The sequence below is a fragment of the Pseudomonadota bacterium genome (assembly GCA_016719885.1).
Lineage (GTDB): Bacteria > Pseudomonadota > Gammaproteobacteria.
The window spans coordinates 57,672-114,596 of record JADJYF010000016.1; the positions used below are offsets into that span (position 1 = coordinate 57,672).

At 65.9% G+C, this 56,925-nt stretch carries 56 protein-coding genes and 1 pseudogene (2 of these 57 running past the window's edge); 45 read left to right on the plus strand and 12 right to left on the minus strand.

Annotated features, from left to right (window positions below; all coding sequences use genetic code 11):
- The 3 genes from IPM80_17085 to IPM80_17095 form a co-directional block, all read right to left on the minus strand.
- A protein-coding gene (locus tag IPM80_17085) for an anion permease (protein ID MBK8960073.1) crosses the window boundary here: on the minus strand, positions 1 to 1,624 show its 5' portion. 767 nt of this gene lie to the left of the window's left edge; 1,624 of the gene's 2,391 nt are visible here — the first part of the coding sequence; it begins with the start codon at positions 1,622 to 1,624; its stop codon lies beyond the left edge, outside the window.
- 50 nt (positions 1,625 to 1,674) lie between these two features.
- Positions 1,675 to 2,883 (minus strand): DUF445 family protein, encoded by a 1,209-nt coding sequence (locus tag IPM80_17090; protein ID MBK8960074.1) that lies wholly within the window; start codon positions 2,881 to 2,883, stop codon positions 1,675 to 1,677.
- Positions 2,884 to 3,065: 182 nt separating this feature from the next.
- A complete protein-coding gene (locus IPM80_17095; protein MBK8960075.1) occupies positions 3,066 to 4,127 on the minus strand; it encodes a cyclase family protein in 1,062 nt (353 codons plus the stop codon).
- Between the two features lie 180 nt (positions 4,128 to 4,307).
- Here IPM80_17095 and IPM80_17100 point away from each other — a divergent pair, with 180 nt between their 5' ends.
- Positions 4,308 to 5,582 (plus strand): putative porin, encoded by a 1,275-nt coding sequence (locus tag IPM80_17100; protein ID MBK8960076.1) that lies wholly within the window; start codon positions 4,308 to 4,310, stop codon positions 5,580 to 5,582.
- 50 nt (positions 5,583 to 5,632) lie between these two features.
- Here the strand turns inward: IPM80_17100 and IPM80_17105 are convergent, their stop codons facing one another.
- Positions 5,633 to 6,289 (minus strand): hypothetical protein, encoded by a 657-nt coding sequence (locus IPM80_17105; protein ID MBK8960077.1) that lies wholly within the window; start codon positions 6,287 to 6,289, stop codon positions 5,633 to 5,635.
- A 217-nt stretch (positions 6,290 to 6,506) separates the two neighbouring features.
- On the opposite strand from IPM80_17105, the gene IPM80_17110 reads away from it, so the two are divergent.
- Complete coding sequence (locus IPM80_17110) at positions 6,507 to 7,790, plus strand: DUF3391 domain-containing protein (protein ID MBK8960078.1); 1,284 nt, start codon at positions 6,507 to 6,509, stop codon at positions 7,788 to 7,790.
- 51 nt (positions 7,791 to 7,841) lie between these two features.
- On the plus strand, positions 7,842 to 8,549 hold the full coding sequence (locus IPM80_17115) for an FHA domain-containing protein (GenBank protein ID MBK8960079.1): 708 nt from the start codon (positions 7,842 to 7,844) through the stop codon (positions 8,547 to 8,549).
- A gap of 31 nt (positions 8,550 to 8,580) precedes the next feature.
- On the opposite strand, the gene IPM80_17120 is transcribed toward IPM80_17115, so the two are convergent.
- Positions 8,581 to 9,447: a F420-dependent methylenetetrahydromethanopterin dehydrogenase gene (locus IPM80_17120; GenBank protein MBK8960080.1), complete on the minus strand. Its 867-nt coding sequence runs from the start codon at positions 9,445 to 9,447 to the stop codon at positions 8,581 to 8,583.
- Between the two features lie 129 nt (positions 9,448 to 9,576).
- Positions 9,577 to 9,900 (minus strand): high-potential iron-sulfur protein, encoded by a 324-nt coding sequence (locus IPM80_17125; protein ID MBK8960081.1) that lies wholly within the window; start codon positions 9,898 to 9,900, stop codon positions 9,577 to 9,579.
- A gap of 241 nt (positions 9,901 to 10,141) precedes the next feature.
- On the opposite strand from IPM80_17125, the gene IPM80_17130 reads away from it, so the two are divergent.
- The gene (locus IPM80_17130) at positions 10,142 to 11,299 is read left to right on the plus strand and encodes a (Fe-S)-binding protein (GenBank protein ID MBK8960082.1); all 1,158 of its coding nucleotides are present in this window, start codon (positions 10,142 to 10,144) and stop codon (positions 11,297 to 11,299) included.
- A complete protein-coding gene (locus IPM80_17135; protein ID MBK8960083.1) occupies positions 11,296 to 12,696 on the plus strand; it encodes an FAD-binding oxidoreductase in 1,401 nt (466 codons plus the stop codon). The genes IPM80_17130 and IPM80_17135 overlap by 4 nt, the downstream gene beginning before the upstream one ends.
- Positions 12,697 to 12,745: 49 nt before the next feature.
- Here IPM80_17135 and IPM80_17140 read toward each other — a convergent pair whose 3' ends face one another.
- From IPM80_17140 to flgA, 5 genes are all read right to left on the minus strand, one after another.
- Complete coding sequence (locus IPM80_17140) at positions 12,746 to 14,350, minus strand: long-chain fatty acid--CoA ligase (protein MBK8960084.1); 1,605 nt, start codon at positions 14,348 to 14,350, stop codon at positions 12,746 to 12,748.
- A 206-nt stretch (positions 14,351 to 14,556) separates the two neighbouring features.
- Positions 14,557 to 15,309, minus strand: coding sequence for a flagellar brake protein (locus IPM80_17145; protein ID MBK8960085.1), 753 nt, complete (start codon positions 15,307 to 15,309; stop codon positions 14,557 to 14,559).
- 21 nt (positions 15,310 to 15,330) lie between these two features.
- The gene (gene flgN / locus IPM80_17150; protein MBK8960086.1) at positions 15,331 to 15,744 is read right to left on the minus strand and encodes a flagellar export chaperone FlgN; all 414 of its coding nucleotides are present in this window, start codon (positions 15,742 to 15,744) and stop codon (positions 15,331 to 15,333) included.
- Between the two features lie 5 nt (positions 15,745 to 15,749).
- A complete protein-coding gene (gene flgM / locus IPM80_17155; protein MBK8960087.1) occupies positions 15,750 to 16,067 on the minus strand; it encodes a flagellar biosynthesis anti-sigma factor FlgM in 318 nt (105 codons plus the stop codon).
- Between the two features lie 135 nt (positions 16,068 to 16,202).
- Positions 16,203 to 16,901: a flagellar basal body P-ring formation protein FlgA gene (gene flgA / locus IPM80_17160; protein ID MBK8960088.1), complete on the minus strand. Its 699-nt coding sequence runs from the start codon at positions 16,899 to 16,901 to the stop codon at positions 16,203 to 16,205.
- A 173-nt stretch (positions 16,902 to 17,074) separates the two neighbouring features.
- On the opposite strand from flgA, the gene IPM80_17165 reads away from it, so the two are divergent.
- The 22 genes and pseudogenes from IPM80_17165 (at position 17,075) to IPM80_17270 (ending at position 39,540) form a co-directional block, all read left to right on the plus strand.
- The gene (locus IPM80_17165) at positions 17,075 to 17,992 is read left to right on the plus strand and encodes a chemotaxis protein CheV (protein MBK8960089.1); all 918 of its coding nucleotides are present in this window, start codon (positions 17,075 to 17,077) and stop codon (positions 17,990 to 17,992) included.
- A gap of 308 nt (positions 17,993 to 18,300) precedes the next feature.
- A pseudogene (gene flgB, locus IPM80_17170) lies at positions 18,301 to 18,686 on the plus strand (flagellar basal body rod protein FlgB).
- A 2-nt stretch (positions 18,687 to 18,688) separates the two neighbouring features.
- Positions 18,689 to 19,108 carry a flagellar basal body rod protein FlgC gene (gene flgC, locus IPM80_17175; protein MBK8960090.1) on the plus strand — a complete coding sequence of 140 codons (420 nt, stop codon included), beginning with the start codon at positions 18,689 to 18,691 and terminating at the stop codon, positions 19,106 to 19,108.
- 18 nt (positions 19,109 to 19,126) lie between these two features.
- A complete protein-coding gene (locus IPM80_17180) occupies positions 19,127 to 19,807 on the plus strand; it encodes a flagellar hook assembly protein FlgD (protein MBK8960091.1) in 681 nt (226 codons plus the stop codon).
- Between the two features lie 27 nt (positions 19,808 to 19,834).
- Positions 19,835 to 21,058, plus strand: coding sequence for a flagellar hook protein FlgE (flgE, locus tag IPM80_17185; GenBank protein ID MBK8960092.1), 1,224 nt, complete (start codon positions 19,835 to 19,837; stop codon positions 21,056 to 21,058).
- 34 nt (positions 21,059 to 21,092) lie between these two features.
- The gene (gene flgF / locus IPM80_17190) at positions 21,093 to 21,836 is read left to right on the plus strand and encodes a flagellar basal-body rod protein FlgF (GenBank protein ID MBK8960093.1); all 744 of its coding nucleotides are present in this window, start codon (positions 21,093 to 21,095) and stop codon (positions 21,834 to 21,836) included.
- A gap of 40 nt (positions 21,837 to 21,876) precedes the next feature.
- The gene (flgG, locus tag IPM80_17195) at positions 21,877 to 22,662 is read left to right on the plus strand and encodes a flagellar basal-body rod protein FlgG (GenBank protein ID MBK8960094.1); all 786 of its coding nucleotides are present in this window, start codon (positions 21,877 to 21,879) and stop codon (positions 22,660 to 22,662) included.
- Between the two features lie 154 nt (positions 22,663 to 22,816).
- Positions 22,817 to 23,425 carry a flagellar basal body L-ring protein FlgH gene (locus tag IPM80_17200; GenBank protein MBK8960095.1) on the plus strand — a complete coding sequence of 203 codons (609 nt, stop codon included), beginning with the start codon at positions 22,817 to 22,819 and terminating at the stop codon, positions 23,423 to 23,425.
- 110 nt (positions 23,426 to 23,535) lie between these two features.
- Entirely contained in the window at positions 23,536 to 24,633 is a 1,098-nt protein-coding gene (locus IPM80_17205) for a flagellar basal body P-ring protein FlgI (GenBank protein ID MBK8960096.1), read from the plus strand.
- A 149-nt stretch (positions 24,634 to 24,782) separates the two neighbouring features.
- Positions 24,783 to 25,778, plus strand: coding sequence for a flagellar assembly peptidoglycan hydrolase FlgJ (gene flgJ / locus IPM80_17210; protein ID MBK8960097.1), 996 nt, complete (start codon positions 24,783 to 24,785; stop codon positions 25,776 to 25,778).
- A gap of 1 nt (position 25,779) precedes the next feature.
- Positions 25,780 to 27,663 carry a flagellar hook-associated protein FlgK gene (flgK, locus tag IPM80_17215; protein ID MBK8960098.1) on the plus strand — a complete coding sequence of 628 codons (1,884 nt, stop codon included), beginning with the start codon at positions 25,780 to 25,782 and terminating at the stop codon, positions 27,661 to 27,663.
- 5 nt (positions 27,664 to 27,668) lie between these two features.
- On the plus strand, positions 27,669 to 28,871 hold the full coding sequence (flgL, locus tag IPM80_17220; GenBank protein MBK8960099.1) for a flagellar hook-associated protein FlgL: 1,203 nt from the start codon (positions 27,669 to 27,671) through the stop codon (positions 28,869 to 28,871).
- Between the two features lie 191 nt (positions 28,872 to 29,062).
- Positions 29,063 to 29,257: a hypothetical protein gene (locus IPM80_17225; protein ID MBK8960100.1), complete on the plus strand. Its 195-nt coding sequence runs from the start codon at positions 29,063 to 29,065 to the stop codon at positions 29,255 to 29,257.
- Between the two features lie 278 nt (positions 29,258 to 29,535).
- Positions 29,536 to 30,969 (plus strand): sigma-54-dependent Fis family transcriptional regulator, encoded by a 1,434-nt coding sequence (locus tag IPM80_17230; GenBank protein ID MBK8960101.1) that lies wholly within the window; start codon positions 29,536 to 29,538, stop codon positions 30,967 to 30,969.
- A 153-nt stretch (positions 30,970 to 31,122) separates the two neighbouring features.
- Positions 31,123 to 32,358: a PAS domain-containing protein gene (locus tag IPM80_17235; GenBank protein MBK8960102.1), complete on the plus strand. Its 1,236-nt coding sequence runs from the start codon at positions 31,123 to 31,125 to the stop codon at positions 32,356 to 32,358.
- Between the two features lie 4 nt (positions 32,359 to 32,362).
- A complete protein-coding gene (locus IPM80_17240; GenBank protein ID MBK8960103.1) occupies positions 32,363 to 33,778 on the plus strand; it encodes a sigma-54-dependent Fis family transcriptional regulator in 1,416 nt (471 codons plus the stop codon).
- Positions 33,779 to 33,824: 46 nt separating this feature from the next.
- A complete protein-coding gene (gene fliE / locus IPM80_17245) occupies positions 33,825 to 34,172 on the plus strand; it encodes a flagellar hook-basal body complex protein FliE (GenBank protein ID MBK8960104.1) in 348 nt (115 codons plus the stop codon).
- Between the two features lie 27 nt (positions 34,173 to 34,199).
- Complete coding sequence (gene fliF, locus IPM80_17250) at positions 34,200 to 35,975, plus strand: flagellar M-ring protein FliF (GenBank protein MBK8960105.1); 1,776 nt, start codon at positions 34,200 to 34,202, stop codon at positions 35,973 to 35,975.
- An 18-nt stretch (positions 35,976 to 35,993) separates the two neighbouring features.
- Positions 35,994 to 37,001, plus strand: a complete 1,008-nt coding sequence (fliG, locus tag IPM80_17255) for a flagellar motor switch protein FliG (GenBank protein ID MBK8960106.1) — start codon at positions 35,994 to 35,996, stop codon at positions 36,999 to 37,001.
- A gap of 15 nt (positions 37,002 to 37,016) precedes the next feature.
- Positions 37,017 to 37,706 carry a flagellar assembly protein FliH gene (locus IPM80_17260; GenBank protein ID MBK8960107.1) on the plus strand — a complete coding sequence of 230 codons (690 nt, stop codon included), beginning with the start codon at positions 37,017 to 37,019 and terminating at the stop codon, positions 37,704 to 37,706.
- A complete protein-coding gene (fliI, locus tag IPM80_17265) occupies positions 37,703 to 39,082 on the plus strand; it encodes a flagellar protein export ATPase FliI (protein ID MBK8960108.1) in 1,380 nt (459 codons plus the stop codon). The genes IPM80_17260 and fliI overlap by 4 nt, the downstream gene beginning before the upstream one ends.
- 23 nt (positions 39,083 to 39,105) lie before the next feature.
- Positions 39,106 to 39,540: a flagellar FliJ family protein gene (locus tag IPM80_17270; GenBank protein ID MBK8960109.1), complete on the plus strand. Its 435-nt coding sequence runs from the start codon at positions 39,106 to 39,108 to the stop codon at positions 39,538 to 39,540.
- A gap of 119 nt (positions 39,541 to 39,659) precedes the next feature.
- On the opposite strand, the gene IPM80_17275 is transcribed toward IPM80_17270, so the two are convergent.
- Positions 39,660 to 40,628, minus strand: coding sequence for an SDR family oxidoreductase (locus tag IPM80_17275; GenBank protein ID MBK8960110.1), 969 nt, complete (start codon positions 40,626 to 40,628; stop codon positions 39,660 to 39,662).
- Positions 40,629 to 40,865: 237 nt separating this feature from the next.
- Between IPM80_17275 and IPM80_17280 the strand changes: the two genes are divergently transcribed.
- The 18 genes from IPM80_17280 to IPM80_17365 all read left to right on the plus strand — a co-directional run.
- Positions 40,866 to 41,801, plus strand: a complete 936-nt coding sequence (locus IPM80_17280) for a flagellar hook-length control protein FliK (GenBank protein MBK8960111.1) — start codon at positions 40,866 to 40,868, stop codon at positions 41,799 to 41,801.
- Between the two features lie 274 nt (positions 41,802 to 42,075).
- Entirely contained in the window at positions 42,076 to 42,570 is a 495-nt protein-coding gene (locus IPM80_17285; GenBank protein MBK8960112.1) for a flagellar basal body-associated FliL family protein, read from the plus strand.
- Between the two features lie 32 nt (positions 42,571 to 42,602).
- Positions 42,603 to 43,619 (plus strand): flagellar motor switch protein FliM, encoded by a 1,017-nt coding sequence (gene fliM / locus IPM80_17290; GenBank protein MBK8960113.1) that lies wholly within the window; start codon positions 42,603 to 42,605, stop codon positions 43,617 to 43,619.
- Entirely contained in the window at positions 43,616 to 44,011 is a 396-nt protein-coding gene (gene fliN / locus IPM80_17295) for a flagellar motor switch protein FliN (GenBank protein ID MBK8960114.1), read from the plus strand. Before fliM ends, fliN begins: the two co-directional genes overlap by 4 nt.
- A 12-nt stretch (positions 44,012 to 44,023) precedes the next feature.
- Positions 44,024 to 44,419: a flagellar biosynthetic protein FliO gene (gene fliO, locus IPM80_17300; protein MBK8960115.1), complete on the plus strand. Its 396-nt coding sequence runs from the start codon at positions 44,024 to 44,026 to the stop codon at positions 44,417 to 44,419.
- Positions 44,419 to 45,153 carry a flagellar type III secretion system pore protein FliP gene (gene fliP, locus IPM80_17305; protein MBK8960116.1) on the plus strand — a complete coding sequence of 245 codons (735 nt, stop codon included), beginning with the start codon at positions 44,419 to 44,421 and terminating at the stop codon, positions 45,151 to 45,153. Before fliO ends, fliP begins: the two co-directional genes overlap by 1 nt.
- A 16-nt stretch (positions 45,154 to 45,169) precedes the next feature.
- On the plus strand, positions 45,170 to 45,439 hold the full coding sequence (gene fliQ / locus IPM80_17310; GenBank protein MBK8960117.1) for a flagellar biosynthesis protein FliQ: 270 nt from the start codon (positions 45,170 to 45,172) through the stop codon (positions 45,437 to 45,439).
- Between the two features lie 19 nt (positions 45,440 to 45,458).
- Positions 45,459 to 46,244 (plus strand): flagellar biosynthetic protein FliR, encoded by a 786-nt coding sequence (gene fliR, locus IPM80_17315; GenBank protein ID MBK8960118.1) that lies wholly within the window; start codon positions 45,459 to 45,461, stop codon positions 46,242 to 46,244.
- Between the two features lie 2 nt (positions 46,245 to 46,246).
- A complete protein-coding gene (gene flhB, locus IPM80_17320; protein ID MBK8960119.1) occupies positions 46,247 to 47,365 on the plus strand; it encodes a flagellar biosynthesis protein FlhB in 1,119 nt (372 codons plus the stop codon).
- 8 nt (positions 47,366 to 47,373) lie between these two features.
- Complete coding sequence (gene flhA, locus IPM80_17325) at positions 47,374 to 49,476, plus strand: flagellar biosynthesis protein FlhA (GenBank protein ID MBK8960120.1); 2,103 nt, start codon at positions 47,374 to 47,376, stop codon at positions 49,474 to 49,476.
- Positions 49,477 to 49,556: 80 nt separating this feature from the next.
- On the plus strand, positions 49,557 to 50,798 hold the full coding sequence (flhF, locus tag IPM80_17330; GenBank protein MBK8960121.1) for a flagellar biosynthesis protein FlhF: 1,242 nt from the start codon (positions 49,557 to 49,559) through the stop codon (positions 50,796 to 50,798).
- Positions 50,799 to 50,824: 26 nt separating this feature from the next.
- Positions 50,825 to 51,655, plus strand: coding sequence for a MinD/ParA family protein (locus IPM80_17335; GenBank protein ID MBK8960122.1), 831 nt, complete (start codon positions 50,825 to 50,827; stop codon positions 51,653 to 51,655).
- Positions 51,652 to 52,398 (plus strand): RNA polymerase sigma factor FliA, encoded by a 747-nt coding sequence (locus tag IPM80_17340; protein ID MBK8960123.1) that lies wholly within the window; start codon positions 51,652 to 51,654, stop codon positions 52,396 to 52,398. Before IPM80_17335 ends, IPM80_17340 begins: the two co-directional genes overlap by 4 nt.
- 40 nt (positions 52,399 to 52,438) lie before the next feature.
- The gene (cheY, locus tag IPM80_17345) at positions 52,439 to 52,831 is read left to right on the plus strand and encodes a chemotaxis response regulator CheY (protein ID MBK8960124.1); all 393 of its coding nucleotides are present in this window, start codon (positions 52,439 to 52,441) and stop codon (positions 52,829 to 52,831) included.
- A 10-nt stretch (positions 52,832 to 52,841) separates the two neighbouring features.
- On the plus strand, positions 52,842 to 53,543 hold the full coding sequence (locus IPM80_17350) for a protein phosphatase CheZ (GenBank protein MBK8960125.1): 702 nt from the start codon (positions 52,842 to 52,844) through the stop codon (positions 53,541 to 53,543).
- Positions 53,544 to 53,675: 132 nt separating this feature from the next.
- Complete coding sequence (locus IPM80_17355) at positions 53,676 to 55,742, plus strand: chemotaxis protein CheA (GenBank protein ID MBK8960126.1); 2,067 nt, start codon at positions 53,676 to 53,678, stop codon at positions 55,740 to 55,742.
- Positions 55,743 to 55,781: 39 nt separating this feature from the next.
- A complete protein-coding gene (locus IPM80_17360; GenBank protein ID MBK8960127.1) occupies positions 55,782 to 56,531 on the plus strand; it encodes a flagellar motor protein in 750 nt (249 codons plus the stop codon).
- Positions 56,528 to 56,925, plus strand: partial view of an OmpA family protein gene (locus IPM80_17365; GenBank protein ID MBK8960128.1) — the 5' end (the start) only. Its footprint extends 520 nt past the window's final position; the window shows 398 of its 918 coding nt (coding positions 1-398); its start codon is at positions 56,528 to 56,530; the stop codon falls past the right edge of the window. Before IPM80_17360 ends, IPM80_17365 begins: the two co-directional genes overlap by 4 nt.

The following is a 56,925-nucleotide window of genomic DNA, read 5'->3' on the forward strand; positions in this document are numbered from 1 at the left end:
AGCCGGTCCAGGTCACCTCGGCCTGGTCGGCGGCCGGCAGCAGGGCGCGGCCCAAAAGGTTCTCGGCCGCGCCGGTCAGGAAGAACGGGCTCATCTGGCCAAAGCCCAGCACCGCCGCCATGGCTATCGAGGTCGAACCGCGACTGCGACGGCCGAAACCCAGCGAATCGGACAGCGCGAGCGTGATGGGCGCCGCGATGGCGACGCCCGAGGTGACGTCGGGCACGCAGGACGTGATGGCCGTGCCGCTCAAGGACAGGCCGGTCATCTGGCCGAGGTGGGTGGGCGGAAAGCGGCGGATGATGTGCAGGGTCAGGCGGAACAGCAGGCCCGAGGCCTGCAGTCCGGCCGCCATGCCCAGCACGCCGGTGATGAGAAAGAACGGGCTGCTGGTGAAGCCCGACAAGGCCACCTGCGAAGGCACCGTCTCGAGCACGATCCACGCGATCATCATGCCCAGCCCCACCACGTAGTCGGGCAGGGTATCGCGCGCCCATAGCACCACCGCCACCGCCAGCAGTGCGAGCATTTCGCGGCCCTCGACGCTGAGACCTGGCATCGGTATCACGAACGCGAGCAGCCAGCCGGCGACGCCGGCCAGCAGCAGGTCGAGCACCAATACATGACGCGCGCCGCTCGCCTCGCGCATCGCCGGGCGCGGCGCGCGGCGCGCGGCGTGCAGGTCCGCGACGCGGCGCCGCAGCTTGTCCAGCCGCGGCTCGAACTCCGGCGTGTTGGGCACGCGCTTCAGCCAATCGTCGACCGAGGCCACGCCGCCATCGGCGATGAGTTCGGCGAAATGCGTGCCGATGGCCGTCACCGCCAGATCGATGTCGCCGGCCGCCAGCCAGTGATCGATGGCAAGCGCCTGCTTGCCGGCGGCGGCCAGCGCGGTGGCGACGCGCTTGTGCAGACCCTTGACCGCCTCGCCGCCGATGCGCGCATGCAGGTAGCCGCTCAGCACTTCGCGTACCGCCGGGATCAATTGCGGGCCGCCGTCGCCCACCTCCACGTAATCGCTGCGTTCGACCAGGCTTTTCACCAGCGTCGCGGCATGCGGCATGTTGCCGAGCAGCGCCGATACCGCGACCGGGTCCAGGGTCTCGAGGATGGACAGGCATTCGAGCGCAATGAGTTCTTCCGAATTCTCACGCGCCAGCCCGGCCCGCGCCTGCGCGCGCGACATCTGCAACAGGCGCGCGATCTGGCGGTTCTCGTTGTGCAGACGATCGAGCAGGATGCCGGTGAAATGCAGCACCAGGCCCGGGTTCTCTTCAATGACGATCGCGAACTTGTCCTTGGGCAGGCGCCACAGGTCGACACGGGTATGGGCGATGATGGTCGCCGCGCGACGCCGCTCACGAAACAGCGCCGCCTCGCCGAAGGTGTGATTGGCGCCAACGGTGTCGATGAGTTCGCGCTCGCCATTGGCGTGATTGACGTAGACCGCCACTTCGCCGGAGCGGATCAGGAAGAAGTCCTCGGCCGGCTCACCCTCGGTGCAGATCACCGTGCCGGGCTCGACCACCTCTTCGCGCAGGTCCGCGATGATCTTGGCGAAGCTGCCGGGCGGCAGATCGGCGAACAGCGGCACACGGCGCAGGACGACGGCTAAGGATTCCATGGCGGCGGACGAGCGTGGGCGTGGGGCGTGTCAGGGTTCTCGGGCGAGTGTCAATGCGGCACCAGGTTCGACAGTGTGTGAATCAGGACGCCGATCAGGCCACCGATGAGCGTGCCGTTGATGCGGATGTACTGCAGGTCGCGACCGATGGCGTCTTCGACGCGGCCGGACACGGTCTCGGCGTCCCACTTGCGCATGGTTTCGGCGATGAGCTCGGCGGCGTGATGGCGGCGCTGCTCGACGAAGCCGACCAGGAATTGCCGGATCTGCATGTTCAGCACCATGCGCACCATCATGTTGCCGGCGAGGTTCTCACCGAGCCCGCGCACGGCCGCTTCCAGCGCGGCGCGAAACGCCGAGTCGGGGCGACGCATGTCGTCGCCGAGTCGCGTCGCAAGGCACCCCCACAGGGTGTCCATGCAGGCGCCCCAGGCCGGCAGCGTCGCCAAGGCCTGTTCGAGCGCCGCGAGGCGCGCCGGCAGCGCGGGCGAGTCCCGCAGTTTTTCCAGCACGCCGCCGAGCACCACGGCCAGCCGGCGCCGCGCCGCGTCGGCGTCGGCGCCGTTCAGCGCCGCCAGCGTAGTGGCGCTCGCCAGCAGCAGGCGTCGCGAGGTCTCGAGTTCGAGATCGAGCCCGGGCCACAGCCGTGCCGTCTCGCGCGCCAGCGCATCGCGGATGGCGGCTTCGTCAGCGCCGAGGTGACGCTCGACCAGCGTTGCGAGCTCGTCCACCAGCGCGGCGCTCGCGCGTGGCGTGGCCAAGCCCGTCATCAGCGCGCCCAGGCCAGGCACGAGATCCGCGCGCGCGGCAGTGCCCGTGCAATGTTCGCGTGCAAAGCGGCGCAAGGGCTCGACACCCGGCATGGCGAAGATGCGCGGCAGGAACTCGACGATCTTGGCCACCGCCGGAGCGCTGCGCGCCGGGTCCGCCATCCAGTTGCCGGCCAACTGGGTGAAGTCAATTTTGCCGAGCTTTTCGTTCACCACCTCGGTGGACAGAAAATTGAACTCGACGAAGCGCGCCAGCGCGTCGGCGATGCGATCCTTGTTGTGCGGGATGATGGCGGTGTGCGGCAGCGGCACGCCGAGCGGATGACGGAACAGCGCGGTGACGGCAAACCAGTCGGCGAGGCCGCCGATCATGGCCGCTTCGCAGAACGCGCGCAGAAAGCCCATGGCCGGATGCAATGATTCGTACAGGCGCGCCGGCACGTAGACGAGGCCAGCGACGATGAGGAGTCCTGTGGCTAAGCGTTTCATGGCAGGCGCGATTCAGAATCTCGAGCGGAACGGACGAATTCGGCAGCGGGCGATCGCGACACCGCCGGCCACCCATGATAGCGAATTAAAGCGCGCGCGCGGCGCGCGGTCGCCACCGCGCATCGCAATGAAAAAGGCCGCTCCTGGAAGCGGCCTCGAACGGCGCCCGCGCGCTGCAGGTGCTACTTGATCACCACCGGGTTCACCGGCGCGCCGGTGCCGTTGACAATCTTGAGCGGCGCGGCGGTGTACAGGAAGGTGTACTGCTTGTCCGCCGCGCAATCGCGGGCCAGGTCTTCCAGCCATGCGATTTCGGTCAGGGTGATGCCGAGGTTGCGCATCAGGGCGCAGTGCAAGGGCAGCGCCACGCCCGACACCGGGTCGATGGTCACTTCGTTGGCGATGGTGTCGGTGACGAGGTTGGGGATCTCCATGTCGGCGAACCACTGCACGAGTTCCGGGCTGTAGGTCAGGCCCGGCTCGATGAAGTCCTTGAAGAACTCTTCCTTGGGCGTGGTGTAGAAGCTGGCGATCCAGCCGGTACGCACGACGAGGATGTCGTTCTTTTCAATCTTGGTGCCCTGCGCGGCGGCGCAGGCCATGAGGTCTTCGTGGGTGAAGGTCTCGCCCCGGGCGAGCACGTCCTTGCCGCGCCAGCGCGCGATGTCGAGCAGGATGCCGCGCCCGACCACGCCCTTTTCGGCGATGGCCGCGACGCTGGCCTTGGCCAGGCCGCCGATGGTGGTCTTGGCGTCGTAGCCATTCCAGATCTGATCGTCGTACCACACGTGGCCCAAGGCGTCGTACTGGGTCGAGCCCTGGGTGAAGCAGCTCAGGTAATCGTCCGCGTAGTGCATGCCGCCGGGAAAATCGAGGCCCTTGCCGGCAATCCAGTTGCCTTCGTCGATGACCGTGGTGCGCACCGCGCCGGCGCGGCCCGGCCACACCGGGTCGCCTTCCGGGTTGGCCATCTTGACCTGCAGGGTGAAGACCTTGCCGGACTTGATGGCGCCGGCCGACTTCACGATCACGTCCGGCGTCAGGTAGTTGAGGCTGCCGATCTCGTCGTCCGGGCCCCACTTGCCCCAGTTGCGCGGGGCATCCTTCAACAGCTCAACCATGCTCGGGTCGTTCTTGTTGCAGCATTGATCACTCACGGCAGTGTCTCCTCTCGTCGTTGTCGGTGGGTGGCGGGTCGGCCGGCGCCGGTGGCAAGCGTCGCGCTGCCGCCGGCGCCGCGTCATGGTAGGGGATGCGGCCCATGGTGTCTCGACGTTGCCATGCCGCCACGCCGCGTCCCCTGACGCCATTCTGTCATGAGGATGTCATCTTTCACCCCTACAACTGTCGCCGAATTGTCATGAGCCGGTTCGCCAACGTCAGGCTCGATGTATGTCCGTTGCCATTGTAGAAGGAGACTCCTCTTGTCCATTCCATTCAAGAAACGCGGCACCTCGCTGGTGCTCGGCGCACTGCTCGGCGTCAGCGCCGGGCCGGCGTTCGCGACCAACGATGCGATGCTGGAACTGATCAAGGTCTTGCGCGACCAGGGCACCATTTCGCAGGACGCCTACGAGGCGATCCGTCTCGCGGCCATGGCCGATGAAGAGAAGAACGTGGCGAGCGTGCAGAAGGAAGTCGCCGCCAAGGTCGCGAGCACGCCGGCGGTCGCCGCTGTCCCTGTCGCAAGCGCCGCGGCGCCCGCCGCCGCAGCGACGCCCGCCAAGACCGCGTGGACCGACACCATCGCCCTGAAGGGCGATCTGCGCACCCGCTACGACTATACCGACCGTGAAAGCAGCGAAGACCGCGGTCGCGGTCGCCTGCGCTACCGCCTCGGGGTCATCGCCAATCCCATGGCGAATCTCGAAGTGGGCGCGGGTTTCGCCAGCGGTACGGGCGACCAGCGCTCCACCAACCAGAGCTTCGACGAGGTGTTCTCCGGCAAACAGGTGAGTCTTGATTACGCCTACATGCAATATGGCTTCGGCCATGGCGTGACGGCCATCGCCGGCAAGTTCTCACCGAAGAACTACCTGTGGACCGCCACCGACATGATGTGGGATTCCGACATCAATCCCGAAGGCGCGTCGGCCAAATTCGCCGGCGCCAACGCCATCGGCGCCTTTGCGCTGCAGGGCGGTCTGTGGGTGTTGTCCGAATCGAAGGGCAGTTCCAACGACGCCTACCTCGGTTACATGCAGGGCACCCAGGGCTGGAAGTCCGGCGACTGGTTCGGCACCCTCGCCGCCACCACCTACGTGTTCTCCCACATCAAGGACACCAACAGCCCCTTCCATCGCGGCGGCAACACCGACACGCACATGAGCTCCTACAGCCTCGCCACCGAGATCGGCACCAAGCTCGGCGCCGGCACCGCTTCGCTGGTCGGCGACGTGGTGCACAACTACGAGACTTCATCCTCGCAGGATCTCGGCTGGTCGGTCGGCACCAAGTACGCGTGGGACAAGTGGAGCATGAAATACCTGTACGTCGACCTCGATGCCAACGCGGTGCCGGACTTCCTGCCGGATTCCGATCGCTTCGAGGGCGACACCGGCGTGCATGGCCACGAGTTCGAGATCCAGTACGCGATCATGAAGAACATCGCGCTCGGTCTCGACTTCTACCACGTGCAGCAGAACGCGACCAACGTCGACGAGAACCGTCTGCAGGCGGACATCAGCGTCAAGTTCTGAGCCGGAGGTCCAGGCGACCCGCACGGGTCGCCTGGCTCGGCCGCATGCGCTCAGGCGCCCTTGCGGCGCTGCGACGCGGCGATGGTCAGGGCGTAGAAGTTGCGCCCATGGCTGGTGATGAGTTCGACCAGCGCATCGACGAGATTGCGGTCCAGGCATTCCAGCGGCAGTTCGTAGGTGGTGGTGCCCAGCATCACCACGTTGCGCAGCGTGATGCGCGCCAGTTCTCGCGTGCGGTCGGCGCCGAAGCTGACCGAGGCCGCCACGCGAGCTTCGATGATGAGCTTGCTGGCGGTGGCCGAGGACACACTCTTGACCGTCAGCTCGTGCTCGTACAGCTTGCGGCGCAGGGCGCGGTAGACCGTCTCGGACGCGCACACGTGAATCAGCGGCTCGCGTCCCCGATAGTCGAAAGACAGTGAAAAACTGCCGTCCTTCGGCTCCTGCTGGTCGTGCAACATGAAATTCTCGAGCGCGGTGGTGCGCAGCCGCCCGATACCCACCAGGTCGAAATCGGTCTTGAGCTTGAGCGGCGGGTCGTTGGCCGTGGCCACCAGCGCCGCGCAGGTACGGCGCGCCTGGGCGAGATGCGGTTCGACGGTCTCGGTCGGCCGCACGGCGCGCGCCGGCACCACGCGCGACTGCACCCGCGAGATGGGGTTGTCGGTCAGATCGATGGTCAGCGGTTCGGTGATGTCGTCAGACATGAGGTGGCTCCTTGGCGACACTCGGCGGGCCGTGCGACGGTAATATCGACCACGCGGCGGGCGCGCTGGACAGCACTGCGTCACATAACGGCATTCCAACGGCACATTTGTTTACATTGGCGGCGCGGCCCGCCGCTCGTGCTTGTGCCCGTGGAGTGATGGGCTATCCTGCCCGCCGGGGCGCGCCGCCCTGCACACGAGGAACAGGCATTTCGGCATGAACGTCGACACCATCAAGCTGCCGGTGCGCGAACTGGCGATAGGCATGCAGGTGGTGAAGCTCGACCGGCCGTGGCTGGGCACGCCGTTCCTCCTGCAGGGCTTTCGCATTTCCAGCCAGGAAGAGCTGCAGCAGCTGGCGCGCTTCTGCAGCCACGTCTACGTCGAGATCAAGTCGGGCGCGCTGCCGGCGGGCGGTCGCGGCGAACTGGTGACGCTCAACGAAGAAGGCGACGTGGTCGAGGCCAAGCGCAGCGTGTCGGCGCTGTCGCCGCGTGAACGCGACAGCGGTCCGGCCGATCCGGCGGCCTTGCCGCGCCCGGCGCTCAACTACGCGCTCGAGAATGCCTTCATCGACGAATTGCCGCAGGCGCGCGCCGCCCTCGCCAGCACCAAGGCGGCGGTCAAGGATCTCATGGACGTCGTGCGCGGCGGGCGTCGTCCGTCACTGGACCCGCTCAAGAATGCCGCCGCCGCGCTCGAGGAATCGATGCTGCGCAACCCCGATCCGGCCATGCTGCTGCGCGCGCTGGCCAGCGATGAGCCGTTCTCGTTCCGGCACTGCGTGAACAGCACCATCCTCGCCGTCAGCATGGGCCGCGCGCTGGGCCTGCGCCGCCAGACCATTCACGAACTGGCGATGGGCATGCTGCTGGCCGATCTTGGCAAGCTGCGCGTGCCCAAGGAATTGCTGCGCGCGGACCGGCGCCTCGACAAGCGCGAGACCGAGATCATCAAGCTGCATGTGAGGTTCGGCGTCGAGATTGCCAACGACCTCGGCGGCCTCACGCCCGGCACCCTGGAGGTGGTCGGTGGCCATCATGAGCGTTTCGACGGCTCGGGCTACCCGCGCGGCCTGGAGGGCGGGCAGATCTCGCTGCTGGCACGCATCGCCGGCCTCGCCGACACCTTCGACGCCATCACCAGCGAGCGCAGCTATTCGGCGGCCATCGTCATGCATGAAGCCGTGCAGGAACTCTATGCCGCCACCGTCGAAGTGTTTCAGCGTGAACTGGTCGAGACCCTGATCGCGGTGCTGGGCACCCATCCCATCGGCAGCCTGGTCGAGCTGGTGGATGGACGCGTGGCGCTGGTGGTGGCGCAAAACCGTGAGCGCCGGCTGTTGCCGTGGGTGATCATGCTGAGCGATGCCCGGCGCCAGCCGCTGGTCCGCCGCACCCTCAACAACCTGGCGGCCGAGGGTGGCCCCGCCATTCGCCAGGTGCTGGACCCCGGCAGTCATGGCTTCGCCGTGCCCGGCGTCGAGGTGCTGGCGGTGTGAATAGCGTCGTCGACGTGGCGCGGCGCGGCGCGAGCGATTAGACTTCGAGCGATGGCTAAAAAGAGCTACATCATTGGCCGCGCGGGCGATATCGCCCTGTACGACGACACGGTGTCGCGCCGCCATGCGCGCCTCGATGTCGACGGCGATGAGTGCTTCCTGACCGATCTCGAATCGCGCAACGGCACCTACCTCATCGTCGACAAGCAGCTCCTGCCGTTCACCAAGGGCCGCGTGAGCCCCGACCAGGTGTTCGCCTTCGGCGAATGCGTGCGCACCATGACCCAGCTCCTGGACAGCATCGCGGAGCGCGAGACGCCGCCCGTAGCCGAGGCCGCGGCGGCCGCCCAGCCGACGCCGGTGATGCAGGAAGTGCCCAGTTTCGATGCCACCATGGCCAGCCTGCCGGCGGTGCAGCGGCTCACCGCGGTCGACATCATCGGCCTCCTGGAACGCGCCGAAGACGCGCTCAACGGCGGCCGCTCACAGACCGAGGTGTGCGAGACGCTGGGCATCAGCGAGCAACGCTACCAGCGCTGGTGCCGCGAATATGGCGCCACGCGCATCGAGCGCGAGGGCAACACCCAGGCACTGCGTCGCGAGAACGAGCGCCTGCGCAAACTCGTCTCGGATCTTTCCCTGGAACGCGATGCCCTGCGCGAAGCGCTGGAGATGGCACGTCACCGCATCCGCGGTGAAGGCTCGTCACCGCCCAGTCTCAGCGTGGTGATAGGCGGCGACGGCAAGGGCAAGAACTGACGCGCGGCGCGCGTTCCCCGCAGTTTTTTTCTCAGGCGGGCTTGTCGGCGAGCCCGGTCTTGCGTCGTGCCTGGCCGCTGGCGGCGTGGGGCGTGCGCAGCACGGTATCGTTGTCCTTTTCGATCTCGCGTGCGGCATCGGCCAGCTGCGCGGCGCTGCGCATCATCTCGTGGCCGGCGCTGACCAGGGTGATGTACTGCGCCGGGTCCTGCTCCATGAAGCAGCCACGGGTGGTGATGCCGGCCACCGCCTCGGCGATGGTCAGGGCCGCGTAGGCCTTGGCGGCTGCGTAGGGGTTGGCGAACTCCGCCGCCGCCAGCGCCATCTCGGTGCTGACGGTGATGCGCGGCAGCTCGGCCGGCGCGCCGCTCTTCATGGTGTCGATGACGATGTCGAGCGCGTTCTGGATGGCGCGCAGCACGCCGCAGCCGGCCAGTACCTTGATGACGTCGGCATTGAACAGGGCCATCTCGCTCGGATCGAGAAACTCGCGGCGCGCGCCGATCATCGGGTCCGACGGCAGGATAATGAAGCCGAGATTGTCGATGACCTGTTTGACCTGCTTGCCTTCCTCGTTCTTCTTGAAAAACGCCTTCTTGGACGGCGCGTCACCGATGGCAATGGTGGTGATACCGGCTGCGAGCAAGGCTTCGCGCGCCTTGCTCGGCCCCGGCAGCGCGGCGTTGGGACTGACCAGCAACACGAGATCGGCGCCGAACGCGATGCAGTCGGCGGTGGGGCCGGCGCAGGCCTTGGGATCGAGCTTGGCGCCGCTGGTGTAGGCGCGCGTTTCGATGTCGTCGCGATCGGCGCGCTCGTCCGGCAACAGGTCCAGCAGCGGCGCCGCGCCGATGCAGCCGAGCTTCAACACCGCAAGTTTGAAAACCTTGTCCGTCATGCTTGATTCCTCCCACGGTCATGGCCGCTCGAGCGGCGCACTGTTGTTATGTGTCATGGCCCGCGATTGCCGGCCCGTAGATGGAAAGACCGGCGCGAAGCCGGTCTTTCCGCGGAGCATGCGAGTCTATCAAGCCTTCTTGGCGAAGGCGCTGCACCAGCCCTTGGCGGCTACGGCCGAACCGGCGAACAGGGCGCAGGCACCCCATTCCGCGGTGCCGCCCTGGTACAGCTGGCACCCTGCGCAATTGGTGCCGGCGACATAGGCCGGAAACTTGGCCTTGTCAGCCTTGCTCGCATCGTGCACATAGCCAAGCGCCTGCGCCTGCGGGCCGGCCTCGTCGACATGCGGCAGATCGGCCGCTTGCGCAATGCGGCCGGCGCCGACCGCGGCCACCGCCGCGAGACCCGCGCAGATGCGACCGAAGCCGCGGCGATCAATGGAATTGGTCATCTTGTTTCTCCTCGAGGGACGGAAATGAAATGCGAGCGCTATTGTGGACCGCCACGCCGCGCCAGTACATGTCATGGGATCAAGTCCGTCGTGATCCGACCACGCCGTTACGAGGCCGTTACTCCGCGGCCGGCATTTCGGATCGGCGGCCGTCGGTCGCGGCGCACGGCCATCGCCGTGGCTGACGATGGCGTACACTCGCGGCATCGTCACGCGCGGCGTCGCGCACCGGGAGGGGGCCTTGAGCAAGACCATTGCGCAGCTGTCGGAAGACTTCGTATCGCGCTTCGAGCGCGACCTCTACCACTGTTCGAGCTGCAACTACTGCGTGGATGCGGTGTGGCCGGAACGCGGCATGCTCGCGGTGTGCGCGACCATGGAACAGCACAGCCGTGCGCCGGGCTACTCGGGGCGCGGCTACATCGAAGCGGCGCGCGCCATACTCGAAGGCCAAGAACTCGACGCCGCCAGCCTTGCCGAGCGGGTCTTTACCTGCACCAGCTGCGGCAACTGCGAAACGGCCTGCCCGCTGGGTCTGCGCCCCGCGCACATCGGTCGCGCCCTGCGCGAAGAACTGCTGGCGGTCGATGCCTTACCGCCGGCCCTGACCCGCGCGCGCGACCGTTTCGTGGCCCATGGCAACCCCTACGGCCTGCCGCGCGCGCAGCGCGGTGCGTGGTTGTCGGACCAACCCGTCAACGAGGCGGGCGCGGTGAATTTTTTCGCCGGCTGCGCGTCGGCCCTGCCGAGTGGCGATGAAGCGCGCGCCAGCCATGCCTTGCTGAGCGCGGCCGGCGTCGCCCCTAAGGTGGTGAGCGACGGATGCTGCGGCGCGCCGCTCGACGAACTCGGCCTGCGCCGCGAGGGTGAGGCGCTGGCGCGCGCCGCCGCGGCGCGGCTGGGCAGCGGCGCCACGATCGTCGCCGGCTGCGAATGCGCGCTGCAACTTGGCGGCGCCGGCATCGACAGCCGCAGCGTCGCGCGCTGGCTGTGCGACGCGGTCGCGCGCGGCGAACTCGGTTTGCAGTGGCGCGCGGATGTCGAACGGCCGCGTGCGGTGCAGCTGATCGAATCGTGTCAGCTCAAACGCGAGGGCCGCGACGGCGAGGAAGCCGCCGTCGCCGCCTTGCTCACGGCACTCGGCGTCGAGCTGGCGAACGCGGACTTTCCCAACCGGCACGCCACCTGCTGTGGCGCGGCTGGCGCCATGCCCGCCATGGCGCCGGCTTCGGCGGCGGCCATGGCGCGCGCGCGGCTGCCGGCGGCGGGCCTGGCCGTGAGTCTCGACGCACGCTGCGCCAATCATCTGCGCGCCTGTGGCGGCGACACACAGGAAGTGTTGGGCATCGCAAGCTTCATGCAACGCTACTTCCATATCGAAGCGAGGCCGACCGCATGAGCGCATCGCCGTCCATGGACTCGCTGGCCGCCGCGCTGGATGGCGTGCGGCAGTATGCCGATGCCATCGACCTGCTCAACTACCGGCGCGACTGCTCGATGGTCCCGGCCGGGCAGGCCCAGCTCGCGGTGCAGCCGGCGACCGTCGAAGACATCGTCGTCATCGTGCGCGCCGCCGCCGCCCATGGCACGCCGATGTACGTGCGCGGCGGCGGCACCATGTATGCCGGCGGCGTCAATCCCCATGCCGGTGGTCTCGTCATCGACGTGTCGCGCATGACACGCGTGCTCGACCTCGATCTCGCGCGCGGCGTGGTGGTGGTGGAGCCGGGCATCCGCTTTGCCGATCTCGGCGCGCAGCTCGCGGTGCACGGCCAGACCGTCGGCATCGTGCCGTCCACCGGTCCGGCCGCGACCGTCGGCGGCGCCTTGTCGGCGCACGCGCTCGGTACCGGGTCGGCGCGTCACCAGAGCATGGGCGATTGCGTGGCCGGTCTCGAAGTGGTGCTGGCCGACGGCACGCGACTGCGTACCGGCAGCGCGGCGTGTCGCGACGCGGGCTTTTTTCAACGCTATTGCATGGGGCCGGATCTCACCGGCCTGTTCATCGGCGCCGATGCCACGCTCGGCGTGGTGACCGCGATCGCGTTGTGGCTGTATCCGCTGCCGGCGGCGCGTGCGACCTTCTGCATAGGCTTCGACCAGCCGGCCGCCGCCGGTCGCTTCCTGGTCGACGTGCAGGCGCGGGAGCTCACACGCCTGGTGTGGTACGCGGCCGGCTACGAGGCCGGCACGGTGCGCGCGCGGGTACTGGCCGCCGAACCGGCCTTCGAGGTGGCGCGCCTGCCGGGTTATTGCATCGGTTTCGACATCGGAGGCGAAGGCCAAGACATCGAACGTGACCAGGCGCGCCTGCTGGCGCTGGCCGCGCGCCACGGCGGCGCGGAGTTCCAGGCCTTCGATGCGGCCTATTTCCACAAGCTGCGCCTGGAAGAGAACTACTGGTATTCCTTCGCGGGATATTTCTCGCGTTCGCGCTGCGCCATTCTCATGACCTCGCTGCCCTGCGATCGGCTGGCCGACCTGTGTGCGGCGGTCGATGCGCTGCGCGCGCGCTGGCCGGCCTTCGTGTGGGGCGCGGCGACGGTGGTGTGCCGACGCGGACTGCATGGCGGCGTGATGGCGTTCTACGACGAACGCAGCGAGTGGCCGGCCATCGAGCAGGCGATCGCCGACGCCACCCGCGTGCTGCGCGAAGCGGGCTGCGTGCCCTACAAGAGCGGCAAGCTGTGGGCCGAAGAGGTCAAGGCGAGTGGCGCCTATTTCGAGGTGCTGCAGCGCGTGAAAGGCGCGCTCGATCCCGCCGGCCTGCTGTCGCCCGGCAATCTCGGTCTTTGAGCCCGCGCTTGAACGCCTCGCGAGACGAGGCGTTCAAGCGCGACACGCTTCATTTCATCAGTTCGTCGAGCTTTTCGCGCAGCAGCCGCTTGTTGAACTTGCCGACGCCGGTCTTCGGGATCTCGTCGAGATAGACCAGGCGATCGGGCAGCCACCACTTGGCGAAGCCTGCGTTCAACAGATGCTGGCGCAAGGCGTCTTCGCTCGGCCGCTCGCTGCCACGCGCGACGATGAAGGCGATGGGGCGTTCCAGCCACTTGTCGTGCGGCATGCCCACCACGGTCGCTTCGCGCAGCGCGCCGTGGGCCATCAACGAATTCTCGAGATCGACCGAGGAAATCCACTCGCCGCCGCTTTTGATCAGATCCTTGGCCCTGTCGACCAGTTTCATCACGCCGTCCTGGTTGACCGAAGCGATGTCGCCGCTCTTCCACCAGCCGTCGATGAAGCTCTCGGCGCTGCGCGGCTCATTGATGTAGCTGGTCGCGATCCACGGCCCGCGCACGTAGACCTCGCCGATGGCCTTGTCGTCCCACGGCACGGCGTTGCCGTCGTCGTCCAGAACCTTGCGTTCCACCGCCGGCGCGGGAATGCCCTGGCGCACGCGGATCGCTATCTTGTCGTCGACCGACAGGTCTTCCTGATCACCGCGGATGTAGGTGAGGGTGGCAAGCGGCGCGCATTCGGTCGAGCCCCAGGCCGTCAAGATCGGCACGCCGTGCTTCTCTTGGTAATACTTCATGACCGCGGCCGGCGTCGCCGAGCCGCCCAGCAGCAAGCCGCGCAGGCTGGAGATATCTCGTGGTTCGCTCTGCAACAGGTTCATCATGTCGATGCCGACCGTCACCGCGCCATGGGCGAAGGTCACGCGCTGGCTGGCGATGAGATCGAGGTTGTCGGCGGCATGCGGGCGTTCGCCCGGAAATACGAACTTCGCGCCGACCCACACGCCGGCAAACGGTACGCCCCAGGAATTGACGTGGAACATCGGTGCGATCGGCATCAGCACGTCTTTTTCCGACATGGCCATGCCGTCGACATGGCTCAACATCATCGAGTGCAGGGTCAGGCCGCGATGCGAATAGACCACGCCCTTGGGGTTGCCGGTGGTGGCGGAGGTGAAGCAGATCGAGGCCGGCGCGTCTTCGTCGATGTCGGCGAAGCGCGCCTCGGGGTCGCCGCGTTCCAGCAGCTGCTCGTAGTTGATGAGATTCGGAATGCTGGAAGGCGGCGTGTGATCGGACAGGATCACGTAGCTGGTGACGGTCTTCAGCAGCGGCACCAGCTGTTCGACGGTGGCGAGCAGGTCGGGCGAGAAGAACACCGCCTTGTCCTCGGCGTGATTCATGGTGTAGGCGATGTGTTCATCGGACAGGCGCAGGTTGGCGGTGTGCAGCACCGAGCCGGCGCAGGGAATGCCGAAATAGAGTTCGAGGTGATGATGGGTGTTCCAGGCCAGCGTGGCGGCCTTGTCACCGGGTGCCACGCCCAGCGTCTGCAAGGCGCTCGACAGGCGTCGCACGCGTTGGCAGAAGTCGGCATAGGTGTAGCGAAACAGGCTGCCGTCGCTGTTGCGCGAGACGATTTCCTTGCGCGGGAAGTACTGCTCGGGGCGTTCGACGACGCGCACGAGGTTCAAATTGTAACTGGCCATGGGATGTCCTGATTGCGGTGTGTGTCGCCGGCCCACCGCGGGGCGGCGCCGGGCAGCGCCACCATAGAAAAATTATCAGGCTATTGCCAGCGGGGGTGTCAGGAGGACGCGGCCGTCGCGCGATGCGTTGTAGGTGCGAATTCATTCGCACATTCGAACCAGCTCCGCGACGCCGTGCCCGCGTCAGTGTGCGAGTGAATTCGCACCTACACGCCGCGCCGCCGCAGGCGCGCGAGTTCGGCCACGCAGTGCTGCAGTTGCCGTTCACCATCCACGTCGAGTTCGATGAAGCAGGCGCCGACGCGCGGTGCGCTGCGTGCGCGGGACGGCAGGATATGGCGTACATCGACCGCGGCGTGCAGGGTGCCGTGGCCGGGCAGATCGATTTCACAGGCGGTCGGTCGACCGCCGTCGTGGCGGATGGTGGCGATGTCGCCCGACAGCAGGCGCGCGCTGAAGCCGCCCGGCGAGAGGTCGCGGATCTCGCCGCGTACCCAGCCGCCGCCGCGGGTTTCGAAACGCACCGGCACGCCGCGGTTCAAGGGTACCGTGAAGCGCAGTTCGCGACGCCGCTGCGGATACTCGATTTCGTCCGGGTAGCGAACCTTGTAGTAGGGCAGGCCATGCTGGCTGCCGCGCGCGAGGATGCGGCTGGTGAATTTCACTTCCATGCCCTGCACGCGGGTGCGCAGCCTGAGGCCGGGCAGGCGCGTCGCGAGGGCGTCGCCGCTGGCGGGTGTCAGCGCATCGATGACCAGGTAGCCCTTGTCGGGCAGCAGTTCGATGACCGCGCTCTGGTAGGCGGACGGATCGCCATCCAGGCGTACGTCGATCAGGCAGTGGGTTTCAAAGATTTTCTTCAGCAGCAGGTGGCGCGCTTCGCGCGGGTCGACCACTTCGACCATGCCATCGGCCATCAGCACGCGGTCGCGTGCGGCGTCGTCCTCGCGCAGTTCCATGCCAGCCGGCTTGCGGACTTGTCAGGCGAGTCCGACCGGACGCCCGCCGGGGCTGCGGTGCAAGCGTCCGCTGGCGTCGTAGGTGGCCTGGGTGCGCGTTCCGCCGCGCAGGGTCTCGAGCAGACGCCCGGCCATGTTGCGATTCAGTTCGATGGCGCCGCCGTTGACGCGGTTGGCCTGAGCGCAGGCGCGCGCCTGGCGCTCCAGCTTGCCGAGCGTCTGGCGGTCGAGTTTGCCGCCCGCCCGGCAATATTTGCCGGTCGCGGTCTCCAGCGCGGACACCAGTTCGAGCTTGCGCGCGGCGGCGGCCTCCAGGCCTTCGCTGTCGCGCTGGCGCAGGGCTTTCAGCTCCGTCGCCAGCACTTCGGACAGTTCGTCGAGCAGGGCGCCCAATTCGTCGCGCAGTCCTTCCAGGGCTGACGGCGAGGTGCTCATGCGTGTCAGCCTGCCTGGCCGCTACGACCCAGCTGGGTCTCGAACGCCGTCAGCTTGTCGGCAATCTTGGCGTCGTCGATGCGGTAATCACCGCTCTCGATGGCGGATTTGAGTTCGGCCACGCGGACCTTGTCGACCTCCGGCAACTGCGCCACGGAATCCGTGAGGTGCTGCAAGCGGGCGGCAAGATCGGTCAGTGTGACCACGTCGGAGGACTTAGGCGTCTCAGTCGCAGCGACCGTGGACGGGCCACCGACTTTACGCAAGCCAGCGTCAACCGCAGCCACGTTCTGCGCTCCGGTTCCTTTGATTTCAGCAACCATGTGTTCTTTATCCCCTAGATGGACGGTCCATTTAGCGGCGCTTGCGCCGCGTTCCTTTAGCCTTGACTGGCCATTTGCGATCTCGGTCGCATAAATAATTCAGTCATGTTTTCGCGAGCTTGGCGCGCATGGCGGTTACAGTACCGCACCCACCTGAACGACCACCATCCCGTCGGCGTTGACCACGCCTTCGACCACCCGTTTGGAGTTCAGGTTGCGCACCGATACGCGGTCGCCGATCGCGCCATCCTTCAAGGCCTGACCTTTGACCCGCACGTTGATGGTGGCGCCGCCGCTGGCAATGATGACTTGGTCACCGCGTTTGACCAGGCGCGGCAACATCACGTTGCCGTCGCCCAGTACCTGGTCCGGCGCGATGGCGCGGGCCGCGACACGGCCGACCGCGGCCGCCGCGTCGTTCAAGTAATCGGGTCGCGCGCCGTTGACCCGGCGACGCGCGAGCCTCACGTCATCGGCGCCGATGACCGCGCCGCGCGCCAGTCCGCGCGTGGCGACCACCACCTCGGCGAAGCGCGCGATATCGACCGGTACGTACAAGGACCACGGCTTGTCGCCCTCGCAACGTACCTCGACCGCGTTCGGCCCGCCGGCGCGCGGCTCGCGGCTGAATCGCATCTTGAGCGCGTTGCCGCAGGCGGCGAGGCGCAGGCGCGGATCGAGCCGGCCGAGCGTGATTTCACTGTCGGCGTCATTACCTGAGCCGGCGGCGACGAAACCCTTGACCGCGGCCTCGATGGCGGCGAGGGACTGGATGTCGGCGGCCTGGGCAGCGGTGGCCAGCATCAACAGCACGATGGGCAGCAGTTTGTTCATGGGCGGTGGCGGTTCCCTGCGGGGCTTGGCCCCGATCCGATTCAATTGGTCTGCCGAAAAATATGCAAGCGCCGTGCCGCACCGCGCGCTCGTTGCGAATTCACGCCCCTACTAAAGAGTGCCGGGGCCACGCCGATACCCGCCATATCTTTCAGTGCGCGCGAGGATGCGACATGTCTAGTGTGATGGAGGGCGTGGACCGCCTGACACGTATCGCGGGTCAGAATCGCGTCGAACTGCTGCTGTTTCAACTCGGGCCGGCCCAGACCTTCGGCATCAACGTCTTCAAGGTGCGCGAGGTACTGAAATGCCCGCAGCTGCGGCGCGTGCCGCAGTCCAATCGGCACGTGTGCGGCGTCATGCATACGCGCGGCCGCACGGTGACCGTGATCGATCTGGCCTCGGTGCTGGGCATGCCGCCCCTGGCCGGGCGCGAAGACGAATTCGTCGTCATCACCGAATACAACGGCCGTGTGCAGGGCTACCTGGTGGCCAAGGTCGAGCGCATCGTCAACTTGCGCTGGGACGAGATCAATCCGCCGCCGCGCGGCATCGGCGAGACCAACTACCTGACCGCGGTGGTGACGGTCGACAGCCGCCTGATCGAAATCCTCGACGTCGAGCGGGTGTTGGCCGAAATCGTCGGCGTGGACGACACCGTGTCGGCCAACCTGTGTGAAGAGAACACCTCCGCCGGTCGCCCGCACCACGTGTTCGTGGCCGACGACTCGATGGTCGCGCGCAAGCAGATCACCAAGGTCCTGGACCAGATCGGCTTTACCTATGATGTCGCGGAAAATGGCCGCGAGGCCTGGGACATGCTGAAGGCCGCCGCCGCTGAACAGCCGATATTGAGCAAGTACGGGATGGTCATCTCCGACATCGAAATGCCGGAAATGGATGGCTATACGCTGACCAAGGCGATCAAGTCCGACAGCGAGTTGAAGTCGCTCTACGTGTGCCTGCACACCTCGCTGTCGGGCAGCTTCAACCAGTCCATGGCCGAGAGCGTGGGCGCCGACCGCCTGGTGCCGAAGTTCGTCGCCGACGACCTGGCCATGGTGGTGCGCGAGGTCGTGCTAGGCGAGTGAGCCAGCCCATCAACGCCTCTTCGGCCCCCCTGCAGGTCCGAATTCATTCGGACATTCGCGGCGGGGCGTTAGCGCCTCGCGCCCCATTTCAATGTCCGATTGAATTCGGATCCACGGAACATCGATTCCCCCGGCAATCCGCTCCCCCTCCCTCTCCCTGATTGCCGCCACACCCGGCAGAGCGTTGCCGCTTCAATCGCTACCGCTACCGGCAATGCCCTGAAAAACCGCGTCAGGGCGCGGTTTGTCACTCTTGGCACACTCTTCGCATTCTTGTTCGCAGCGAAACCGTGACAAGAGCGAACAGCATGTCCAACTCCATCAACGTCTTCGGCATCCACACCCAGGCCCTGGCCCTGCGTGCGCGTCGTGCCGAAGTGTTGGCGACCAACCTCGCCAACGCCGACACCCCGGCTACCAGGCGCGCGACCTCGACTTCGCCGCGGTGCTGGCCGGCGAGGGCGGCGAGGGCGCGATGCTGACCACCGACCTGCGCCACCTGGGCGGCGTCGACGCGGATTTCAGCCATGCACTGCGCTATCGCGACCCGCTGCAGGCCTCGCTCGATCAGAACACCGTCGACGTGCAGGCCGAACGCGCGGCCTTCACCGACAACGCGATGCGTTACCAGGCCAGCCTCACGTTCCTGAACGGGCGCATCCGCGGCCTGTTGTCGGCGCTGCGCGGAGAATAAGCATGTCGCTGTTCAACATCTTCAACATCGCCGGCACCGCGCTCAACGCGCAGAGCCTGCGCCTGAACACCACCGCCAGCAACATGGCCAACGCCAACAGCGCCTCCAGCAGCAGCGGCAAGACCTACCGCGCGCGCGAGCCGGTGTTCGAACCGATGCTGGCCGATGCGCTGGATCCCAACGGCGCGGCCGCGGCCGGCGTCAAGGTCAGCGGCATCGTCGAGAGCCAGGCGCCGCTGCGTCATGAATACCAGCCGGGCAGCCCGCTGGCCGACGCCGACGGTTACGTCTTCCTGCCCAACGTCAACGTGGTCGAGGAAATGGCCAACATGATTTCCGCATCCCGCAGCTACCAGACCAACGTCGAGGTGATGGAAGCCTCGAAGCGCATGCTGCAACAGACCCTGGCCCTCGGCCAGTAAGGCGAGAGAGTACACACCATGGACAAGTCCACCACCATCCAGCCTTCGGTGCTTGATCAGTACACGACCAAGAACACCGACAACGTTGGCGCCAAGAAGACCGAACTCGATCAGCAGGCGTTCCTGAACCTGATGGTCACGCAGCTCAAGAACCAGGACCCGACCAAGCCGATGGAGAGCGCCGAGTTCCTGAGTCAGATCGCGCAGTTCGGCACCGTCAACGGCATTTCCGGTTTGCAGAAGTCGTTGACGACCATGGCCACCGCGCTGTCGTCCAGCCAGGCCCTGCAGGCTTCGACCATGGTCGGGCGCGACGTCATCATTCCGCGCGACAACTTCAGCCTCAAGGCCGGCAGCAAGGCGCCGGTGTCGGCGGTGCTGCCGAGCAACGCGTCCAACGTCAATATCAGCATTTCCGACAGCAGCGGTCAGCAGGTTTTCCACACCAGCCTCGGCGCCAGGAGCGCCGGCAACCTGCACTACGACTGGAACGGTCTGCGCGACAACGGTCAAGCCGCCGCCAGCGGCGAGTACACGGTCAAGATCAGCGCCGTCATCGATAACGTTTCAACCGCGCTGACGCCCGCCGTCACCGCGCGCGTCGACAGCGTCACGCTCGGTCGCAACGGTCTGCCGCCGACGCTCAACGTCGACGGTTACGGCGCGGTCGATATGGCCGACGTCCTCGAAATCCAATAGCCCACACAGCAACACTCGGAGCCCAACATGGCTTTCAATCAGGCAATCAGCGGCTTAAAGGCCGCGGAAAACGAACTCAACGTGATCGGCAACAACGTGTCGAACTCGGCCACCACCGGCTTCAAGAAGTCGCGTGTCGAATTCCAGGACGTGTTCGCGGTGTCCAACGTCGGTGGTTCGGGCAGCAACGTCGGTCGCGGTGTCGATACCGCGCGTGTCGCCCAGCAGTTCGAACAGGGCAACATCAATTTCACCGACAACGCGCTGGACCTTGCGGTCAGCGGCCAGGGCTTTTTCCAGCTCAACAACAACGGTGAGAAGCTCTATACCCGCGACGGCTCGTTCAGCCTCGACAAGGACGGCTTCATCGTCAACTCCAAGGGCCATCAACTGATGGCGTTCGGCGCGGACGCGGTCGGCAACATCAACGGTGCGCTTTCGCCCTTGCAGCTGTCGCAGGCCAACAACCCGCCCAAGGCCAGCACCTCGGTGACCTTCGGCGCCAACTTCGATGCCAATGCCAGCGCGCCGACCACGCCGACTTTCGACCCGCTGGATTCGACCAGCTACAACGAGACCACCGCGCTCAACGTGTTCGATTCGATGGGCGGCTCGCACCTGCAGCAGATGTACTTCGTGCGCGACACCGCGGCGGTCACGCCCAATACCTGGCAGATGCATACCTATGTCGACGGTGTGAAGGTCGGCGGCCCGGATGCCATCGTGTTCGACACCGCGGGTTTGTTGCAGACGCCGGCCAACGGCCAGATCCCGATCCCGGCGTTCACGCCGGGGCCAGGCGTGAACCCCATGAATGTCACCACCACGCTCAGCGGCTCGACCATGTTCGGCGCGCCGTTCGGCGTCAACAAGCTCACCCAGGACGGCTATACCACCGGCCGCCTGGCCGGCGTCGACATCGATCAGCAGGGCGTCATCCTGGCGCGCTTCACCAACGGCCAGTCGTCGGTGCAGGGCCAGGTGTCACTCGCCAACTTCCCCAACCCGCAGGGCCTGCGTCCGTCCGGTGGCAACGCCTGGGCGGAGTCCTTCGCCGCCGGCGTGGTGCTGGAAGGCAAGCCGGGCACCGCGAGCCTGGGTCTCATCCAGGGCGGCGCGCTGGAGGAATCGAACGTCGACCTTTCTTCGGAACTGGTGGCGCTGATCGTCGCGCAGCGGAACTTCCAGGCCAACACCGAAGTGATCAAGACCGCGGACGCGGTGACCCAGTCGGTCATCAACATCCGTTAAACGTTAGCGCCAGCGCACTACCGAGGCACGCACCATGGACCGCATGATTTATCTCGCAATGTCTGCCGCACAGCAGATGATGAACGGTCAGGCGCTGGCTTCGCACAACCTGGCCAACGCCAACACCGTCGGCTTCAAGGCCGACTTCGAAGCGGCGCGTGCCATGCCGGTGTACGGCAACGGCATGCCGACCCGCGCCTACGCGATGCTCGAGCGGCCCGGCACCAGTTTTGCGCCGGGCTCGATTGAAACCACCGGCAACGATCTCGACATCGCGGTCAACGGCGATGGTTTCATCGCCGTGCAGGCGCCCGATGGCAGCGAAGCCTATACGCGCGCCGGCGACCTGCAGTTGAACGTCAACGGTCAGCTCCTGACCGGCGCCGGCCGTCCGGTGCTGGGCAACGGTGGCCCGATAGCCCTGCCGCAGTCCGAGACCATCACCATCGGCGTCGACGGTACGATTTCGATTCGTCCGGTCGGCCAGGAAGCGAGCACGCTCGCGCAGGTCGACCGCATCAAGCTCGTCAACCCGGACGTCAAGCAGCTGCGCAAGGGCGCCGATGGCCTGTTCCGCCTGGCCGACCAGAGCAATGCACCGCCGGACGCCGCGGTGCGCATCACGCGCGGCGCGCTGGAGCGCAGCAACGTCAACAGCGTGAACGAGATGGTGCAGCTCATCACCAACTCGCGTCAGTACGACATGGCCATCAAGGCCATGAGCACCGCGCAGCAGATCGATACCGCCGGCGCCAAGCTGTTATCGCTCGGCAATTGATTCGTCACTCAACGCAACAACATTGCGGAAGTTTTAGACCATGGCATCAGCACTGAACATCGCCCAGACCGGCCTCGACGCACAGCAGACGCGGCTGTCGATCATCTCGAACAACCTGGCCAACGTCGCCACCACCGGCTACAAGAAGACCCGTCCGAACTTCGAGGATCTTCTTTACGAGACCATCTCGCAGCCCGGCGCGTCGTCGTCGCAGAGCACCGAATTGCCGTCCGGCCTCATGCTCGGCACCGGTGTGCGCACGGTCTCGACCGCCAAGATTTTCACCCAGGGCACCCTGTCCCAGACCGAGAACGCGCTCGACGTCGCGATCCAGGGCCGCGGTTTCCTGCAGGTGCTGCTGCCCGACGGCTCCACCGCCTATACCCGTGACGGTGGCCTGTCGATGAATTCGCAGGGCCAGATCGTGACCTCGTCCGGTTACCAGGTGGACCCGGCCATCACCATTCCGGCCTCGACCCTGTCGGTGACCATCGCGCCCGATGGCACGGTGTCGGCGCTCACCGCCGGCAATACCGCGCCCACCCAGATCGGCAACATCCAGCTCGCGGACTTCATCAATCCGCAGGGCCTGCAGCCGATTGGTCAGAACCTGTTCAAGGAATCGGTCTCCAGCGGCAACCCGCAGACCAGCACGCCGGGCTTGAACGGTCTCGGCACCTTGATCCAGGGCTCGACCGAAGGTTCGAACGTGAACCCGGTGGAAGAGCTGGTCGACATGATCGAGACCCAGCGTTCCTACGAAATGAATTCCAAGGCCATCCAGACCGTCGACGAGATGCTGCAGTTCGTCACCCAGCAACTGTAAGCCGACGCAAGCCAGAGACTCGCAAGCATGATCATCAACACTTCCCTCATCAACATCCTGCGCGGCACGCTGGCCCTCGGCGTGCTGGCCTCGCTCGTGGCCTGCGATACGCCGCCGCGGCCGCGACCCCGACTACGCCGCGTCCTATCCGGCCGTGCACGCCAGCCCGGCGCAGTCGCAGGCCGCCACCGGCGCGATTTTCCAGGGCGGTTACGACGTCGCGCTGTTCGAAGACCTGAAAGCGCATCGCATCGGCGACATCCTCACCATCCGCCTGTCCGAGAGCAACCAGGCGGCGAAGTCCAACAACAACGCGGTGAGCAAGGCCGGTTCCTCGAAGATGGACAACCCGACCATCCTCGGCGCCAAGCCTGAATTCCTGTTGCCGGGCGTGCTACCGTTGGCGGCGGTCGCCGACAACTCGCTGGAGACCGATCTGTCGGCGACCAACGATTATTCCGGCAAGGCCGACTCCAAGCAGAGCAATTCCTTGAACGGCAGCATCACGGTGACGATTGCCGACGTGCTGCCCAACGGCAATCTCGTGGTGCGCGGCGAGAAGCGTCTGAATCTCAACCAGGGCAACGAGTACATCAAGATCTCGGGGCTGGTGCGGCCGGTCGACATCGGTACCGACAACTCGGTGCTGTCGACCAAGATTGCCGACGCCACCATCGTCTACAGCGGCGACGGCGCCAATGCCGACTCCAGCAAGGTCGGCTGGCTGGGACGCTTCTTCATGAGCGCGGCCTTCCCGTTCTGAGCTTGCGGTACTTGGCGCGATTCTTGATTGCCTTGGTCCTGGCGTCCAAACACAGTCAAAAACCCGGCGCCGAACGGAGCCCTACCCCCATGACAAGAATGCTGGCCACGATGCGATTTCTGATCTCCTGCCTGTGCCTGGCCGCGCTGGGCACGCCGGTGAGCGCCGAGCGCATCAAGGATCTCGCCCAGATTGCCGGCGTGCGCAGCAACCAGCTGGTCGGTTACGGCCTGGTGGTCGGTCTCGACGGCACCGGCGACCAGACCTCGCAAACGCCCTTCACCGTGCAGAGCATACGCAACATGCTCACGCAGATGGGCGTGACGGTGCCGGCCAACGTCAATCCGCAGTTGAAGAATGTCGCGGCGGTGATGGTGCACGCCGACCTGCCGCCCTTCGCCAAGCCCGGCTCCACCATCGACATCACGGTGTCCTCGATGGGCAACGCCAAGAGCCTGCGCGGCGGCAGCCTCATCATGACGCCGCTCAAGGGCGCCGATGGCAATGTCTACGCCATGGCGCAGGGCAACCTGGTGGTGGGCGGCTTCGGCGTCGAATCGAAGGATGGCTCGAGCATCACGGTCAACGTGCCGAGTGTCGGCCGCATTCCCAACGGCGCGACCGTCGAGCGCGAAGTGGCGACGCCGTTCGGCCAGGGCGACTACCTGACGCTCAACTTGCATCGCCAGGATTTCACCACCGCCACCCACATGGCGCAGGCCATCGACAAGGCCTTGGGCGCGCAATCGGCAACGGCGCTCGATGCATCCTCGGTGCGGGTGCTGGCGCCGGCCGATCCGACCCAGCGCGTGTCGTTCATGTCGCTAGTCGAAAATATCGAACTGAGTCCCGGCGACGCACCGGCCAAGGTGGTGGTCAATTCGCGCACCGGCACGGTCGTGATCGGCAACAAGGTCACGGTCACCGCCGCCGCCGTCACCCACGGCAGCCTGACGGTCACCATCAGCAACGATCCCATCGTCAGCCAGCCTGGTCCCTTGTCCGGCGGCCAGACCGCGGTGGTCGACAATCAGAACATCAGCGTCGATCAGAAGAAGAACCGCATGTTCCTGTTCAATCCCGGCGTGTCGCTGGACGACATCGTGCAGGCGGTGAACGGCGTCGGCGCGGCGCCGGGTGACCTGGTGGCCATCCTTGAAGCCTTGAAGGAAGCCGGCGCGCTGCGCGCCGAGCTCATCGTGATCTAGTTCTCACACTTGCCGCCGCGTCGCCACCGGGCGGCGCGGCCTTGCCGCCACGGTGGCAGCCCTTGCCGCCGGCGGGGGGCAAATCCCGGCAAAAGGCCCGCGATTGCGGGCCTTGTCGTGTTTGGCACTGCTTGTGCAATAAGCCAGGCATGAACAGCAAGCTCGCCATCCACGCACCCGCCATCGGCAACACGCCCGCCACCTCGGCCGGCGGTTACGTCGATTTCGCTCGCTTCAGCAACCTGCGCAGCCGTGCCCACAAGGACGAGAACGCCGCCATGCAGCAGGTCGCCGACGAGTTCGAGGCGATGTTCGCCGAGACCATGTTGAAGGCCGCGCGCGAAGCCGACATGGGCGAGGGCATGTTGAATTCCTCCGAGCTCGACACCTACCACGAGATGATGGACAGCCAGCTCGCGCAGTCGCTGGCCAAGAGCCAGGACTTCGGTTTCAACAAGATGCTCGGCCAGCAGTTCGCCGGCGCCCTGGCCGCCGCCAAGGCCAGGGAAGACAAGCAAGCCCAGGGCGGCGACCCGCTCGCGACCTTGAAGAACGGCACGCTGAGCAGCGTCGAGGCGCCGCTGCGCGGTGGCGTGGCCATGTTGCCCCAGAGCATCCGCGAAACGGCGTTCAAGAAGAACGTCGAAGTGCCGGCCGATCGTCAGTCGTTCATCAACGAACTGGCGCCCGCCGCCGCTTCGGCCGCCGGCACGCTCGGGGTCGCGCCGCGCGCGATTCTTGCCCAGGCCGCGCTCGAATCCGGCTGGGGCAAGCACGTCATCCGCATGCCCGACGGCTCGAGTTCGCACAACTATTTCGGCATCAAGGCCGGCAAGGGCTGGAGCGGTCAGACCGTCAAGGTGCCGACCACCGAATACGTCGGCGGCCGTGCCGTCACCGTCAACGCAAGCTTCCGCGCCTACCCCGATGCGGCGAGCGCGTTCCGCGATTACGTCGATTTCATCGGCAACAACCCGCGTTACCAGAAGGCGCTGGAACAGGGCGCCAATGCCGGCCAGTACGCGCGCCAGCTGGAAGCGGCGGGCTATGCCACCGACCCCAACTACGCCAACAAGATCATGGCCATCCTCTCCGGCGACGGATTCGATGGCGCCAGCTCCAACGCATTCGAAGTGAGCAACTGACATGTCCGGAGACATTTTCAACATTGGCCTCTCGGCGCTGCTGGCTTCGCAGCGTGGCCTGGCCACCACCGGTCACAACATCGCCAACGTCAACACCGCCGGCTACAGCCGCCAGCGTGTGACCTTCGAAACCCGCGAGCCGCAGTTCATCGGCGTGGGTTTCGCCGGCAAGGGTGTCGACATCCAGTCCATCACGCGCGTCGCCAATGACTTCCTGGTCGACCAGTTGCGCATCGCCACCTCCAACCAGGCACAGGCCGACAAGACCGTCGAACTCATCGACCAGGTGGACACCCAGATCGGCGACGCCTTGATTTCCAGCGGCATCCAATCGTTCTTCAATTCCATCAGCGATGCCAACAACGATCCGCGTCTCATGGCCACCCGCCAGGTGGTGGTGGAGAGCGCACGCGCGACGGTGTCGCGCTTCCAGGAACAGGAAGAACAGCTGAACGGCCTGTCGCGCAGCGTCAATCGCCAGATGAGCGGCATCGTCGAGAAGATCAACGGCCTGACCACCTCCATCGCGCGCATCAACAAGGACATCGCCTTGGGCGCCGGTCTTGCCAGCGGCGTGGTGCCGAACGACCTGCTCGACAAGCGCGATCAGCTGCTGGTCGATTTGTCCAAGTTGGTCGGTGTCAGCACCCAGCAGCGTTCCGACGGCATGGTCAACGTATTGATTGGCGACGGCCAGCTGGTGGTGACCGGCGGCAACTCGGAAGACCTGCTGGTGACCTCCAACATCCTCGATGCGTCGCGCACCGAGATCTCGTTCAATGTCGCCAACGTCGTGACCCAGGTCACGAGCTCGATCAGCGGCGGCGAGCTCGGCGCGCTGGTCGCGTTTCGCGACGGCACCTTGGAACCGGCGCGCAATTCCATCGGCCAGATGGCCGCGACCTTCGCCATGGCCATGAACGAGCAGCACCGCAAGGGCATGGACCTGCGCGGCAACCTCGGCGGTGACATGTTCACCATTCCGCCGCCGGTAGTGAAAGCGCCCGCGTCCAATACCGGCAGCATCACCGCGGCGTTCGATCTGAACAACGTCGGCGGTCTCACGAATTCGGACTACCGGCTCAACTACGACGGCACCAATTACACGCTGTACAAGTTGACCGACGGCTCGAGCCGCACGCTGACCGGTACCGGGCCGTTCAATGTCGACGGCGTGGTATTGACAGTCACGACGCCGCCTGCGGCCGGGGATTCATTCCTCATCCAGCCGACCAAGACCGTGCCGCGCGCCTTGAAATTCCTGTTGAACGACCCGGCGACGCTGGCCTTGTCGTCGCCGAACCGCAGCTCGCGCGCCAACAGCAACATCAGCGACGCGACCATTTCGCGCGCCGAGGTGCTGGACGAAACCAATGCGGCCCTGCTTACCACCACCACCCTGGTGTTCGACAATCCGCCCACCACTTACAAGGTCAACGGCGTCGGCGCCAGCATCGCCTTCACCAACGGCGCGAATATCGATTTGAACGGCTGGCGCGTGCAGATTGCCGGCAGCCCGGCGGCCGGCGACACCTTCACGGTACAGAGCAACGCCGGCGGCGTCGGCGACAACAGCAACGGCATTGCCTTGAGCAAGCTGCAGGCCGAGCCGATATTGGAAGGTGGCACCGCCACTTTGCAGGAAGTGTACGGGGTGTTGACCGGCGTGGTCGGCGCGGCCGCCTCGCAGGCCCATGTCAGCAGCCAGGCGCTCGGCACCTTGACCGAAAACGCCGCCGCCGCGCGCGATGCCATGGCCGGCGTCAACCTGGAGGAAGAAGCGGCCAACCTGCTGCGCTTCCAGCAGGCCTTCCAGGCGGCCGCGCAGGTCATCAAGGCCGCCGACCAGGCCTTCCAGGCCATCATCAACGCCACCCGAGGCTAAACGTCATGCGCGTCACCACCAATCAACTCTATAGCCAGACGCTCAATCGCATTCTCGATCTGCAGGCCAGCACGCGCGAAGCGACCAATCAGATCTCGAGCGGCAAGCGCATCACGAGGCCGGGCGACGATCCCGTCGCCGCCGGCGAAGTCATGCAGATCAAGGACCGCACCAATGCCGCCGCGCAGTTCGATCGCAACGGCGTGCAGGCCGAATCGCGCCTGACCCAGGTCGACGACGTGCTGGGCGGCGTGAGCAACATGTTGCAGCGCGTGCACGACCTGGTCCTGCAGGGCCGCAGCGAATCGATCAGCAACGCCGACCGCGATTCCATTGCCAAGGAGATCCGCGAACAGCTCGAAGTGCTGGTCGACCTCGGCAACACGCGCAACGCCTCGGGTGAGTACATCTTTGCCGGCGCCGCGGTCGGGACGCGGCCTTTCACCTCGGATGCGCTGGGCAATGTCAGCTACAACGGCGACCAGACCGTGCGCGAGCTGCAGCTGTCGGATACCCGCACCATCGCCGAGAGTTTCACCGGCCACGACGCACTGTTCGCGGTGCGCAACGGCAACGGCACCTTCATCGGCGGGCGCGTCGCCAGCAATACCGGCACCGGCCAGATCAGCGACAACACGGTGATCAACGGCGCGGCCTATGTCGCCCACGATTTCCGCATCAGCTTCACCAGCGCCACGAGCTTCGACATCATCGACGACACGCTCGGTTCCACGGTCGCCACCGCGCAGCCCTACACCGATGGCGCAGCAATCGCCTTCAATGGCTCGCTCGTGACAGTGTTCGGCGCGCCCAACGCCGGCGACCAGTTCACCGTCACGCCGAGCCAGAACCAGTCCATGTTCAAGACCCTCGGCAACATCGCCGGGGCGTTCGAGAAGGGCTATGCGAATCCGGCCGAGCAGGCCAACTTCGGCTTCGACATCGACCGCACCATCGAGGCCTTGGACCGCTCGATGGAGAAGGTCGCGGAACTGCGTGCGACCACCGGCGCGCGGCTGAACAGCATCGCCGCCCAGCGCGACGTCAACGACCAGGTCAATCTCAACCTGCAGACCCTGCGCTCCAAGCTCGAGGATGTCGACCTGGCCAAGGCCATCACCCAGCTCAGCCAGGAAAGCACCGCCTTGACGGCCGCGCAGCAAGCCTTCGTGAAGGTGCAGGGGCTGAGCTTGTTCAACTATCTGTAGGTGCGATTTCAATCGCACATCAAGAGGCGCGCCCAGGATGCGGGTCCGAACTGAATGTGCGAATGACTTCGCACCTGCGGAAGATTGCGCCGGCCAAGCCTCAAGACGCGGGCCTCGCGCGCCGCTAGCCGTCCTCGAACGGGTCGAGTGGCGCCATTGGCGATTGCCACGACCCCGCCAGAGGATTTTCCGTGGCCATCGAACCCATCAACCTGGAAGACCAGTTGTTCCTCAGGCTGCGTACGGCCACCGTGCAGCGGCTGCGCGCCGCGCACCGCGCCGATCACGGCCTGTGCGTGCTGCTCGAGCGTGAACGGGTCGCCTGCCTGCACGAACTCGGCGCCCACCGCGCGGCCGCGCACCGTCACATCCTGAGCGCCGCCTGAGGGGCGCTAGGCCACGCCTCGAGTCGGGTTCCCGACGCGCCCGTGTCGGCCGCTACCCGCAATCCCGTCACACGTAAACTTTCGTCACATTTCGCTGACCAGTGCCTGACACCGCCAGTCTCATGATCGCGGTTTCTTGACAGCGCCCCGCGCCGCGATTACAACGACCCTACCCGTTGAGGTGGGTGCCAGGAATCTGGCGCCCCCTCGTTGCCCGAACGGGGTGCCAGTGCTTCAACCACAAAACATCGCCAAGACGATGGGGGAGCCGCTCGCTCGTGAGCAGTCAGTCGCCAGTCGTGATCGTGGAGCGGGATGCCAATACCGTCCACGAACTCAAACAGATCCTCAATTACCTCGACATGAGCACCGTGGACGTGCCGCCCGAGGGCGATCTCGTCGCAGTCATGGAGACGCGCCCGGCGCCCTACATGGTGCTGCTCGGCGAATGCGGCGACCCGCGCGCCCAGAGCGAGGCGTTTCGTCGCATTAAGGCGGCTGATCCCTATACGCCACTGCTGCTCTTGAGCAGCGGCGAGGCGGCGTCGACGCCCAGCGAACTCGACCACGACGCGCTGGCGCGGGTGCGCCTGCCGCTGCGGCAGAGCGAATTCGAAGCCGCGCTGCAGAAGGTCAAGACCTACCGCGAGAACCGTCACCAGGAAGGTTCGCCGCGTTCCCTGGAGCTGTTCCGCAGCCTGGTCGGTTCCAGCACCGGCATCCAGCGTGTACGCAACATGATCGAAATGGTCGCGCGCAGCGACGCCAACGTGCTGATCGTGGGCGAGTCCGGCACCGGCAAGGAGGTCGTGGCGCGCCATGTGCACCATCATTCCAACCGTCGCAGCAAGCCCTTCGTGCCCTTGAACTGTGGCGCGATTCCGCCCGATCTTCTCGAAAGCGAGCTGTTCGGCCACGAGAAGGGCGCTTTCACCGGCGCCATCGCCAGCCGCCAGGGCCGTTTCGAGATGGCCGACGGCGGCACGCTGTTCCTCGATGAAATCGGCGACATGAGCCTGTCCATGCAGGTCAAGCTGTTGCGCGTCCTGCAGGAGCGCACTTTCGAGCGGGTCGGCAGCAACAAGAGCCATTCGGTGAACGTGCGCATCATCGCCGCCACCCATGTGAACCTCGACCAGGCGATTCGCGAGGGGCGTTTTCGCGAGGATTTGTTCTATCGCCTCAACGTGTTCCCGATCGAGACGCCGCCGCTCAGGGCGCGTACCGAAGACCTGCCGCTGCTGGTCAATGATCTCGTCGAACGACTCGATCACGAGGGGCGTGGCACCATACGACTGACCCAGTCCTGCATCGATTCGCTGACCGAATACAACTGGCCGGGCAACGTGCGGGAGCTCGCCAACCTTGTCGAGCGGCTGTCGATTCTCTATCCCAACGGCGTGGTGGACGTGCACGACCTGCCGGAAAAATACCGCTCGGCGCAGGTGGTGGCGCGCGCGCCGACCAAGCCCGACAGCCTGCCGCAAGGCGGCGGCGATGTGCCTCCGCCGGCCGCGCTGGCCAATCCGCGCCTGCCGCGCGCCGGTATCGATTTGAAGGAACACCTGACGGTCATCGAGCGCGATCTCATCCTGCAGGCGCTGGAGGAAACCGACTGGGTGGTCGCCCATGCCGCCAAGAAGCTGTGCATGGGGCGCACGACGCTGGTCGAGAAAATGCGCAAATTCGACCTGGTGCGCGAGGGCATCTGACGGGTCCTTGACGCTCGGGCCCGGGTTCAAGCCCGGTGTTTTTTATCAAGTCACGGTTTTAAAAGGATAAAAAAACCGTGGCACGGTCCTTGCTCAAAGCCTTGCACGTGACCGCAGCATTGACGCTGTGGACTCGAACAAGCACCAACGAGCATGACGACCGCAGCCATCACCAACGCCGAGCAGCTATGTGAAGCCTTCGCCGAGTTCGAAGACGCCTCGCGTGAACTGTCGTCGTTCTATACCCACCTCGAGGAAAAGGTCAGCGAGCTGACCGCCGAACTGCAGGTGTCGCGCGCCGGCCAGGCCCGCGAACTGGAAGAGAAGCAGCGCCTTGCCGCGCGTCTCAACAACCTGCTCGACGCCCTGCCGGGCGGCGTGGTGGTGCTGGACCAGCGCGGCCTCGTGCAGGAATTCAATCCCGCCGCCAGCGAGCTGTTGGGCGACATCGCCCGCGGTGACGCCTGGCACAGCATCGTGGCGCGCGCCTTCGCGCCGCGCTGGGACGATGGCCACGACCTGTCGCTGGCCGACGGCCGCCGCGTCAATATCGCGACGCAGGCGCTGTCCGGCGAGCCCGGCCAGATCCTGCTCATCAAGGACGTCACCGAAACCCGCCTGCTGCAGGACCAGCTGGCCCATCACAAGCGCCTGTCGGCCAAGACCGAGATGGCGGCTGCGATGGCTCACCAGATCCGTACGCCCTTGGCGGCCGCGCTGCTCAACGTCGGCAACCTGCGCCGCGCGCGCAGCGATGCCGACCGCGAGCGGGTGCTGGAGCGCGGGCTGCAATCGCTGCGCAAGCTTGAGCGCCTGGTCGACGAGATGCTGTTGTTCGCGCGTGGCGGCCAGTTGGCGGTCGAACCGGTGCACGGGCGCGATCTGCTGGCCGGCATCGAGAGCGCCGCTCGCGAGGCCTTCAGCATCACAGGCTTCGAACTCGAGTTCGCCCCGTTCAACGACGAAGGCCGGGTCTACGTCAACACCTCGGCCCTCACCAGCGTGTGTCTGAACCTCATCGACAACGCCTGCCATGCGTGCCGCGCCCAGGGCCGCATGACCGTCACGGCGGGCGTGGTGGAAGGGCGCCTGGTGCTGGCCTTCCAGGACAATGGCCCGGGCATCGCGGCGGAGCAGGCGGCGCGCATCTTCGAACCGTTCTTCACCACGCGCTCCAACGGCACGGGCCTCGGCCTCGCGGTGGCGCGCGCCGTGACCCAGGCCCATGGCGGCGAGTTGACCCTGGTCAGCGCCCCCGGCCAGGGCGCCTGTTTTCTCATGACCTTGCCGCTCATCGCGGCGCACGCGGCACAACAAGATTCCCCAGCAACCCGAGAGACGCACGCGGTCGCCGCTTTCGAGCCGGCCGGCCTGCGTCAGGCAGGATGATCCCATGACCCGTCACGCCACCCAGATCCTGATCGTCGAAGACGACCACTCACTGCGCGAAGCGCTGCTCGACACCGCATCGTTCGCGGGCCTCGACGCCACCGGCGCCGCCGACGGCACGGCCGCCCTGGAACTCCTGGCCGAAGAACATTTCGACCTCGTGATCAGCGACATCCAGATGGAGCCGATGGACGGTCACACGCTGTTGCGCGAGATCCGCAGCCGCTATCGCGACCTGCCGGTGGTGTTGATGACGGCCTACGAATCAATCCAGAGCGCGGTCAGCGCGCTGCGCGAAGGCGCCACCGATTACCTCGTCAAGCCGTTCGAAGCGGAAGTGCTGGTGGCGCGCATCGGTGACTGGCTGCCGCCGGCGCCGGCGCCGCTGGAAGACGACGTGGTGGCAGTCGACCCGGTCAGCCGCCGCGTGTTCGAACTGGCGCGTCGCGTCGCCCAGTCCGACGCCTCGGTGATGATCACCGGCGAGTCCGGGGTCGGCAAGGAGATCGTGTTCCGCACCATACATCGTCACTCGCAGCGCGCGACGCAGGCGCCGGTCGCGATCAACTGCGCGGCGATTCCGGACAACATGCTCGAGGCGGTGCTGTTCGGATACGACAAGGGCGCCTTCACCGGCGCCTACAAGGCCAGCCCCGGCAAGTTCGAACAGGCCCAGGACTCGACCTTGCTGCTCGACGAAATCTCCGAGATGCCGCTCGCGCTGCAGGCCAAGCTGCTGCGCGTGCTGCAGGAACGCCAGGTCGAGCGCCTGGGTTCGAACAAGGTCATCGATCTCGATGTACGCATCGTCGCCACCACCAACCGCGATCTGCGTCGCGAAGTGGAAGCGGGGCGTTTCCGTGAAGACCTCTACTACCGTCTGAACGTCATGCCGATCAACGTGCCGCCGCTGCGTCAGCGTCGCGAGGACATCGTGCCGCTGGCCAAGGCCTTGCTGGCGCGCGCCGCGGCGCGCAGCCAACAGGCGGTGCCGGCCATCAACGGCGCCGCCTGCGAACGCCTCATGGCGCACCACTGGCCGGGCAACATCCGCGAACTCGACAACGTCATGCAGCGCGCGCTGATCCTGCACCAGGGCGAGGGCATCAACCTCGATGATCTCGTGTTCGAACAGATGACGCCGGCGGTGTCGTCCACGCTCGGGGCCGGTGTCAGCGTCAGCGAAGCGCCGCGCGCGGTGTCGTTTGCCGACGAGGACGACGACGATGACGATGCATGCGGCGCCGATTCGCTGGGCGGCGACCTCAAGGATCACGAACGCCGTCTGATCCTGAACGCCCTGGAAGAAGGCCGCGGCAGCCGCAAGTTCGCGGCCGAGAGACTCGGCATCAGCCCGCGCACCTTGCGCTACAAGCTGGCCCGCCTGCGTGACGCCGGCGTCGCGGTGCCGGGCGTCTGAAGTCGTCAGCCTTATCCACGCACACTGACCAGTCACGGACACAGCCATGAACAACACCATCGACGCCCAGGCGGTTCTCGCGCAGATGCGCGCCCTGACCGCGCAGGCACGCGGTCTCGACATGCCGCGCGCCGCCAATGCCGTCAACCCGATGGGCGGCGCCACGCCGCCGGTGTCGTTCGGCGACGTCATGAAGAATGCGCTCGACTTCGTCAATGACAACCAGGTCAAGGCCGCGCAGTTGTCCGACAAGTTCGAGCGCGGCGACAAGAGCGTCGACGTCGCGCAGGTGATGGTCGCCCTCCAGAAAGCCAACCTGTCCTTCCAGGCCGCAACCCAGGTGCGCAACAAACTGGTGTCGGCCTACCAGGACATCATGAACATGCCGCTCTAAGAACACGCTACCCAGTGAGTCAAGACCATGGCTGAAGCTGCCACATTCAACGCCCAGGCATCCTTGATGCTGCTGTTACGCCAGGTCGGTGTACTGGTGGGACTGGCGGCGGCGGTGGCGCTGGGTCTGTACGTCGCGCTGTGGGCGCGCCAGCCGGAATACTCGGTGCTGTTTTCCGATCTGCAGGACCGCGATCTCAACCAGGTCATAGAGCAGCTGACCAGCAACAACATCCCCTATCGCATGGACCCCAACGGCGGCACGGTGCTGGTGCCCGCCGACAATCTCATGAACGCACGCATGAAGCTGGCCGGCGCCGGTCTTGCGCCGACCAGCAGCAGCAAGGGCGCCGGCTTCGAGGCCATGAACAGCGAGCAGCCGTTCGGCACCAGCCAGTTCCTCGAACAGGCGCGTTACCAGCACGCCATCGAAGGCGAACTGTCGCGCTCGATTTCGCACATCACCAACGTGCGCTCGGCGCGCGTGCACATCGCCATGCCCAAGCAGTCGGCGTTCGCGCGCACCAAGCGCGACCCCAGCGCGTCGGTGATAGTCGATCTCTACAACGGCCGTCAGCTCGAACGTCACCAGGTCGCGGCGATTGCGCAGATGGTGTCGGCGGCGGTGGCGGGCATGCCGGTCAACCAGGTGACGGTTGTCGACCAGCGCGGCAACCTGCTGACCGACAACGCCGACCAGAACGACAGCCTGGTGGTGTCGGCCAAGCGCTTCGAGTACACGCGCAACCTCGAGCAGTCCTATATCGATCGCGTCGAAGCGATCCTGTCGCCCCTGGTCGGGCCCGATGGCGTGCGCGCCGAAGTGACGGCCGATCTCGATTTCACCGAGAGCCAGCAGTCGAAGGAAACCTACAACCCCGACATGGCGGCGGTGCGCAGCGAATCGAGCACCGAGGAAGAGCGCAGCGGCGACGCTGCCAACGGCGTGCCGGGCGCGCTCAGCAACCAGCCGCCGGCCGCCGCCTCGGCGCCGGAGCAGACCGCCAACGCCGATCCGAACGCGCAGGGCGCGCCCGGCGCCAAGGGTGCGGCGAGCTCGGCCACGGCCTCGGTCAACAAGCGCAGCCAGAAGACCAAGAACTACGAAGTCGACCGCAACGTGGTGGTGGAGAAGAACAGCGTCGGCAGCATCAAGCGCCTGTCGGTGGCGGTGGTGGTGCGTGCGCCGACGCCGGCCGCGGCGCCCGCCACGCCGGCCGAAGGCGACGCGGCCGCCGAGGGCGACAAGAAAGAGGGCGATGCCGCGGCCGCCGCCACGCCGCCCGCGCCGGCCGCGCTCAGCGAGGCCGAAATCGAGCGCATGACCAATCTCGTCAAGCTCGCCATCGGCTTCGATGCCGCGCGCGGCGACTCGGTCACCATCACCAGCGCCGAGTTCCAGGCGCCGCCGGCCGCCGAGCCCTTGCCGGAACTGCCGATCTGGCAGCAGCCCTGGGTGTGGAATGTCGGCAAGCAGGTGGCCGGTGGCCTGTTCGTGCTGTTCGTGCTGTTCGGCGTCATTCGCCCGACCGTGAAATCGCTGATGACCAAGCCGCTGACGGTGGCCGGCAGCAGCGGCGAAATGGCGGCGCTCGAAGGCGGCATGGGCGCCAATGGCCTGCCGGCGCTGGCCGGCCCGGCCGGCATGGATGCCCAGATGGCGCTGCCCAACCAGCGCCACGATGGGCAGCCGCTGCTGGCGTCATCCGAAATCGATCCGAACATCGACAGCGTCAAACAGTTCGTCAGCAATGACCCGCGCGTCGCCGCGCAGGTCATCAAGGGCTGGGTTGGCGGCGAATAAGACCTCGCGGGAATCATCATGGCAGACGCACCAGCACAACTCGACGGCGCGCAGAAGGCCGCCATCTTCCTGATGTCGATCGGCGAAGGGCCGGCGGCCGAGATCATGAAATACCTCGGCCCGCGCGAAGTGCAGAAGATCGGCGTGGCCATGACCAGTCTCGACGTGGTGTCGCCGACCAACGTCAGCACCGCCATCGGTGAATTCATCGAACTGGTGCGCTCGCACACCGGCATCGGCATCGGCAACGAGGAATACATCCGCTCGGTGCTGACCAACGCGCTGGGCGAGGAGAAAGCCTCCAGCATGATCGACCGCATCCTGCTCGGCGGCCACACCAAGGGCCTCGAATCCCTGAAGTGGATGGACCCACGCGCGATCGTCGAACTGGTGCGCTTCGAGCATCCGCAGATCATCGCCATCGTGCTGTCCTATCTCGATTCCGACCAGTCGGCCGAGGTGCTGTCGCTGTTGCCGGAAAACACCCGCTCGGATCTCCTGATGCGCATCGCCACCATGGACGGCATTCAACCGGCCGCCATGAAGGAACTGAACGAGATGCTCGAGCTGCAGCTGCGCGGCGGCGCCGGCGGCCAGCAGTCGTCGCTCGGCGGCATCAAGTGCGCGGCCGAGATTCTCAACTTCGTCGACCGCAGCATCGAAGCGAAGATCAACGAGCAGATCACCGAGGCCGACGCCGATCTCGCCACCAAGATCCAGGACTTGATGTTCACCTTCGAGAACATCGCCGACATCGACGACCGCGGCATCCAGGCGCTGCTGCGCGAAGTGTCGACCGACAACCTGGTGCTGGCCATGAAGGGCTGCGACGACACCATCAAGGACAAGATCTTCAAGAACATGTCGAGCCGCGCGGCGGAAATGCTGCGCGAGGACCTCGAATCCAAGGGCCCGGTCAAGCTCTCGGAAGTCGAGGGCGCGCAGAAGGAAATTCTCGGTATCGCCCGCCGCCTGGCCGACGAAGGCACGATCAGCCTGGGCGGATCCGGCGAGCAGATGGTGTAAGGGAGGACGACGAACATGCACAGCGCCGAAGCCGTCGCGAGCGACCAGTCAGTCAACATGGCCGAGGGCTTCGGCCCGGGCGACGGTGTCGTCACGCCCTACGAACTGCCGGACATCGAACAGATCCTGGTGCGTAACGGCGCCAACGGCGCGGGCGTGGTCACCGCCCGCGAACTGGAGAGCATCCACAAGCAGGCCTATGCGGAAGGCTTTGAAAGCGGTACCGCCGAAGGCTATGCCGATGGCCAGAGTCGCGCCGCCGCCGACATCCAGGCGCGCTGCGACATTCTCGACGATCTCACCGCGCAACTGGTCGCGCCGCTCGCGAGGCTCGATGAAGAGATGGTCAATTCGGTCGCCGAACTGGCGCTCTTGATCGCGCGCCACCTGGTGCGTCGCGAACTGAAGACCGCGCCGGGCGAAGTGATAGGCGTGGTGCGCGAGACCATGCGCCTGTTGCCGATCGCGAGTCGCGGCACGACCCTGCACCTCAATCCCGATGACGCCGAACTGGTGCGCTCGGCGCTGTCCATCGACACCGACGGCATCAGCTGGCGCGTGGAAGCCGACCCGCTGATTTCGCGCGGCGGCTGCATCGTCGAGACCGAGACCTCGCGCATCGACGCCACCGTCGAATCGCGCATCGCCGCCATCGCTTCGAAGATGTTCGGCGGTGAACGCGAAAGCGATCGGGGCGCGGCATGAACGCCAACCTTGCGCCATGGCTGAATTCTTCACCCAGCAGCCGCTGGTGCGCGGATCTCGTGCCCTATTTCGAACGCCTGGCCGAGCCGCCGGCGGTGGCGGTGGAAGGCAAGCTGTCGCGCATGGTCGGCCTGACCCTGGAGGCGGTGGGCTGCCAGGCCGCGATCGGCGATCGCTGCCGCGTCTACAACCCTGGTGGCGTCGACGTCGACGCCGAAGTGGTGGGCTTTTCCGGTGAGCGCCTGTTCCTCATGCCGACCGGTATCCCACGTGGCCTGTCGCCCAATGCGCGGGTCATCCCGCTCGGCGGCGCCGGCGACGTGGCGGTGGGCGAGGCCTTGCTCGGCCGCGTGCTGGACGGTTCCGGCCGGCCACTGGACAACCGCGGACCGCTGCATTTGAGCGAGCGCCGGCCGCTATACGGAGAGATGATCAATCCTCTGCAACGCGCCGTGATCAGTGAGCCGCTGGACGTCGGTGTGCGCTCCATCAATGCCTTGCTGACGGTCGGCCGCGGCCAGCGCATCGGCCTGTTCGCGCCGTCCGGTGTCGGTAAATCAGTGTTGCTCGGCATGATGACGCGCTTCACCGACGCCGACGTGATCGTGGTCGGGCTCATCGGTGAGCGCGGCCGTGAAGTGAAGGAATTCATCGAAGAGATCCTCGGCGAAGCCGGCATGGCGCGCGCGGTGGTGGTGGCGACGCCGGCCGACAACCCGCCGCTCATGCGCATGCACGGCGCCGCCATGGCCACCAGCATCGCCGAATACTTCCGTGACACCGGCAGGCACGTGCTGCTGCTGATGGATTCCCTGACGCGCTATGCGCAGGCCAATCGCGAGATCGCGCTCACCATCGGCGAACCGCCCGCCACGCGCGGCTTTCCGCCGTCGGTGTTCGCGCGCCTGCCGCAGCTGGTCGAACGCGCCGGCATGGGCGTCGGTGGCCGCGGTTCGATCACGGCCTTCTACACGGTCCTGACCGAGGCCGACGATCCCAACGACCCGGTGGCCGATTCGGCGCGCGCCATTCTCGATGGCCACATCGTGCTGTCGCGACGCCTGGCCGAGCGCGGCCTGTACCCGGCCATCGACATCGAGGCGTCCATCAGCCGCGTGATGTCGCAGGTGGTCGGCGACCGCCAGTTGAAATACGCGCGCGCCCTCAAGCATTTCTATTCGCTGTACGAACAGAACGCGGATCTCTTCAACGTCGGCGCCTACCAGCGCGGCGCCAATCCCGAACTCGACAGCGCGGTGGCCATGCGTCCGCAGATCCTCGAGTTCCTGGGCCAGGATCGGCGCGCGGCGGTCAATTTCAACGACGCCGTGTCGGCCCTCGCCACCGTCACCGGCGGCGACATCCTCGACAGCTGAACTCTCAAGCAAGGTAGCCCGCCATGACCCGCAGCCAACGCATGAAGCGCATCGTGACCTTGAACGAGATGCAGAAATCGGTGGCGTCGCAAAAGCTCGCGAGCACCCGTGGGCGTCATGATGGCAATCTGAAAAAGCTCGAGGAATTTCGCCGTTATCGCCTGGAATACGCGCGCGCCCTGCAGAACCCTGGCCAGGCCATGAGCGCGGCGGCGGCACGCGATACGCGCGTGTTCCTGGGCCAGCTCGAACGCACCATCACCGCCCTCGAGCAGATGGTCACGCGCTCCGAGCGCGAGTGCGCGGACGACCTCGCCGCCTGGAAGCGCGAGGCGCAGCGCGCCAACGTGTTGGTGGATATTCTCGACCGCTGCACGCGCAACGAAGAATCCGACCGCGAAGGGCGGCTGCAGCGTGAGATTGATGACCGGCGGGTGGAACTCGCCGGTATGGATTGAAACGACGGTTTCTTCCGTAGGTGCGAATTTATTCGCACATTTAAAGGGCTGCCAATGCCTCACTTCGGGACAGATGCGAATAAGTCTGACCCACAAATCCAGCACCGCCGATCCCCCCTTCAGCGTTTCAAGCGCTCATCGAAATACGCAATCGTCTTCGCCAAACCGTCGCGCAACTTCACGCTTGGTTCCCACCCGAGCTGGGTGCGCGCACGCGTGATATCCGGCTGGCGCTGGCGCGGATCGTCGGTGGGCAGCGGCTGGAAGCTTATCTTGCTCTTCGAACCGACCATCTCCACCACCAGCTCGGCGAGCTGGCGAATGGTGAATTCGTCGGGATTGCCGATGTTGATCGGGCCTGTCACTTCCGGCGCGCTGTCCATGAGCTTGACGAGGCCGGCGATGAGATCGTCCACATAGCAGAACGAACGGGTCTGCGAGCCATCGCCGTAGAGCGTGATGTCCTGGTTGGCGAGGGCCTGCACGATGAAGTTGGACACCACGCGGCCATCGTTGGGATGCATGCGCGGGCCATAGGTGTTGAAGATGCGCGCCACCTTGATGGCCAGGCCGTGCTGGCGGTGGTAGTCGAAGAACAGGGTTTCGGCACAGCGTTTGCCTTCGTCGTAGCAGGCGCGCGGGCCGATGGGATTGGTGTGACCCCAGTAGTCCTCGGTCTGCGGATGGATTTCGGGGTCGCCGTAGACCTCGCTGGTCGAGGCCTGCAGGATGCGCGCCTTGATGCGCTTGGCCAGGCCCAGCATGTTGATGGCGCCGTGCACGCTGGTCTTGGTGGTCTGCACCGGGTCGAACTGGTAGTGGATGGGCGACGCCGGGCAGGCGAGGTTGTAGATCTCGTCGGCCTCGATATAGAGCGGGAAGGTGATGTCATGCCGCAGCAGCTCGAACATCGGGTTGTCCAGCAGATGCACGACGTTGTCCTTGGCGCCGGTGTAGAAATTGTCCACGCACAGCACATCGTCGCCGCGCGCCAGCAGCGCCTCGCACAGGTGGGAGCCTAAGAAACCGGCGCCGCCGGTGACCAGAACGCGACGACGCGTTCCCTGAGTGCGGTTGGAAATATGCATGCGAACGGCCCCTCCCAGGCTTTGTGCGCGGCGCGTGCCATTGTGACATGGGCTGGCCGCGACTCGGCGGCGTTGTGGCACGGGCTTTGCTGATATCGGCTCGAGAACATTGGTCCTGAGGTCTTGGAGAACGACATGCCCGCCATCGACGCCGCCCTGCCCGCCGCCCCGACGCCCACGCCTGGCGCCGCGGCCGAATCACGACCCATGGCCCAAAACGCTGTCAAACCAGCGAAAATGGCCAACGGTGACAGCCAGGCCAGCGATGCATTCATTGCTGCCCTGCTGGCCCAGAGCACCGCGCAGATGATCACCCCCGAGCAGCCTGCCGCGGCCGGCGAAGCGGGGACGGCGCTCGTCACGGGACAGGAATTGCCGACCTTGCGGCCAGCACTTGCCGCCACCCCGGCCGTGCGCCGTCCGGCGGCGCCCCTGGCTCCCGATTCCGCACCAACCATGGCGGCGGCGGCGGAAGGCGGCGCACAGGATGAATTCGCGACGGCTTTTGTCGCCCTGCAGGACGCCATGACCGGCGGCGCGGGGGGCGAGCGCGGCAAGGACAGCGGCCCGGCCAGTGCCGGCGATGACGCAGTCACCGCCACCGCCCTGCTGTCGGATCCGAATGCGTCGACGCTCACCACGCCGGCACGGGGCGAGACCGAAGCCAGCCGCGCACTCGATGCCCTCGGCGGTGCGCACGCCGCGCGCATTCACGAGGCGCCGGCGCCGGCCCAGGCCTATGCCGCCAAGCCCGCGCCCTTGCCCATGGACCAGCCGGCGCTGTTCGCCGAACGTTTGAACCAGCACATCTCCTTCATGATTGGCGACCAGGTGCAGAGCGCCCAGATCGCCGTCACGCCGGCCGACCTCGGGCCGGTGGAAGTGCGCGTGACGATGGTCGGCGACGAGGCCAAGATCCAGCTGTCCGCCACCCATGCCGCGACCCGCGAAGCTTTGAACGAAGCCTTGCCGCGCTTGCGCGCGTCGTTCGCCGAGGCTGGCATTTCCCTGTCCCAGGCCGGCGTGTTCGCGCAGATGCCCGAACGCCAGCAGGCCGATCCGTCGTACACCGCCCAGGCCCGTGGCCAGGACGGCGATTTCGATATCGCGTCGGCGGCGCCGGTGGCCGGCAGCCGCAGCCTCAAGGTAGGCCTCATCGACGCGTTCGTGTAGCCACGAGGCGGCCGTCAAGAACTTGTCGGCCAGCGCCACCGCGCTACTCCGACTCGCGTCATAAACACGTGGCCGCGCCGCCCGGCGCGACCCGCCACGCCTCCCCAGGTCCTCCGTTGGCTCGGGCCGGCGCCGCGTCCATCGACGGCGTCCTTTTTGAATTCATGCGCTTAGCGCCCACGCCGGCGCGCGCTCCGGGAACCGGAACGGGTTCGCACCTGGTGGCATGACGATTGCACCAGGGCCTACACGAATTCGACTCCAGGAGCTAAACATGTCTCAAGCAGCAGCTGCAGCCTCGGCGCCCGCCGGCGGCAACAAGAAACTCATCATCATTGCCGCGACCGTGGTGTTGCTGGCTGCCATCGGCGGTGGCGTGGCGGTGATGCTGAAGGGCGGCGACAAGAAGGCCGAGGCGGCCGAGCACGCCGAGAAGGAAGTCGTGCACGAGCCGGTCTACATCGATATCAAGCCCGAGTTCGTCATCAATTTCGCCAACAAGGCCGGCCACTCCAAGTATCTCAAGTGCGAACTCTCGGTGGTGACCAAGGACCCCGAGATCGAGAAGGCCGTCGAGAAGCACCTGCCGGCCATCCGCAATGCGCTGGTGCTGCTGCTGTCGCGCCAGATCTATGAAGAGCTCATGCCCAACGAAGGCAAGGAAAAGCTGCGCGCCGACGCGTTGGCGGCGGTGCAAGAGGTGTTGAAGGCCCAGACCGGCAAGCCCGGTATCGAGGACCTCTTCTTCTCGAACTTCGTGATGCATTGATTTCCTGAGCACGCAGCACCGGACCCACCGTCATGGCCAATTCCGATCTCTTGTCCCAGGATGAAATCGACGCGCTGCTGTCGGGCGTAGACAGCGGCGAGGTCGAAACCGAAGTCGACGAGGGCCTGCCGCCGGGCGCCGCGCAGCAATACGACTTCACCACCCAGGACCGCATCGTCCGCGGGCGCATGCCGACGCTCGAGATGATCAACGAGCGCCTGGCGCGCAACCTGCGCCAGAGCCTGTTCGACATGCTGCGCCGCTCGCCGGTGATCTCGCTGGAAGGCATACAGCTGTCGAAGTTCGGCGAATACGTGCACACCCTGTTGATGCCGTCCAATCTCAACATCGTGCGCATGCGCCCGCTCAAGGGCTCGGCGCTGATCGTGTGCAATCCCAAGCTCATCTTCTCGCTGGTCGATTGCTTCTTCGGCGGCGAAGGGCGCTTCTACAACAAGATTGAAGGGCGCGACTTCAGCACCACCGAGATGCGCATCGTCAAGCGTTTCCTCGACATCGTGTTCGCGGGACTCGAAGAAGCTTGGGAACCGGTCATGCCGGTCAAGTTCGAGTACGTCAATTCCGAGGTCAATCCGCAGTTCGCGAACATCGTCACGCCGAGTGAAGTGGTGGTGGTGTCGACCTTCCATATCGATCTCGAATCGGGCTCGGGCTACATGCACGTGACCCTGCCGTACTCGATGATCGAACCGATACGCGAGCTGCTCGACGCCGGCGTGCAGTCGGACGTGATGGAAAAGGACGAGCGCTGGGCGGTGATCCTGAAGGAAGAGATCAAGACCGCCGAAGTCGCGCTCAACGCCACCTTGACGCGCAAGCGCGTGTCGCTGCGCGACGTGATGGATTTCAAGCCCGGCACCGTGCTGCCCATCGACATGCCCGGCACCGTCGTCGCGCGCGTCGATGACGTGCCGGTGTTTCGCGGCGTGTACGGCGCGCACCAGGGCAAGCAGGCGCTGAAAGTCATAGAAACCATCCGCCACAGCGAATTAATGCCACAGACCGTGGCGCTTGGAGCATTCAAATGAGTGACGCAGCCCAGGACGATGTTGATGACGTGTGGGGCGCGGCCCTTGCAGAGCAGGGCGGCGTCATCACCGACGCGCAACCGGCGCCGATGCGCAATCTCGACGCCGACGTGGCGGCCGCCAACCTGCCGCCCGGCAGCCTCGACAACATTCTCGAGATCCCGGTCATGTTGACCGTCGAGATCGGCAGCACCAAGGTCGCGATCCGCAACCTCCTGCAGTTGAACCAGGGCTCGGTGGTGGAACTCGACCGCCTGGCCGGCGAGCCGCTGGACGTGCTGGTCAACGGCACGCTCATCGCGCATGGCGAAGTGGTGGTGGTGAACGAGAAGTTCGGTATCCGCCTGACCGACGTCATCAGCGCCCACGAGCGCGTGCGCAAGCTGAGCTGAAGCACGAACGTCATGCGCCATCCGTACGCCCAATCCGTGCTCGCCGCGTTCGCGCTCGCGCCCGGCCTGTGCGCCGCTGCCGGCAGCGCGCCGGTCGGTATCGGCCAGGCCGTGCAGGTGATCCTGGGCCTCGCGCTGGTGCTCGCCATGATCGTCGCGGCGGCCTGGGGCGCGCGTCGCCTGCAGGCCATCCGCCCGCAGGGCCGTGGTCATATCCGCATTCTCGAGGGCCTCGCGGTCGGTACGCGCGACAAGCTGCTGCTCATCGAAGTCGACGGTCAGCGCGTGCTGCTCGGCATGTCGCCGGGGCGCATCGCCACCCTCCACACTTTCGCCGGCGAGCCCGCGCCGCAGTTCGAAGACGCCCTGCACGCCGCCGGCCAGCAGCTGCTGGGAGCCAAGTCCTGATGTTGGGCGCACTGCTGTTGTTGGCGTTGAGCCTGGCACCGGTGGCCGTCGGCGCGCAGGGCCTGGACGCGCTGTCCATCACCACCCAGGGCGATGGCAGCCAGACCTACACCCTGACCCTGCAAGTGCTGTTGTTGATGACGGCGCTGACCATGCTGCCGGCCATCCTGCTGGCCATGACCTCGTTCACGCGCATCGTCATCGTGCTCGCCATCCTGCGCCAGGCGCTCGGCACCGCGCAGACGCCGTCCAACCAGATCCTGGTGGCGCTGGCACTGTTCATGACCTTCTTCATCATGTCGCCGGTCGCGGACAAGGTGTACGTCGAAGCGGTCCAGCCCTACCTCGACGACAAGCTCGACGCCAACACCGCGCTGGCACGCGCCGCGGTGCCGGTACGTGGCTTCATGTTCGAGCAGACCCGCGAGTCGGACATCACGCTGTTCACCGAGATGGCCGGTCATGACACTTACAAGGACAAGGACGACGTGCCGTTCACGGTGCTCGCGCCGTCCTTCATCACCAGTGAACTGAAGACCGCTTTCCAGATCGGGTTCCTGATCTTCCTGCCGTTCCTGATCATCGACCTGGTGGTCGCCAGCGTCTTGATGTCGATGGGCATGATGATGCTGTCGCCGCTGATCATCTCGCTGCCGTTCAAGATCATGCTGTTCGTGCTGGTCGACGGCTGGGCGCTGATCGTCGGCACGCTGGCCTCGAGCTTCTACACCTGAAGGCAGGGACACCGGCATGACTCCCGAAACCGTCATCGCGCTCGGCCACGACGCACTGCAGCTGACCATCATCCTGATGGCGCTGTTGCTGTTGCCGGCGCTGGCGGTCGGCCTGTTGGTCAGCCTGTTCCAGGCCGCGACCCAGATCAACGAGATGACCCTCTCCTTCATTCCCAAGCTGCTGGCGACGGTCGCGGTGCTGGTGCTGGGCGGCTCCTATATCCTGGGCGCGCTCAGTGATTACACGGTGCGCCTGTTCCAGTCCATTCCGGGTCTCATCGGTTGACGGGAACGATGACGCCGCCATGGGCAACATCTCCATATCGCAGGCGACGCTGACCGCGCTACTCGCGCAGTGGCTGTGGCCCTTCGTGCGCATCAGCGGCTTCGTGATGGCGGCGCCGGTGATGGGCACGCGCGCGCTGCCGATGCGGGCGCGCATGATCCTGGTATTGGCCATCACCAGCGTGGTGGCGCCGGTGGTGACGCCGGCCACGCACATCGAGCCGCTGTCCGCTGCCGGCCTGCTCACCGTCATGCAACAGGTCATCATCGGCGCCACCATCGGCATGGTGCTGCGCCTGACTTTCATGGTGTTCGAGTTCGCCGGCCAGTTCGTCGCACAGCAGACCGGTCTCGGCTTCGCGGCCATGGTCGACCCGACCAGCGGCTCGCAGGTGCCGGTGCTCGCGCATCTGTACGTGATCCTCGCGACCCTGATCTTCTTTGTCAGCGATGCGCACCTGGTGTTGATCAAACTCCTGGCCGAGAGTTTCACCCTGTTGCCGGTGGGGCCCATGGGCCTCACCAGCGCCGGCGCGGATCTCATTGTCGAATGGAGCGCGACGCTGTTCGCCAGCGCCTTGCTGCTGTCGCTGCCGGTGGTCATTGCGCTGCTGGCCATCAACCTCGCGTTCGGCGTGATGAGCCGCGCCGCGCCGCAGCTCAATATCATCACCATCGGCTTCCCGGTCACCATCCTGGCCGGCATCATGGTCGTCAGCCTGACGCTCGATGACCTGCGCACCAGCTGCCTCGAGTTGTTCGACTCGGCGTTCACGATCACCCGCTCGGCACTCGAGGCGCGCTGATCATGGCCGAGCAGAACGATGCCGAAGACAGGACAGAACAGGCCACCGAAAAGCGCCAGCACGAGGCGCGGGAAAAAGGCCAGATCGCGCGCTCGCGCGAATTGACCACGGTGTTCGTACTGTTCGGCGGTGCGCTGGCGGTGCGCATGGCGGGGCCGGGACTGATCCACGACCTCGCCGAGGTCATGCGTGGCAGCCTGCGCCTGACGCACGCCGAGATCTTCGCCAGCAACCTGTTGCCGACGCGCCTGCTCGACATCATCGTCACCGGCCTGATGTCGGTCGCGCCGATCCTGATCGTGGGCGGTCTGGTGGCGCTTATCGGGCCGCTCGCGCTCGGCGGCTGGAATTTCTCCGTCGACGCGCTGGCGCCCAAGTTCTCGCGTCTCGATCCCCTGGCCGGCATGAAGCGCATGTTCGGCACCCACGGCATGGTCGAGGTGCTGAAGGCGCTCGGCAAGTTCGGCCTGGTGTTGGCGTTCGCGGTCGCCGCGGTGCGCGCCAAGCTGCCCATGATGCTGGGCTTGAGCCAGGGCAGTGTCGCCTCGAGCCTCGCCACCAGCGCCGACGTTGTCTACGGCATCTTCCTGTTGTGCTGCGCGGCGACGCTGGTGATCGCGTTCATCGACGTGCCGCTGCAGCTGTGGGAGCACGGCAAGCAGTTGCGCATGTCGCGCCAGGAGATCCGCGACGAATCCAAGGAAACCGACGGTTCACCGGAAGTAAAGGGCCGTCTGCGCCAGATGCAGCAGGAAGTGGCGCGCCGGCGCATGATGGAAGAAGTGCCGAAGGCCGACGTCGTCATCACCAACCCGCAGCACTATGCCGTGGCCTTGAAGTTCAAGCCCGACACCATGCGCGCGCCGGTGGTGGTGGCCAAGGGCGTGGAGCTGGTGGCCAAGACCATACGCGAAACCGCCGCCGCCCACGGCGTCACCGTGATGTCGGCGCCGCCGCTGGCGCGCGCCATCTATCACACCACCAAGATCAATCGCGAGATCCCGGCCGGCCTGTACGTGGCCGTGGCGCGCGTGCTGGCCTACGTGTTCCAGTTGCGCGCGGGCACGGCGGCGTTGACGCCGCCGGCCGATCTGCCGATTCCCGATGACATGAAGTACTGAGCACGACCATGGCCGCACTCTCCACGACTTCCGCCAACAACATTCTCGGCAACATCAACAAGGCCGGCCTCGGTGCGCCGCTGATGCTGCTCGCCATGCTGGCGATGATGATCATCCCGCTGCCGCCGCTGCTGCTCGACATCCTGTTCACCTTCAACATCTCGCTGGCGCTGGTCATCCTGCTCGCCAGCATTTATGCCAAGCGGCCGCTGGATTTCGCCGCGTTTCCGACCCTGCTCCTGATCGCGACCCTGCTGCGCCTGGCGCTCAACATCGCCTCGACGCGCGTGGTGTTGCTGCACGGCCATTCCGGCCACGCCGCTGCCGGCCAGGTCATCAAGGCCTTCGGCGATTTCGTGGTGGGCGGCAACTTCGCGGTCGGCTTCGTGGTGTTCGCGATCCTGGTCATCATCAACTTCGTGGTGGTGACCAAGGGCGCCGGCCGCATTTCGGAAGTGAGCGCGCGTTTCACCCTCGATGCCATGCCTGGCAAGCAGATGGCCATCGACGCCGATTTGAACGCCGGCATCATCGGCCAGGAAGAAGCGCGCACGCGGCGCCGCGAGGTGGCGGGCGAAGCGGATTTCTACGGCGCGATGGACGGCGCCAGCAAGTTCGTGCGCGGCGACGCCATCGCCGGCATCCTGATCCTGTTCATCAACCTGATCGGCGGTCTCGCCATCGGCGTCGTGCAATACCACATGCCGGTCGGCGAGGCGGCCAAGGTCTTCACCCTGCTGACCATCGGTGACGGCCTGGTGGCGCAGATCCCGGCGCTGCTGCTCGCCACCGCCGCGGCGTTCATGGTCACCCGCACCTCGACCGCCAGCGACATGGGCGAGCAAATCGTCTCGCAGCTGTTCGCCAACCCCAAGAGCCTGATCGTGACCGGCGGCGTGTTGATCAGCATGGGCATCATCCCCGGCATGCCGAACTTCGCGTTCCTGACCATGGGCGGCGGCGCCATCGGCGCGGCGTGGTGGATGAACGAGAAGGCCAAGGCGCGCAAGTCGGTGGAGGCCGATCTGCCGCCGCCGCCGCCGCCGACCGAGAACACCGAGCTGTCGTGGGACGACGTGCTGCCGACCGACGCCATCGGTCTGGAAGTCGGCTATCGCCTCATTCCGATGGTCGACCGCAACCAGAACGGCCAGCTGCTCGGGCGCCTGCGCGGCGTGCGTAAAAAGCTGTCACAGGAGCTCGGCTTCCTGGTGCCGGCGGTGCACATCCGCGACAACCTCGATCTCGAGCCCAATCAATATCGCCTGACCGTGCACGGCGCCATCATCGGCCAGTCGGCGGTACACGCCGACAAGGAAATGGCCATCAATCCCGGCCAGGTCTACGGCCAGCTGCGTGGCACCGTGACCCGCGACCCGGTATTCGACCTGGAAGCGGTGTGGATAGGCGCCGATCAGCGCGAACAGGCGCAGTCCCTCGGTTACACGGTGGTGGATGCCAGCACCGTCATTGCCACCCATCTCAGCCAGATAGTGCAGGACAACGCGCAGTCGCTGCTCGGCCATGAAGAAGCCCAGAAGCTGCTCGACGGTCTGAAGAAGACCAACCAGCGCCTGGTCGAGGACTTGATCCCCAAGCTCATGCCGCTGTCGGTGCTGGTCAAGGTGCTGCAGAACCTGCTGGCCGAGCACGTGCCGGTGCGCGACATCCGCACCATCCTCGAAGTGCTGGCCGAGTACGGCCCGCGCAACCAGGACACCGGTTTCCTGACCGCCCAGGTGCGCGCCGCGCTCGGCCGTTTGATCGTGCAACAGATCAACGGATCGAGCCCCGAGCTGCCGGTCATCACGCTCGACTTTTCGTTGGAACGCATATTGCAACAATCCCTGGAAACGACCCAGGGCACCGCAATGTCACTCGAACCGAATCTCGCCAACCGCATGCTGCTCGCACTGCGCGACGCGCATACGCAGCGCGAAGCGGCCGGCCAACCCAGTGTTTTGCTGGTGGCGGACGGCCTGCGCGAGTTCCTGGCGCGGTTTGCCCGGCCGGCGCTCAAGGGTTTGCATGTTCTCGGCTTCAACGAAGTGCCGAGCGACACGCAGATCCGCATCGTCGCCACGGTGGGCGACTCGCTCAACAAGGCCTAAGGCGTCAAACAACTGGCGTCACGTGACAGGAACTGCGACTCAATCATGACACCCATGACAACAACAAATCGGAGCGGGCGATGAAGGTCAAGCGCTACTTCGCGGCCAACATGCGCTCGGCCCTCGACATGATCAAACAGGATCAAGGACCGGACGTGCTGATCCTGTCGAACCGCAAGGTCGACGGCGGCGTGGAACTCATCACCGCCGATGAATTGACGGAGCAGGAAGCGGCGCGCCTGGCCGGACAGCAGGCGCCCAAGCGTCGTCCCGATGCGGCGCCGGCGCTTGCCGCGTCGACGACCGAAATCGCCGCCGCGCCGGCAAAGCCTGCCGCCGCGCGCCGTGCACCGGCCGCCGCGCCACTGGCCGGCCTCGATGCCCAGGAACTGTTGTGGACCGACGCTTCGGTGGTCGGCCAGATGCGCGAGGAATTGAACAACCTGAAGGGCCTCTTGGAATCGCAGCTGTCGGGCCTGGCGTGGTCGGAATTCGGCTCGCGCCATCCGCTGCGCGCGCGCCTCATGCGCGTGCTCGGCCAGCTCGGCATCTGCCCGGCGCTGGCGCGCCAGGTGGTGGAGAACGTGCCGGACGAACTCGATTACCGCGCCGGCTGGCACCGTGCGCTGGCGCTGTTGGTGATGCGCATCGCGACCCGCGACGATCCGATCATGCGCCATGGCGGTCGTGTCGCCCTGCTCGGACCGACCGGCGTCGGCAAGAGCACCGCGGTCAGCAAGCTGGCGGCGCGCTACGCCTTGAAGTTCGGCGCCGAGAAGGTCGGCATCGTGTCGATGGACGACCGCCGCATCGGCGCCCATCAACAGATGAAAGCCTTCGGCCGCCTGATCGGCGTGGCCGTGCATGTCGCGCGTGACGCCAGCGAGCTCGGCCACGCGCTGGTCGAATTGAAGGGCCGCAGCCTGGTCTTGATCGACACCCCCGGGGCGGCGCCGCAGGACAGCCGCTACCAGGAGCTGGCGCGCAGTCTCAAGGATCTGAACGCCGACATCGACTGCTACACGGTGCTGTCGTCGACCACCGATTACCTGACCGCCACCAAGCTCTTGAAGGTCAACGCCGAGCTGGCGCCGGCCGGCTGCATCCTGACCAAGCTCGACGAGGCGGCGACCCTGGGGCCGTGCCTGTCGGCCATCATCGAATGCGCCCTGCCAATCGCCTACACCAGCGCCGGCCAGCGCGTGCCGGACGATCTCGACACCGTTACCGCGCGCAGCCTCATCGAGCGCACCGTGGAAATGGCCAAGGCCAGCCCGGCGCCGCGCGACACTGGCTCCTTCGAACGGGCGTTCTCGGCATGAGCGCGCGCTACGGAGAGGGACGCGAAATGCAGCCGACCCGCGTGGTGGCTGTCACCAGCGGCAAGGGCGGCGTGGGCAAGACCACGGTCTCCATCAACCTGTCGGTGGCGCTGGCCAGCCTCGGCCACGACGTGGTGCTGCTCGACGCCGACTTGAGCCTGGCCAACGTCGACGTGCTGCTGGGCCTCAATACCGGCCGCACCTTGAGCCACGTAGTGGCCGGCGAGTGCGCGCTGGAAGACGTCATCGTCAGCGGCCCGGCGGGGGTGCGCATCGTGCCGGCCGCGTCGGGCATCCAGCACATGGCGGAACTGTCGGAATTCGAGCGCGCCGGGCTCATCAATGCCTTCAGCCAGCTCGAGCGCGCGGCCGATTTCATGATTGTCGACACCGCCGCCGGCATCGCCGCCAACACCCTCGACTTCTGCGATGCCTCGCACGAAGTGCTGGTGGTGGTGACCGACGACCCGGCCTCGATCACCGACGCCTACGCCACCATCAAGGTCTTGAACCAGCGCAGCGGCCGCAACCGCTTCCGCGTGCTGGTCAACATGGCGCAGGACCCCACCCAAGCCATGCGCCTGTACCGGCGCCTGCTGGAAGTGACCGACCGTTACCTCGATGTCGCCCTCGATTACGCGGGCGCCATTCCCCTCGATCCCCACGTGCGCAGCGCGGTTCGCCGCCGCCAGGCACTGGTCGAGGCCTACCCGGCCAGCCGCGCCGGGCAAGCATTCAAGAATCTGGCAGCCACAACCGATAAATGGCCTATACCACGATGGGCGAGTGGCCGGATGGAGTTTTTCGTGGAACGCATGGCTCGAAACGAGTCGCTCGGGAGGGTAGTAACCGTATGAAGAAGCTCGCTGCATACAAGAAGAATGCGGCCTCGGACATTGCCGAACGGGGCCAGAACCAACTGGTGACCGACTACGCACCGCTGGTCAAACGAATCGCTTACCACTTGATGACGCGCCTGCCGCCGACCGTGCAGGTCGACGACCTCATCCAGTCCGGCATGATTGGACTGCTCGAGGCCGCGCGCAACTACGACGCCTCGCAGGGCGCCAGTTTCGAGACCTACGCCGGCATCCGCATCCGCGGCGCCATGCTCGACGAGATCCGCAAGGGTGACTGGGCGCCGCGCTCGCTGCATCGCAAGGTGCGCGCCATCACCAAGGCGGTGGCCGACATCGAAGCGCGCGAAGGACGCGATGCGCGCGACGCCGAAGTCGCGACCGAAGTCGGCATGTCGCTGGACGAGTACTACTCGACCCTGCAGGACGCCACCGGCTACCGCGTGTTCAGCTTCGAGGATCTGCCGGCCGGTGAGGAAGGCATGACCGAGAGCCTGACCGCCAAGATCCCCGAGCCCTTGGCCAATGTCGAGAACGACATGTTCAAGGCCGCGCTCGCCGAAGCCATCGCCGGCCTGCCCGAACGCGAGCGCCTGGTGATGTCGCTGTACTACAAGGAAGAACTGAATCTGCGCGAAACCGGCGAAGTGCTGGGTGTCAGCGAGTCGCGTGTCTGCCAGATCCATTCGCAGGCGCTCATTCGACTCAAATCGCGCATGGCCGACTGGACCGATCAGCTCTGAGCCCAGAGCGTCGCTTTGCATACTGAACTGGAGGTATCCGGTGGATAAGGGCATGAAGATACTCGTCGTGGACGATTTCTCGACGATGCGCAGGATCATTCGCAACCTGTTGCGCGATCTCGGCTTCAACAATGCCGAAGAGGCCGACGATGGGGCGACCGCGCTGCCGATGCTCAAGACCGGCCGTTTCGATTTCCTGGTGACGGATTGGAACATGCCGATCATGGAAGGCATCGACCTGGTGCGCGCGATTCGCGCCGATCCGGATCTGCGCGAGCTGCCGATACTCATGGTCACCGCCGAGGCGCGTCGCGAACAGATCGTGGCGGCGGCCGAGGCCGGCGTGAATGGCTACATCGTCAAGCCGTTCACGGCCCAGACCCTGGAGCAGAAGATCGCCAAGATTTTCGAACGACTCGGCGCAGCCGCCTGAGGACCTGAACATGGCGCAATCCGCGATGCAATTGGAAAGTCTCGCGCTCGCTCGTCGACTGGTGGATGCCATAGAAGCCGGCGACGCGAACCATGCCGACGACCTGATCAAGGCGCTGCACGACGGCCGTTTTGACGCGCTGTACCAGGAGATCGGCAAGCTCACGCGCGACGTACACGACACCTTCGCCAACCTCGCCGGCGACGAACGCCTGGTATCGCTGGCACAGCGCCAGATGCCCGACGCGCGCGAACGGCTGCGTTACGTGGTGGAGAAGACCGAGGAAGCGGCGGACCGCACCCTGACCGCGGTCGAGAGCATGCTGCCGATGACGGACAGCATGGTGCAGCAGGCTTCGGCGCTGCGCGGCGCGATGGCGGACGGCGCGGCCGATCTGCCGGCGCGCATGAGTGCTTTCCTGGACGTGGTGGAAGGCGACGGACGCAAGCTGCGCAGCAGCTTGTCCGACGTGCTGATGGCGCAGGAATACCAGGACCTCACCGGCCAGGTCATCAAGCGCACCATCGACCTGGTCGGACAGGTCGAAGAAAAACTCGTCGAGCTGGTCAGCGCCTGCGGCGTGGTCGCCAGCGGCGGCAGCGTGGCGCCGGCGGCGCCCAATGCCACTTCCTTCGGGCCGGCCGTGCGCGAAGACGACAACGTCTGCCGCCAGGCCGATGTCGATGAGCTGCTCGCCAACCTGGGCTTCTGAGTCGCCGCCTGCTCAGCTTGCGGCGGCGTCAGCCGCTATTCCAAGTACGGTTCGTGTCATGGCATCACGCCATGTGCACGACCGCGGCACACCGGACTGCCGGTGGACGTGCAATCAGACAGGTAAACGGTAATGGACGACGAAATTGTCCAGGATTTTCTCATCGAAGGCGGTGAAACGCTGGAGCAGCTCGATGCCCAGCTGGTGTCGCTGGAAAGCTCGCCCGACGACAAGCAACTTCTGAACGCGGTATTCCGCGCTTTCCATACCATCAAGGGTGGCGCCGGCTTTCTCGGGCTCGAACACCTGGTGGCGGTCAGCCACAAGTCCGAAGACATTTTCGACATGCTGCGCAAGGGCGCATTGCGCGTCGATGCCAGCCTCATGGATACCTTCCTGCAGGTGCTGGACGTGCTGCGCGTGATGTTCGACGAACTGCGTGGCGGCGAAGCGCCGTCGCCGGCGCCGGCCGAACTGCTGACACGACTGAAGGCCATCGCCGACGGTAATGGCACGCCGCCCGCCCCTGTCGAAGCAGCGCCGCCGGCCGCCAGCGCGCCGCCCGCGAGCGCGCCCGAAGTGGATCCGATGGCCGCCATCATCGACGAGATGAGCGCCGAGGACGACCCGGACGTGATCGCCGCCCATGGCCACGAGGCCAGCGATCTCATCACCGAAGAAGAATTCGATGCGCTGCTGGACAAGCTCCAGGCCGATGGCGGCAATGCCGCGCCGGCCGCGGCGGGCGCCGATCCGGATCTCATCACCGAAGAGGAATTCGACGCGCTGCTGGTGAACCTCAAGGCGCAGAAGTCGGCCGCGGCCGGCGCCGCCGAGCAAACGGCGGCCGCCAATCCCGATCTCATCACCGACGCTGAATTCGAAGCGCTGCTGGACGACATGCACGGCGCCGGCAAGTTTGGCGTGACCACGCCAACGGTTGCCGCGGCCGCGCCCGTCGCCGCTGTCGCGCCGCGCGTGGTGGTGGAGGAGAAGGCCGCCAAGCCGGCCGCGCGTGCCGCGGCGGAAGCGCCGAAAGACACCACCGTGCGCGTCGAAACGGAAGTGCTCGACCGCATCATGAACATGGTCGGCGAGCTGGTGCTGATCCGTAACCGCCTGCTCAATCTCGAGTCGTCGATCGGAAACGAAGCGATGACCCACACCGTCGCCAATCTCGACGTCGTGACCAGCGACCTGCAGACGGCGGCGATGAAGACGCGCATGCAGCCGATCAAGAAAGTGTTCGGTCGCTTTCCGCGCGTGGTGCGCGATCTCGCCCGTTCGCTGAACAAGCAAATCGAACTCGTCATGGAAGGCGAGGAGACCGATCTCGACAAGAATCTGGTCGAAGCGCTGGCCGATCCGCTGGTGCACCTGGTGCGCAACTCGGTCGACCACGGCATCGAGATGCCGGCCGACCGCATCGCCGCCGGCAAGCCCGCCACCGGTATCCTGCGCCTGGCCGCCGCCCAGGGTGGCGATCAGATCGTGTTGACCATCGCCGACGACGGCAAGGGCATCGACGCCGAGGCGCTGCGCCGCAAGGTGGTGGAAAAAGGCCTGATGGATGAAGACGCCGCCAGTCGTCTGTCCACCCGCGAATGCTACGAGCTGATCTTCCTGCCGGGTTTCTCGACCAAGGACGAGATCTCCGACATCTCCGGTCGCGGCGTCGGCATGGACGTGGTCAAGACCCGCATCACGCAGGTCAACGGCAGCATCGAAATCGACTCGCAGCTCGGCGTCGGCACCACCATCCGCATCAGCGTACCGCTGACGCTCGCCATCATGCCGACTTTGATGGTGGTGCTGGGCACGCAGGTATTCGCGCTGCCGCTGGTCAACGTGCAGGAGATCATCAATTTCGAGCGTCACCAGGCGCGCGAGGTCGACGGCCGCAAGACCATGGTGGTGCGCGGCAAGGCGCTGCCCCTGTTCTATCTCTCGCGCTGGCTCATCGACGGTGTCTACGAATTCACGGAAGCGCAAGGCCACGTGGTGGTGGTGCGCATCGGCAATCACAGCGTGGGCCTGTTGGTCGACGACCTCATCGGACAGGAAGAAGTGGTGATCAAGCCGCTGGGCGCCCTCTTGCACGGTATCAAGGGCTTGTCCGGCGCCACCATCACCGGCAACGGCAAGATTGCGCTGATCCTCGACCTGCCGGGCCTCCTGGAAAGCTATGCGCGTCGTTGAACGGTGTGAGGACAGTCGCGCCAGGGTGCGGCCACGGCCATGAAGAAATTCGATTTGCTGAGCTTGAGCGGCGTGGCGGTGGCCATCATCGCGGTGCTGCTCGGCCAGCATCTCGAGGGCGGCAGCATCACCACCTTGTTGAACGGTCCAGCCATCCTGATCGTGGTCGGCGGCAGCATCGGCGCGACCATGCTGCAGTCGCCCATGCCGGTGTTCGTGCGCGCCATGTCGATGCTGGTATGGGTGGTGCGTCCGCCGCTGGTGCAACCCGAAACGCAATTGAAGGAAATCGTGCGCTGGGCGCAGCTCGCGCGGCGTGAAGGCCTGCTCGGCCTCGAGGACGTGGTGGAGTCGGTGCGCGACGCCTATGCGCGCAAAGGCCTGCAGCTGGTCATCGACGGCAACGACCCGGAAACCATCCGCGAAACGCTGGAGCTCGACGCCATGGCGCGCGAACGCCACGACCTCAATGCCGCCAGGGTCATCGACGGCATGGGCGGCTACGCGCCGACCCTCGGCATCCTCGGCGCGGTCATGGGTCTCATCGAAGTCATGAACAACCTCGCCGACCCGGCCATGCTCGGCCAGGGTATCGCGGTCGCATTCGTCGCCACCGTGTATGGCGTGGGCCTCGCGAATCTCGTGTTCCTGCCGACCGCCAACAAGCTGAAGGCGCTGGTGCGCGAACAATCGCGTCACAAGGAACTGTTGACGGTCGGCATCATGGCGATCGCCGCCGGCGACAACCCACGCAGCGTGGAAGCGCGCCTGCAGGGCTTGATCGTATGAGCAGCGCGAGTCTCGCGGCCCGTCGGCGCAGCGCGCGCGATGCGGAGTTCGAGGATGAGAGCAACACCCATCGTTGGGTGGTGTCCTACGCCGATTTCATCACGCTGCTGTTCGCGTTCTTCGTGGTGATGTACTCGATTTCATCGGTCAACGACGGCAAGTTCCGCGTGTTGTCCGATTCCATGGAGAGCGTGTTCCGCCAGCCCGAGCCGCTGCCCGCTCCCATCGATTTCGGCGGCGGCCTGACCGGCCTCGGCAAGGTCGAGGGCAAGGATCCGCAAGGCGGCCAACCGACGCGCCTGCTGGAAGAAATCGTGCAGGACGATTACCCGGTGCCGGTCACCGATGTCGATGCCCATGACGTCACCGCCGGCGACATCGAAAAAGTGCTGAA

Coding starts and splice junctions, on each gene's coding strand:
- flgG (MBK8960094.1), top strand. CDS start 21,877: ATGGCATCAGCACTGAACATCGCCCAGACCGGCCTCGACGCACAGCAG.
- flgK (MBK8960098.1), top strand. CDS start 25,780: ATGTCCGGAGACATTTTCAACATTGGCCTCTCGGCGCTGCTGGCTTCG.
- flgF (MBK8960093.1), top strand. CDS start 21,093: ATGGACCGCATGATTTATCTCGCAATGTCTGCCGCACAGCAGATGATG.
- fliG (MBK8960106.1), top strand. CDS start 35,994: ATGGCAGACGCACCAGCACAACTCGACGGCGCGCAGAAGGCCGCCATC.
- IPM80_17350 (MBK8960125.1), top strand. CDS start 52,842: ATGGCGCAATCCGCGATGCAATTGGAAAGTCTCGCGCTCGCTCGTCGA.
- IPM80_17355 (MBK8960126.1), top strand. CDS start 53,676: ATGGACGACGAAATTGTCCAGGATTTTCTCATCGAAGGCGGTGAAACG.
- IPM80_17115 (MBK8960079.1), top strand. CDS start 7,842: ATGGCTAAAAAGAGCTACATCATTGGCCGCGCGGGCGATATCGCCCTG.
- flhA (MBK8960120.1), top strand. CDS start 47,374: ATGGCCGCACTCTCCACGACTTCCGCCAACAACATTCTCGGCAACATC.
- IPM80_17180 (MBK8960091.1), top strand. CDS start 19,127: ATGGACAAGTCCACCACCATCCAGCCTTCGGTGCTTGATCAGTACACG.
- IPM80_17145 (MBK8960085.1), bottom strand. CDS start 15,309: ATGGAACTGCGCGAGGACGACGCCGCACGCGACCGCGTGCTGATGGCC.
- fliR (MBK8960118.1), top strand. CDS start 45,459: ATGGGCAACATCTCCATATCGCAGGCGACGCTGACCGCGCTACTCGCG.
- IPM80_17090 (MBK8960074.1), bottom strand. CDS start 2,883: ATGAAACGCTTAGCCACAGGACTCCTCATCGTCGCTGGCCTCGTCTAC.
- IPM80_17335 (MBK8960122.1), top strand. CDS start 50,825: ATGCAGCCGACCCGCGTGGTGGCTGTCACCAGCGGCAAGGGCGGCGTG.
- IPM80_17110 (MBK8960078.1), top strand. CDS start 6,507: ATGAACGTCGACACCATCAAGCTGCCGGTGCGCGAACTGGCGATAGGC.
- flgE (MBK8960092.1), top strand. CDS start 19,835: ATGGCTTTCAATCAGGCAATCAGCGGCTTAAAGGCCGCGGAAAACGAA.
- fliM (MBK8960113.1), top strand. CDS start 42,603: ATGGCCAATTCCGATCTCTTGTCCCAGGATGAAATCGACGCGCTGCTG.
- IPM80_17270 (MBK8960109.1), top strand. CDS start 39,106: ATGACCCGCAGCCAACGCATGAAGCGCATCGTGACCTTGAACGAGATG.
- IPM80_17105 (MBK8960077.1), bottom strand. CDS start 6,289: ATGTCTGACGACATCACCGAACCGCTGACCATCGATCTGACCGACAAC.
- fliQ (MBK8960117.1), top strand. CDS start 45,170: ATGACTCCCGAAACCGTCATCGCGCTCGGCCACGACGCACTGCAGCTG.
- flgN (MBK8960086.1), bottom strand. CDS start 15,744: ATGAGCACCTCGCCGTCAGCCCTGGAAGGACTGCGCGACGAATTGGGC.
- IPM80_17140 (MBK8960084.1), bottom strand. CDS start 14,350: ATGGCCAGTTACAATTTGAACCTCGTGCGCGTCGTCGAACGCCCCGAG.
- flgJ (MBK8960097.1), top strand. CDS start 24,783: ATGAACAGCAAGCTCGCCATCCACGCACCCGCCATCGGCAACACGCCC.
- IPM80_17165 (MBK8960089.1), top strand. CDS start 17,075: ATGTCTAGTGTGATGGAGGGCGTGGACCGCCTGACACGTATCGCGGGT.
- fliF (MBK8960105.1), top strand. CDS start 34,200: ATGGCTGAAGCTGCCACATTCAACGCCCAGGCATCCTTGATGCTGCTG.
- IPM80_17285 (MBK8960112.1), top strand. CDS start 42,076: ATGTCTCAAGCAGCAGCTGCAGCCTCGGCGCCCGCCGGCGGCAACAAG.
- IPM80_17205 (MBK8960096.1), top strand. CDS start 23,536: ATGCGATTTCTGATCTCCTGCCTGTGCCTGGCCGCGCTGGGCACGCCG.
- fliE (MBK8960104.1), top strand. CDS start 33,825: ATGAACAACACCATCGACGCCCAGGCGGTTCTCGCGCAGATGCGCGCC.
- flgM (MBK8960087.1), bottom strand. CDS start 16,067: ATGGTTGCTGAAATCAAAGGAACCGGAGCGCAGAACGTGGCTGCGGTT.
- IPM80_17235 (MBK8960102.1), top strand. CDS start 31,123: ATGACGACCGCAGCCATCACCAACGCCGAGCAGCTATGTGAAGCCTTC.
- fliI (MBK8960108.1), top strand. CDS start 37,703: ATGAACGCCAACCTTGCGCCATGGCTGAATTCTTCACCCAGCAGCCGC.
- IPM80_17260 (MBK8960107.1), top strand. CDS start 37,017: ATGCACAGCGCCGAAGCCGTCGCGAGCGACCAGTCAGTCAACATGGCC.
- IPM80_17275 (MBK8960110.1), bottom strand. CDS start 40,628: ATGCATATTTCCAACCGCACTCAGGGAACGCGTCGTCGCGTTCTGGTC.
- flhB (MBK8960119.1), top strand. CDS start 46,247: ATGGCCGAGCAGAACGATGCCGAAGACAGGACAGAACAGGCCACCGAA.
- IPM80_17120 (MBK8960080.1), bottom strand. CDS start 9,447: ATGACGGACAAGGTTTTCAAACTTGCGGTGTTGAAGCTCGGCTGCATC.
- flgC (MBK8960090.1), top strand. CDS start 18,689: ATGTCGCTGTTCAACATCTTCAACATCGCCGGCACCGCGCTCAACGCG.
- IPM80_17135 (MBK8960083.1), top strand. CDS start 11,296: ATGAGCGCATCGCCGTCCATGGACTCGCTGGCCGCCGCGCTGGATGGC.
- IPM80_17125 (MBK8960081.1), bottom strand. CDS start 9,900: ATGACCAATTCCATTGATCGCCGCGGCTTCGGTCGCATCTGCGCGGGT.
- IPM80_17095 (MBK8960075.1), bottom strand. CDS start 4,127: ATGACGCGGCGCCGGCGGCAGCGCGACGCTTGCCACCGGCGCCGGCCG.
- flhF (MBK8960121.1), top strand. CDS start 49,557: ATGAAGGTCAAGCGCTACTTCGCGGCCAACATGCGCTCGGCCCTCGAC.
- IPM80_17240 (MBK8960103.1), top strand. CDS start 32,363: ATGACCCGTCACGCCACCCAGATCCTGATCGTCGAAGACGACCACTCA.
- IPM80_17360 (MBK8960127.1), top strand. CDS start 55,782: ATGAAGAAATTCGATTTGCTGAGCTTGAGCGGCGTGGCGGTGGCCATC.
- flgA (MBK8960088.1), bottom strand. CDS start 16,901: ATGAACAAACTGCTGCCCATCGTGCTGTTGATGCTGGCCACCGCTGCC.
- IPM80_17280 (MBK8960111.1), top strand. CDS start 40,866: ATGGCCAACGGTGACAGCCAGGCCAGCGATGCATTCATTGCTGCCCTG.
- flgL (MBK8960099.1), top strand. CDS start 27,669: ATGCGCGTCACCACCAATCAACTCTATAGCCAGACGCTCAATCGCATT.
- fliP (MBK8960116.1), top strand. CDS start 44,419: ATGTTGGGCGCACTGCTGTTGTTGGCGTTGAGCCTGGCACCGGTGGCC.
- IPM80_17340 (MBK8960123.1), top strand. CDS start 51,652: ATGAAGAAGCTCGCTGCATACAAGAAGAATGCGGCCTCGGACATTGCC.
- fliN (MBK8960114.1), top strand. CDS start 43,616: ATGAGTGACGCAGCCCAGGACGATGTTGATGACGTGTGGGGCGCGGCC.
- fliO (MBK8960115.1), top strand. CDS start 44,024: ATGCGCCATCCGTACGCCCAATCCGTGCTCGCCGCGTTCGCGCTCGCG.